Source organism: Ponticoccus sp. (in: a-proteobacteria) (assembly GCF_048381735.1).
In genome coordinates this window covers 219,412-273,243 of sequence record NZ_JBLXGL010000003.1, presented here as the reverse complement: position 1 = coordinate 273,243, position 53,832 = coordinate 219,412, and the positions used below count along the sequence as shown (strand labels likewise).

50 protein-coding genes (1 of these 50 only partly in view) are annotated in these 53,832 nt (G+C 68.4%); 19 read left to right on the top strand and 31 right to left on the bottom strand.

Annotated elements, in window-relative coordinates; translation table 11 throughout:
- Nucleotides 1-50: 50 nt before the first annotated feature.
- The 3 genes from ACN5KJ_RS08380 to mutY form a co-directional block, all read right to left on the bottom strand.
- Nucleotides 51-971: a manganese-dependent inorganic pyrophosphatase gene (locus ACN5KJ_RS08380; protein ID WP_418593273.1), complete on the bottom strand. Its 921-nt coding sequence runs from the start codon at nt 969-971 to the stop codon at nt 51-53.
- A gap of 153 nt (nt 972-1,124) precedes the next feature.
- Nucleotides 1,125-2,258 (bottom strand): alkane 1-monooxygenase, encoded by a 1,134-nt coding sequence (locus ACN5KJ_RS08375; protein ID WP_418593569.1) that lies wholly within the window; start codon nt 2,256-2,258, stop codon nt 1,125-1,127.
- Between the two features lie 25 nt (nt 2,259-2,283).
- The gene (gene mutY, locus ACN5KJ_RS08370) at nt 2,284-3,342 is read right to left on the bottom strand and encodes an A/G-specific adenine glycosylase (RefSeq protein ID WP_418593271.1); all 1,059 of its coding nucleotides are present in this window, start codon (nt 3,340-3,342) and stop codon (nt 2,284-2,286) included.
- Nucleotides 3,343-3,429: 87 nt separating this feature from the next.
- Between mutY and ACN5KJ_RS08365 the strand changes: the two genes are divergently transcribed.
- Genes ACN5KJ_RS08365 through ACN5KJ_RS08355 form a run of 3 tightly spaced genes read left to right on the top strand, consistent with a single transcriptional unit; the run spans nt 3,430 to nt 5,774 of the window.
- Nucleotides 3,430-3,942 carry a DUF721 domain-containing protein gene (locus ACN5KJ_RS08365; RefSeq protein WP_418593269.1) on the top strand — a complete coding sequence of 171 codons (513 nt, stop codon included), beginning with the start codon at nt 3,430-3,432 and terminating at the stop codon, nt 3,940-3,942.
- 36 nt (nt 3,943-3,978) lie between these two features.
- Nucleotides 3,979-4,656 carry a DsbA family protein gene (locus ACN5KJ_RS08360; protein ID WP_418593268.1) on the top strand — a complete coding sequence of 226 codons (678 nt, stop codon included), beginning with the start codon at nt 3,979-3,981 and terminating at the stop codon, nt 4,654-4,656.
- On the top strand, nt 4,653-5,774 hold the full coding sequence (locus tag ACN5KJ_RS08355; protein WP_418593266.1) for a CaiB/BaiF CoA transferase family protein: 1,122 nt from the start codon (nt 4,653-4,655) through the stop codon (nt 5,772-5,774). The genes ACN5KJ_RS08360 and ACN5KJ_RS08355 overlap by 4 nt, the downstream gene beginning before the upstream one ends.
- Nucleotides 5,775-6,068: 294 nt before the next feature.
- Here ACN5KJ_RS08355 and ACN5KJ_RS08350 read toward each other — a convergent pair whose 3' ends face one another.
- The 4 genes from ACN5KJ_RS08350 to ACN5KJ_RS08335 all read right to left on the bottom strand — a co-directional run bounded on the left by ACN5KJ_RS08350 (nt 6,069) and on the right by ACN5KJ_RS08335 (nt 10,054).
- Nucleotides 6,069-7,199 (bottom strand): saccharopine dehydrogenase C-terminal domain-containing protein, encoded by a 1,131-nt coding sequence (locus ACN5KJ_RS08350; protein WP_418593264.1) that lies wholly within the window; start codon nt 7,197-7,199, stop codon nt 6,069-6,071.
- Entirely contained in the window at nt 7,196-8,254 is a 1,059-nt protein-coding gene (locus ACN5KJ_RS08345; RefSeq protein ID WP_418593263.1) for a saccharopine dehydrogenase, read from the bottom strand. Before ACN5KJ_RS08345 ends, ACN5KJ_RS08350 begins: the two co-directional genes overlap by 4 nt.
- A 100-nt stretch (nt 8,255-8,354) precedes the next feature.
- Nucleotides 8,355-9,014 carry a histidine phosphatase family protein gene (locus ACN5KJ_RS08340; protein ID WP_418593261.1) on the bottom strand — a complete coding sequence of 220 codons (660 nt, stop codon included), beginning with the start codon at nt 9,012-9,014 and terminating at the stop codon, nt 8,355-8,357.
- A 140-nt stretch (nt 9,015-9,154) separates the two neighbouring features.
- Nucleotides 9,155-10,054 (bottom strand): mechanosensitive ion channel family protein, encoded by a 900-nt coding sequence (locus ACN5KJ_RS08335; RefSeq protein ID WP_418593259.1) that lies wholly within the window; start codon nt 10,052-10,054, stop codon nt 9,155-9,157.
- Between the two features lie 93 nt (nt 10,055-10,147).
- Between ACN5KJ_RS08335 and map the strand changes: the two genes are divergently transcribed.
- Nucleotides 10,148-10,999: a type I methionyl aminopeptidase gene (gene map, locus ACN5KJ_RS08330; RefSeq protein ID WP_418593258.1), complete on the top strand. Its 852-nt coding sequence runs from the start codon at nt 10,148-10,150 to the stop codon at nt 10,997-10,999.
- Between the two features lie 146 nt (nt 11,000-11,145).
- On the opposite strand, the gene ACN5KJ_RS08325 is transcribed toward map, so the two are convergent.
- The 3 genes from ACN5KJ_RS08325 to ACN5KJ_RS08315 form a co-directional block, all read right to left on the bottom strand.
- Nucleotides 11,146-12,114 carry an MBL fold metallo-hydrolase gene (locus ACN5KJ_RS08325; protein WP_418593257.1) on the bottom strand — a complete coding sequence of 323 codons (969 nt, stop codon included), beginning with the start codon at nt 12,112-12,114 and terminating at the stop codon, nt 11,146-11,148.
- Between the two features lie 172 nt (nt 12,115-12,286).
- A complete protein-coding gene (gene rsmD, locus ACN5KJ_RS08320; protein ID WP_418593255.1) occupies nt 12,287-12,862 on the bottom strand; it encodes a 16S rRNA (guanine(966)-N(2))-methyltransferase RsmD in 576 nt (191 codons plus the stop codon).
- Nucleotides 12,859-14,067 (bottom strand): NAD(P)/FAD-dependent oxidoreductase, encoded by a 1,209-nt coding sequence (locus ACN5KJ_RS08315; RefSeq protein WP_418593253.1) that lies wholly within the window; start codon nt 14,065-14,067, stop codon nt 12,859-12,861. The genes rsmD and ACN5KJ_RS08315 overlap by 4 nt, the downstream gene beginning before the upstream one ends.
- Before the next feature lie 81 nt (nt 14,068-14,148).
- Here ACN5KJ_RS08315 and ACN5KJ_RS08310 point away from each other — a divergent pair, with 81 nt between their 5' ends.
- The gene (locus ACN5KJ_RS08310) at nt 14,149-14,637 is read left to right on the top strand and encodes a peroxiredoxin (RefSeq protein WP_347165735.1); all 489 of its coding nucleotides are present in this window, start codon (nt 14,149-14,151) and stop codon (nt 14,635-14,637) included.
- Nucleotides 14,638-14,817: 180 nt separating this feature from the next.
- On the opposite strand, the gene ACN5KJ_RS08305 is transcribed toward ACN5KJ_RS08310, so the two are convergent.
- The 6 genes from ACN5KJ_RS08305 to ACN5KJ_RS08280 form a co-directional block, all read right to left on the bottom strand.
- Nucleotides 14,818-15,108 carry a 4a-hydroxytetrahydrobiopterin dehydratase gene (locus ACN5KJ_RS08305; protein ID WP_347165734.1) on the bottom strand — a complete coding sequence of 97 codons (291 nt, stop codon included), beginning with the start codon at nt 15,106-15,108 and terminating at the stop codon, nt 14,818-14,820.
- On the bottom strand, nt 15,105-16,301 hold the full coding sequence (locus ACN5KJ_RS08300) for a GNAT family N-acetyltransferase (RefSeq protein ID WP_418593251.1): 1,197 nt from the start codon (nt 16,299-16,301) through the stop codon (nt 15,105-15,107). Before ACN5KJ_RS08300 ends, ACN5KJ_RS08305 begins: the two co-directional genes overlap by 4 nt.
- Nucleotides 16,302-16,334: 33 nt before the next feature.
- The gene (locus ACN5KJ_RS08295) at nt 16,335-17,090 is read right to left on the bottom strand and encodes a glycerophosphodiester phosphodiesterase family protein (RefSeq protein WP_418593250.1); all 756 of its coding nucleotides are present in this window, start codon (nt 17,088-17,090) and stop codon (nt 16,335-16,337) included.
- A gap of 27 nt (nt 17,091-17,117) precedes the next feature.
- Nucleotides 17,118-17,582 carry a RidA family protein gene (locus ACN5KJ_RS08290; protein ID WP_418593248.1) on the bottom strand — a complete coding sequence of 155 codons (465 nt, stop codon included), beginning with the start codon at nt 17,580-17,582 and terminating at the stop codon, nt 17,118-17,120.
- A 190-nt stretch (nt 17,583-17,772) separates the two neighbouring features.
- Complete coding sequence (locus tag ACN5KJ_RS08285) at nt 17,773-19,077, bottom strand: HlyD family type I secretion periplasmic adaptor subunit (RefSeq protein ID WP_418593247.1); 1,305 nt, start codon at nt 19,075-19,077, stop codon at nt 17,773-17,775.
- Nucleotides 19,074-20,810 (bottom strand): type I secretion system permease/ATPase, encoded by a 1,737-nt coding sequence (locus tag ACN5KJ_RS08280; RefSeq protein WP_418593245.1) that lies wholly within the window; start codon nt 20,808-20,810, stop codon nt 19,074-19,076. The genes ACN5KJ_RS08285 and ACN5KJ_RS08280 overlap by 4 nt, the downstream gene beginning before the upstream one ends.
- 228 nt (nt 20,811-21,038) lie before the next feature.
- Here ACN5KJ_RS08280 and ACN5KJ_RS08275 point away from each other — a divergent pair, with 228 nt between their 5' ends.
- Together ACN5KJ_RS08275 and ACN5KJ_RS08270 are read left to right on the top strand one after the other, a co-directional pair.
- Nucleotides 21,039-21,755 (top strand): VacJ family lipoprotein, encoded by a 717-nt coding sequence (locus ACN5KJ_RS08275; RefSeq protein ID WP_347165729.1) that lies wholly within the window; start codon nt 21,039-21,041, stop codon nt 21,753-21,755.
- An 18-nt stretch (nt 21,756-21,773) separates the two neighbouring features.
- Nucleotides 21,774-22,361, top strand: coding sequence for an ABC transporter substrate-binding protein (locus ACN5KJ_RS08270; RefSeq protein WP_347165728.1), 588 nt, complete (start codon nt 21,774-21,776; stop codon nt 22,359-22,361).
- A gap of 576 nt (nt 22,362-22,937) precedes the next feature.
- On the opposite strand, the gene ACN5KJ_RS08265 is transcribed toward ACN5KJ_RS08270, so the two are convergent.
- Nucleotides 22,938-25,115 carry a transglycosylase domain-containing protein gene (locus ACN5KJ_RS08265; RefSeq protein WP_418593243.1) on the bottom strand — a complete coding sequence of 726 codons (2,178 nt, stop codon included), beginning with the start codon at nt 25,113-25,115 and terminating at the stop codon, nt 22,938-22,940.
- A 252-nt stretch (nt 25,116-25,367) separates the two neighbouring features.
- Here ACN5KJ_RS08265 and ACN5KJ_RS08260 point away from each other — a divergent pair, with 252 nt between their 5' ends.
- Together ACN5KJ_RS08260 and ACN5KJ_RS08255 are read left to right on the top strand one after the other, a co-directional pair.
- Nucleotides 25,368-25,706, top strand: coding sequence for a P-II family nitrogen regulator (locus ACN5KJ_RS08260; protein WP_347165726.1), 339 nt, complete (start codon nt 25,368-25,370; stop codon nt 25,704-25,706).
- Nucleotides 25,707-25,736: 30 nt separating this feature from the next.
- Nucleotides 25,737-27,122, top strand: a complete 1,386-nt coding sequence (locus ACN5KJ_RS08255) for an ammonium transporter (protein WP_418593241.1) — start codon at nt 25,737-25,739, stop codon at nt 27,120-27,122.
- 756 nt (nt 27,123-27,878) lie between these two features.
- Here ACN5KJ_RS08255 and ACN5KJ_RS08250 read toward each other — a convergent pair.
- From ACN5KJ_RS08250 to pgsA, 4 genes are all read right to left on the bottom strand, one after another.
- On the bottom strand, nt 27,879-28,643 hold the full coding sequence (locus ACN5KJ_RS08250; RefSeq protein WP_418593240.1) for an FCD domain-containing protein: 765 nt from the start codon (nt 28,641-28,643) through the stop codon (nt 27,879-27,881).
- Nucleotides 28,644-28,722: 79 nt separating this feature from the next.
- Complete coding sequence (locus tag ACN5KJ_RS08245; protein WP_418593238.1) at nt 28,723-29,166, bottom strand: molybdenum cofactor biosynthesis protein MoaE; 444 nt, start codon at nt 29,164-29,166, stop codon at nt 28,723-28,725.
- Nucleotide 29,167: 1 nt separating this feature from the next.
- Nucleotides 29,168-29,413, bottom strand: coding sequence for a molybdopterin converting factor subunit 1 (gene moaD, locus ACN5KJ_RS08240; RefSeq protein WP_347165722.1), 246 nt, complete (start codon nt 29,411-29,413; stop codon nt 29,168-29,170).
- Complete coding sequence (pgsA, locus tag ACN5KJ_RS08235) at nt 29,413-30,078, bottom strand: CDP-diacylglycerol--glycerol-3-phosphate 3-phosphatidyltransferase (protein WP_347165721.1); 666 nt, start codon at nt 30,076-30,078, stop codon at nt 29,413-29,415. The genes moaD and pgsA overlap by 1 nt, the downstream gene beginning before the upstream one ends.
- Nucleotides 30,079-30,195: 117 nt before the next feature.
- On the opposite strand from pgsA, the gene ACN5KJ_RS08230 reads away from it, so the two are divergent.
- The gene (locus ACN5KJ_RS08230; protein ID WP_418593236.1) at nt 30,196-30,582 is read left to right on the top strand and encodes an META domain-containing protein; all 387 of its coding nucleotides are present in this window, start codon (nt 30,196-30,198) and stop codon (nt 30,580-30,582) included.
- A gap of 78 nt (nt 30,583-30,660) precedes the next feature.
- On the opposite strand, the gene recO is transcribed toward ACN5KJ_RS08230, so the two are convergent.
- Together recO and ACN5KJ_RS08220 are read right to left on the bottom strand one after the other, a co-directional pair.
- Nucleotides 30,661-31,392, bottom strand: a complete 732-nt coding sequence (gene recO / locus ACN5KJ_RS08225; protein ID WP_418593235.1) for a DNA repair protein RecO — start codon at nt 31,390-31,392, stop codon at nt 30,661-30,663.
- Nucleotides 31,393-31,757: 365 nt separating this feature from the next.
- Complete coding sequence (locus ACN5KJ_RS08220; protein ID WP_418593233.1) at nt 31,758-32,852, bottom strand: phosphatase PAP2 family protein; 1,095 nt, start codon at nt 32,850-32,852, stop codon at nt 31,758-31,760.
- A gap of 168 nt (nt 32,853-33,020) precedes the next feature.
- Here ACN5KJ_RS08220 and ACN5KJ_RS08215 point away from each other — a divergent pair, with 168 nt between their 5' ends.
- Nucleotides 33,021-34,616 (top strand): transcriptional regulator, encoded by a 1,596-nt coding sequence (locus tag ACN5KJ_RS08215; RefSeq protein ID WP_347165717.1) that lies wholly within the window; start codon nt 33,021-33,023, stop codon nt 34,614-34,616.
- Nucleotides 34,617-34,797: 181 nt separating this feature from the next.
- On the opposite strand, the gene ACN5KJ_RS08210 is transcribed toward ACN5KJ_RS08215, so the two are convergent.
- Nucleotides 34,798-36,855 (bottom strand): S8 family serine peptidase, encoded by a 2,058-nt coding sequence (locus ACN5KJ_RS08210; protein WP_418593231.1) that lies wholly within the window; start codon nt 36,853-36,855, stop codon nt 34,798-34,800.
- Between the two features lie 291 nt (nt 36,856-37,146).
- Between ACN5KJ_RS08210 and ACN5KJ_RS08205 the strand changes: the two genes are divergently transcribed.
- On the top strand, nt 37,147-38,619 hold the full coding sequence (locus tag ACN5KJ_RS08205) for a bromoperoxidase (protein WP_418593229.1): 1,473 nt from the start codon (nt 37,147-37,149) through the stop codon (nt 38,617-38,619).
- Between the two features lie 161 nt (nt 38,620-38,780).
- Here ACN5KJ_RS08205 and ACN5KJ_RS08200 read toward each other — a convergent pair whose 3' ends face one another.
- A complete protein-coding gene (locus ACN5KJ_RS08200) occupies nt 38,781-39,488 on the bottom strand; it encodes a DUF1194 domain-containing protein (RefSeq protein WP_347165713.1) in 708 nt (235 codons plus the stop codon).
- 182 nt (nt 39,489-39,670) lie between these two features.
- Here ACN5KJ_RS08200 and ACN5KJ_RS08195 point away from each other — a divergent pair, with 182 nt between their 5' ends.
- Nucleotides 39,671-39,883 (top strand): CsbD family protein, encoded by a 213-nt coding sequence (locus ACN5KJ_RS08195; RefSeq protein WP_418593228.1) that lies wholly within the window; start codon nt 39,671-39,673, stop codon nt 39,881-39,883.
- 15 nt (nt 39,884-39,898) lie between these two features.
- Here the strand turns inward: ACN5KJ_RS08195 and ACN5KJ_RS08190 are convergent, their stop codons facing one another.
- The 4 genes from ACN5KJ_RS08190 to ACN5KJ_RS08175 all read right to left on the bottom strand — a co-directional run bounded on the left by ACN5KJ_RS08190 (nt 39,899) and on the right by ACN5KJ_RS08175 (nt 44,624).
- Nucleotides 39,899-40,585, bottom strand: a complete 687-nt coding sequence (locus ACN5KJ_RS08190; protein WP_418593226.1) for a hypothetical protein — start codon at nt 40,583-40,585, stop codon at nt 39,899-39,901.
- A gap of 40 nt (nt 40,586-40,625) precedes the next feature.
- The gene (parE, locus tag ACN5KJ_RS08185; RefSeq protein WP_418593225.1) at nt 40,626-42,584 is read right to left on the bottom strand and encodes a DNA topoisomerase IV subunit B; all 1,959 of its coding nucleotides are present in this window, start codon (nt 42,582-42,584) and stop codon (nt 40,626-40,628) included.
- A 478-nt stretch (nt 42,585-43,062) separates the two neighbouring features.
- A complete protein-coding gene (locus ACN5KJ_RS08180; RefSeq protein ID WP_418593567.1) occupies nt 43,063-44,061 on the bottom strand; it encodes a YaaC family protein in 999 nt (332 codons plus the stop codon).
- 89 nt (nt 44,062-44,150) lie between these two features.
- Entirely contained in the window at nt 44,151-44,624 is a 474-nt protein-coding gene (locus ACN5KJ_RS08175; protein ID WP_418593223.1) for a dihydrofolate reductase, read from the bottom strand.
- Nucleotides 44,625-44,835: 211 nt separating this feature from the next.
- On the opposite strand from ACN5KJ_RS08175, the gene ACN5KJ_RS08170 reads away from it, so the two are divergent.
- From ACN5KJ_RS08170 to ACN5KJ_RS08150, 5 genes are all read left to right on the top strand, one after another.
- Complete coding sequence (locus ACN5KJ_RS08170; RefSeq protein WP_347165709.1) at nt 44,836-45,792, top strand: TAXI family TRAP transporter solute-binding subunit; 957 nt, start codon at nt 44,836-44,838, stop codon at nt 45,790-45,792.
- A 66-nt stretch (nt 45,793-45,858) separates the two neighbouring features.
- Complete coding sequence (locus ACN5KJ_RS08165) at nt 45,859-47,934, top strand: TRAP transporter permease (protein ID WP_418593222.1); 2,076 nt, start codon at nt 45,859-45,861, stop codon at nt 47,932-47,934.
- The gene (locus ACN5KJ_RS08160) at nt 47,931-48,323 is read left to right on the top strand and encodes a DUF1850 domain-containing protein (RefSeq protein ID WP_206565645.1); all 393 of its coding nucleotides are present in this window, start codon (nt 47,931-47,933) and stop codon (nt 48,321-48,323) included. Before ACN5KJ_RS08165 ends, ACN5KJ_RS08160 begins: the two co-directional genes overlap by 4 nt.
- Nucleotides 48,324-48,327: 4 nt before the next feature.
- Nucleotides 48,328-50,100, top strand: coding sequence for a sensor histidine kinase (locus ACN5KJ_RS08155; RefSeq protein WP_418593220.1), 1,773 nt, complete (start codon nt 48,328-48,330; stop codon nt 50,098-50,100).
- A 121-nt stretch (nt 50,101-50,221) separates the two neighbouring features.
- Complete coding sequence (locus tag ACN5KJ_RS08150) at nt 50,222-51,532, top strand: sigma-54-dependent transcriptional regulator (RefSeq protein WP_418593219.1); 1,311 nt, start codon at nt 50,222-50,224, stop codon at nt 51,530-51,532.
- A 269-nt stretch (nt 51,533-51,801) separates the two neighbouring features.
- Here ACN5KJ_RS08150 and ACN5KJ_RS08145 read toward each other — a convergent pair whose 3' ends face one another.
- Complete coding sequence (locus ACN5KJ_RS08145) at nt 51,802-52,794, bottom strand: TraB/GumN family protein (protein WP_418593218.1); 993 nt, start codon at nt 52,792-52,794, stop codon at nt 51,802-51,804.
- 82 nt (nt 52,795-52,876) lie between these two features.
- On the opposite strand from ACN5KJ_RS08145, the gene ACN5KJ_RS08140 reads away from it, so the two are divergent.
- Nucleotides 52,877-53,548, top strand: coding sequence for a DUF2161 domain-containing phosphodiesterase (locus tag ACN5KJ_RS08140; RefSeq protein ID WP_347165703.1), 672 nt, complete (start codon nt 52,877-52,879; stop codon nt 53,546-53,548).
- Between the two features lie 55 nt (nt 53,549-53,603).
- On the opposite strand, the gene ACN5KJ_RS08135 is transcribed toward ACN5KJ_RS08140, so the two are convergent.
- A protein-coding gene (locus ACN5KJ_RS08135; protein ID WP_418593216.1) for a DMT family transporter crosses the window boundary here: on the bottom strand, nt 53,604-53,832 show its final stretch. The gene runs 686 nt beyond the window's last position; 229 of the gene's 915 nt are visible here — the last part of the coding sequence; its start codon lies beyond the right edge, outside the window — the gene reads right to left on this strand; it ends in the stop codon at nt 53,604-53,606.

Genomic DNA, 53,832 nt, shown 5'->3' with positions numbered 1-53,832 from the left:
AAGGCGCCCCGCATCGGCAGGGCGCCCTCGTCTCACGATCCCGGAAAGGTTCAGACCTTCAGGTTCGGGATGATCTGCTTCTTGCGGCTCATGATACCCGGCAGCACAACCGTGTCGCCGGTGACCGTGGCGCCAAAGCTCTTCTCGGCCACGCCCTTCACCAGGTCGTTCGGCACCAGCAGCGTGGCCTCTTCCTTCAGGATGTCCACGACAAACAGCAGCACCTGGTCGACGCCATCCTCGGCGGCGACGGTCTTGAAGCTCTCCATCAGGCTGTCCTTGCGGCCCAGCGGGATCTCGGGCGCGGTGGTCTCCAGCACCGAGACGCGGAACTTGGTGCCCTCGACCGCGTATTCCTTGCTGTCCATGCGGATCAGCTCGGCGTCGGAGAAGGCCGAGACGTCGGATTTGGCGGCGAACATCTCTGCGGCGAAACCCGAAAGGTCGACGCCCAGGTCCGCGGCCAGGGCCTCGGCGACGGCGCGGTCTTCAGGCGTCGTGGTGGGCGAGCGGAATTCCAGCGTGTCGGACAGGATGCAGGTCAGCATCGCGCCCTTGATGGCCCGGGGCGCCCGCGCGAGGTCGGCGCCGATCATCTTGTGCATGATGGTGGCGGTGCAGGCCAGCGGCTCGATGCGGATGTCGATGGGGCCCTTGGTTTCCAGCCCGCCGACCAGCTTGTGGTGGTCGATGATGGCGCGGATGTCGGCGCTGTTGATCGAGGCGGGCAGTTCCGCGGGGTTGTTGGTGTCGACGATCACCACCGGCGCATCCGCCTCGACGTCGCCGATGATCTCGGGCTTGTCGAGACCCCAGTGCGTCAGCATGAAGGCGGCCTCGGTGTTGGGCTCGCCCAGCAGGACGGGCCTGGCCGCCTCGCCCTTGATCTCGTTGAGATACCAGGCCCAGATGATCGGGCTGCCGGTGCTGTCGGTGTCGGGGCTCTTGTGGCCGAAAACCTGGATGGTCATGGAAAGTCCTCGTTGACGCGGAATTTGCGCGCCTTCTAACGAGGGCCGTGCGCCTTGTCACCCCGCTGCGGTGGGGTGCGACCATGCTGCAGGGGGCGGGAAAGCGGCTTCAAAGCCGCTTTCAAGGCGCTTCGAAGCGCCTTGCCCCATGCCTCAGCGGGGGTGCGGCAACTCGGCCCTTGAGTAGGGCCGCCAGTCCTCGATCTCGGGGTAGTGGCGTTTGCGCCAGGCCCGCACCTTCGGGTTCATCACCCGGCGCCAGAGCGGCGGCACCATGGCCGCGACGGCCATGACCGGGTAGCCGTAGGGCAGTTGCGGCGCCTCGTCCTCGGGGTAGGTCTGCAACAGCGGAAAGCGCCGGTCGGGCTTGTAATGGTGGTCCGAGTGCCGTTGCAGGTTGATCATCAGCCAGTTTGTCGCCTTGTGCGCGGCGTTCCACGAATGGCGCGGCAGCACGTGTTCGTAGCGGCCCCCGCCCAGGTGCTTGCGGGTCAGCCCGTAGTGTTCGACGTAGTTCACCACCTCCAGCTGCCAGATCGCCACGCCGGCCTGGATCAGGAACAGCCCCAGCCCGCCCCAGCCGCCGACCAGCAGGGCCAGCGCCAGCATCCCGGCCTGAAGCCCCCAGTACAGCCAGAACGGGTTGCGCCGGTGCCACCACGGCAGGCCGCGCCGGGCCAGCAGGTCGCGTTCCGCACGGAAGGACGACAGCAGGCTCTGGCGCAGCACGCGCGGGTAGTAGCGGTGAAAGCCCTCGTTGTAGCGCGCCGTCACCGGGTCGCGCGGCGTGCCGACATAGCGGTGATGCACCAGCAGATGCTCGGACCGGAAATGCGAATACAGCACCATGGCCAGCAAGAGGTCGCCCAGCAGCCGCTCACGCCGGTTGCGCTGGTGCACCAGCTCGTGCGCGTAGACGATGCCCACGGTGCCGGTCATCACGCCGGTGCCGAAGAAGACGCCGAATGTCTCCCAGCCGCCAAGGTGGTCGGCGCGGGTCACGTACCAGATCAGCCCGAAGAGCGTCGCCGCCTGCAGGGGCACCCAGACCTGCGTCAGGGCGCGATACCAGAACAGCTGCGCTTCGGTGGTCTCCAGGTCGGCATTCTCGCCGTTCAGCCCCACCGCAAGGTCGATGGCGGAAAACAGATACCAGGCGCAGAGCGGCGCCAGCACCACCCACCAGCCGCCCAGAACGGCGCCCAGCCAGACCAGCGGGATCAGCACGAAGGACAGGGTGAAGGGCAGCGCGGCGGTCAGTCGGGCGACCTGTGCGGCGGGGATCATCGGCTTGTCCTTCATGCGCTCCATCCTAACGCTGCCTGCTCCAGGCGCCTTGCGCAAGATCAAAGGCCTTGCGCATCACCGTTGGCAGATCGGCGGGGCTGAAATCGGGCGCTTCGATGAAATCTCCGCGATCCGGGGCGCGTTCCATCGGCACCAGCGCGGTCTTCACCGTCAGCCGCAGGTGGAAATGGGTGAAGGTGTGGCGCGCCTCTTCGCCCAACGCGCGCCACTCGGCGCGGATCGGCGGCGCCTCTGCCGGGGCGTCGCCCCAGTCCGACCCCGGCCAGCCCAGCATCCCGCCCAGAAGCCCCTTGTCGGGCCGCCGCTCCAGCAGCCACGCGCCATCCACGCGACGGGCAAGGTAGGCGATGCCGTGGCGCGTGGGCTTGCGCTTCTTCGGCGCCTTCTTCGGCAATTCCGCCATGGTCCCCGCCGCCCAGGCCGCGCAGGGCGCGCGCCAGGGGCAAAGCCCGCAGGCGGGGCGCTTGGGCGTGCAGATCGTGGCGCCGAGGTCCATCACCGCCTGCGCGTAGTCGCCGGGTCGGGCCAGGGGCGTCAGCGCGGCGGCATAGTCGGTCAGCATCGGCTTGGCCTGCGGCAGGGGGGTGTGCTCGTCATGCAGCCGCGCCATGACGCGTTCGACATTGCCATCCACCACCACCTGCGGGTCGTCGAAGGCGATGGCCGCGACGGCAGCGGCGGTATAGCGGCCCACGCCCGGCAGGGTCAGCAGCGTGGCGTGATCCTGCGGAAACTGCCCGCCGTAGTCCCCGGCCACCACCCGCGCGCATTTCAGCAGGTTGCGGGCGCGGGCGTAGTAGCCAAGGCCCGCCCATGCGGCCATCACGTCCTCGTCGCGCGCCGAGGCCAGGGCGGTCACGGTCGGCCAGCGTTCGGTGAAGGCCAGGAAGTAGCTCTTCACCGCCGCGACCGTGGTCTGTTGCAGCATGATCTCGGACAGCCAGACGCGGTAGGGATCGGGCCGCACCCCCGCCGCCCGGGCGCGGGGGCCCGTGCGCCAGGGCATTTCGCGCGCGTGGCGGTCGTACCAGTCGAGCAGGTCGAGGGGGTCGGCGGATGACACGCGAAAAGGCTCCGGTTGCGGCAAGACTGGACTGGCGCGGCAGGGCGCGCGCCCACTACAATAGCGGCGACAGGAGAGATTCAAGCCATGACCCAGCGCCGCGGCACCACCTACGGCTTTGCCCGCACCTCGAAGCTGCTCGAAACCCGCGTCCGCAACGCCTCCGAGACGCGCGGCTTTGCCCAGTCCCGCGTGCTGACCCACTGGGAGGAAATCGTCGGCGCCGACCTCGCCGCCATGTCCCGCCCGGTCGAGGTCAGCTATGGCCGCGGCGGCTTTGGCGCCACGCTGACGGTGCTGACGACCGGCGCCATGGCCCCCATGGTCGAGATGCAGCGCGAACAGATCCGCGCCAGGATCAACGGCGTCTACGGCTACAACGCGATTGCCCGGGTGCGCGTCACCCAGACCGCCGCCACGGGATTCGCCGAGGGGCAGGTGGACTTCCAGCACCGGCGCGCGAAACCCGTTCAGCCCGATCACGCGCCGGAAATTCTGCGTGAGGTGCGGGCCAGTACGGGCGAAGTGGGCGACCCGGGCCTGCGTGCGGCGCTTGAACGCCTGGGGGCAAACGTCATATCCAAGGGCAAGCGGCGTTAGCGCCGACCCATGGATTTGCAAGGAACGAGGCGAGCGATGAAGAATTCCCTGACGGCGGGCGCGGTGGCGCTGACCCTGATCGGCGGCGGCGCGTGGTACATGACGCAGGGCTCCGGCACCGCCCCGGGCGCACAGATCGCCCTGCCGGGCGCCGCCTCGGCGCAGGAGGCCGGAGAGGTCGATACCTCCGCCATCGTCGAGATGACGCTGGGCGCCGAGGACGCGCCGGTCGAGGTGATCGAATACGCCTCTTACACCTGCCCGCATTGCGCCACCTTCCACACCTCGGTCTTCAAGCAGCTGAAAGAGAACTACATCGACACCGGCAAGGTGAAGTTCACCTACCGCGAGGTCTATTTCGACAAATACGGCATGTGGGCCTCGCTGATCGCGCGCTGCGGCGGCGAAGAGAAGTTCTTCGGCATTACCGATCTGGTCTACAAGGGCCAGCAGGACTGGGCGCGCGGCGGATCGGACGAGGCCATCGCGGAATCCCTGCGCAAGATCGGCCGCCTCGCGGGCCTCGGCTCGGAAGAGCTGAACGCTTGCCTGACCGACAGCACCAAGCTGCGCAGCCTCGTGGCCTGGTATCAGGAAAACGCGACGCGCGACGACATCTCGTCGACGCCCTCGTTCATCGTCGACGGCACCAAGCATTCGAACATGAACTACGCCGACTTCTCGGCGCTTCTGGACGAACGCCTGGGCGAATGACCTCGGCACCGCGCGGCCCCCTCGAGGGGGTGAAGGTCATCGAACTGGCGCGCATCCTGGCCGGCCCCTGGGCCGGTCAGACGCTTGCCGACCTCGGCGCCGATGTGCTGAAGATCGAAAGCCCCGAGGGCGACGACACCCGCCGCTGGGGGCCGCCCTTCGTCGAGCGCGACGGGGATCGCAGCGCCGCCTATTTCCATGCGTGCAACCGGGGCAAGCGGTCGGAATGCGTGGATCTCGCGTCAGAGGCCGGGCAGGCCCGGATGCGCGAGCTGGTGGCCGATGCCGACATCCTGATCGAGAACTTTAAGGTCGGCGGGCTGGTCAAATACGGCATGGATTATGCCACGCTGTCGCAGGTCAACCCGCGGCTGATCTACTGCTCGATCACCGGCTTCGGGCAGGACGGCCCCTACGCCCACCGGGCGGGCTACGATTACATCATCCAGGGCATGTCGGGCTTCATGTCCGTGACCGGCGATCCCGAGGGCCAGCCGCAGCGCGCGGGCGTGGCGATCACCGACCTCTTCACCGGGCTCTACTCGGTCTCGGGCATCCTCGCCGCCCTGCACCAGCGCGGGCGCACGGGCCGCGGCCAGCACATCGACATGAGCCTGATGGACTGCGCGGTCACGGCCATGGCGAACCAGTCGCTGAACTACCTCGCCACCGGCACGCCGCCGGGCCGGACGGGCAACTACCACCCGAACCTGACGCCCTACCAGGTCTTCGACTGCGCCGACGGGCATATCATCATCGCCACGGGCAATGATGCCCAGTACCGCCGCCTCTGCGGCATCCTCGGGCTGGAGGCCCTCGCAACGGACCCGGCCTACCTGACCAATGCCGACCGCATCGCCAATCGCGACACCCTGACCGCCCGCCTGACCGGGGCCACGCGAAGCCTGACCCGCGACGCGCTGCTGGCCGCCTGCGAGGCAGAGGGCGTGCCCGCCGGCCCGATCAACGACATGGCGCAGGTCTTCGCCGACCCGCAGGTGGTGGCGCGGGGCCTTCAGATCGCGCCCGAGGGCATCGCGGGCGTCCGCGCCCCCTTCCGCTTCTCTGACGCGGATCTCGTGCTGGACCGCGCCGCCCCGAAACTGCCGAAGGGCTGAAGGGGCCGGGCGGCCAGCAGCCCTCGCAGGAACCAAAGAAGCCCGGCCCAGCCAATCGCCCTGCCGATCCCTGCGGTCACGCCCCGCAGCGTCTTCTCTGCAAAGATACTCAAAAGGCAGGCGCGCCACGGGCGGGACATCCGCCAGGCACACGCGCCCCCATGCTTCTCTTTGGCCCAAATACCCCTTGACCGGGGGCGGCAGGGAACAGGCCAGCCTGCCTGGCGCATCCCCGGGCTTCTTCTTGGCCCAAATACCTCTGCGCGCCGCCCGAAAACGGCGCGCCCCTCGCGGTCAGGCGCGGTGATCGACCACCATCAGGTGCTGCGCCAGCCGCTGCACCTCCTCCAGCCAGCCCTGCACCAGCTTCGGGTCCGAGGGCGCCGCCGTGACGCCCGCAGGCACCGCCCGCGCCAGCACCGCCTCGACCGCCAGCGAGACCGGCACCGAGACCAGCCGCCCCATGGCATTGCCGCGTGCGTCGCCCCAGGCGTCCATGACGTAGGTCTTGTGCCAGACCGGCGCGCCTTCGCGCTCGGCCTTCAGGTCGACGCAGAGCACCACGCGGTCCGGCTCTCCGGGGCCGTAGGCGTTCTCGGCCAGCAGCTGGTCGGCGATCTCGGCCAGCCGCGCGTCAGAGGCGGTGGGCGCCTCGGCGAAGATCTCCTTCCACGCTTCCGCCCAGCCGTTCAGGCGCATGGTGCCGCGCACGAAGTCCTTCACCTGCCAGTCCTCGCCAAAACCGTATTCCGCCATGAAAGGCAGGGAATCGCGGTTCGGGTAGACCTCGAAGCTTTCCGGGACCGGCAGCGGCGCATCGAAGCGGGTCAGCGCGTCCCAGGGCCGCGAGACCTCGAGCAGCGAGAAGTTGCGGATCGACCGCGAGGGGGAGCGCAGCGCCTTCAGCACGCCCACCGGCGCCCAGGAGAACTTGTAGCGGAAGGCATTGGGCTCTTTCGGGACGCCGCCGCAATAGGACAGGAAGGACACCGCGTTGGTCTTGTCGAAGGCGGGCGAGGCCTTGTAGTCGGCCATCAGCGCATGGGCCATCAGGTGGTCGATGCCCGGGTCGAGGCCGACCTCGTTGACCAGGCGCACGTCCGCTGCCCTGGCGCGGGCGTCCAGCGCCCGCATCTCGGGCGCGATATACGACGACGATACGAACTGCGCACCGGCCTCGATGGCCAGTTCCGCCAGCGGCACATGCCAGTCGGCGGGCAGCATCGAGACGATGACGTCACCCGCGCGGGCCTCGGCCCGCAGGGCCTCGATGTCGAAGGTCCGGATGGCGTCGGTCAGGTCGCCCACGGCGGCCTGCGCCTTGTCCAGGGTCCGGTTCCAGACGGTGACGGGGTGGCCGGCCTCGATCAGGCGGCGCAGGCCGGGGACGGCGGACAGGCCGGTGCCGCACCAGTGGATGGTCATGTCGTTGCCTCCTTCAGATGGGTGTCGAAGAGCGCCTTCGCCCGGCCCCAGACGCCCTGATCCAGCCGGTCGAGCGTTTCCAGATGGGGCAGAAGCTGCGCGGCGAAATCCAGCGAGGATTCGCGCGGCAGCAGCGAGGGCAGGTTGTCGATGGCCATGACGTCCAGCGGGGGATCCTCATGCGCGCGCAGCGCCGGTTCCTCCCAGGAGGTCGCGCGGTCGTAGACCTTGATCGGGGAGAAGGCGCTGGTCGGGTCGCAGGCAATGTCGCCGATGACGCTCAGGCGGCGGTCCGCCCCGCGGGCCCCGGCGGGCACGAAGACCGGGCAGCCGGGCTGGGCGAGGATGCAGTTGAGGAAGACCTCGTGCTCCAGCACCTCGGGGAAGGGCCCGCCCGAGGCGGTCTCGGCCATGTCCCAGTCGGTGGTGGTCACGCCCATGGCGGCGCAGAGATCGCGCGCGCCGGAGCCCACGCGCCCCAGCGCGCCGATGACAATGGCGCGGGGCAGCGGCGAGGCGCCCTGAAGCGCGGCGCGCAGGTCGCGTTGCAGGGCGGCCTCGTCGGGCCAGGCACTGACCGGCGGGCAGAGCGCGCCCTGCCGCTGTGTGGCCCAGGCCAAGAGCGAGACGGCGGCACCGGCGTAGCCCGCCCAGTAGCCGAAGGCGGCGACCCGGCGGCCGTTCTCGTCCAGCAGGTATTCCAGATCGTAGAGTGTCCCGCCGCCCTCGGCGAAGCGCTTCAGCAGGCGCTGCCCGTCTGGCTGGCCCTTGTAGGCGTGGCCGAAGAGGATGTGCCGGTGGCGCAGGGCCGTGCCGTCGTCGGGCAGCTCTTTCAGGCCGAAGACCAGCGCGTCCTCCGGCGCGCCGGGCCAGGAGGCCTCGGGCACGATGGTGGCGCCAGCCTCGGCATAGGGGGCGGTGGGCAGGATGCGGGTCGGGCTGTCCTCGAGCGTGACCTGCGTGCCGCGGGCGACAAGGCGCGCCACACCCTCGGGGGTGATGCCGACGCGTTCCTCGTTCGGGCGGGTCTCGGCGCGGATCCAGAGATGGGTCATGCGGGATCTCCTTTCGGTCGAGGCAGAGGGGACAGGTTGCCCGGGGCGGAGGCAAGGGCTTTCGAAAGCCCTTGCAAAATTCTTCGAAGAATTTTGCCCCTCACAGGTGGCTGCGGGCGTGCTGCCGTTCCGGCGTGTCGAGGTGCGGCAGCGCGTTGAACTGCGTCAGCGCAAGGCCCGAGGGCAGCGGCTGGATGCGGTGCACCGAGGAATTCTCGATGGCGAGGCAGCAATGCGCCATGGCGGGCAGGTCCAGTCCCATGACGATGCGCATGGCCATGCCGATCAGCCCGCCCGAGGTCACCACCAGCGCGCGGCCCTCGCCTGCGGCGATCTCTTCCAGCACCGCGCGGGTGCGGGATTCGAAGGCCTGGAAGGTCTCGGGCGCGCCCTCGATCCGGCCGTCGCGCCAATGGGCGAAGAGCACGGGCAGGTGGCGGACGAAGGCCTCGCGGTCGGCGGGCATGGCGATGGCGTGCTGCTCTTCCAGCATCTGCGCCATGTGGAAATAGGTCAGCTCGTTCAGGCGTTCGTCGCGCATCGGCGCGGTCGCGCAATCGGCGGCGATGGCCTCGGCGGTCTCGACGTGGCGGCGCAGGGTGCCGGTGTAGACGCGGGCAAAGCGCTCTCCGGCCTGCCGGAAGTAGCCGCCCAGCCAGCGCCCCTGTTCCCACCCCAGCGGGCTGAGCTTGTCATAGCCCGCCTCGTCCCGGGAGGCAGAGTTGGCCTGTCCGTGGCGGACGAGGGTGATGAAGGACATGGGACCGCCTTTCGCTTCTGTGCCGGGGCGGTCTTACGGGGCGTGGCGCGGAAAGAAAAGGCGGCGCGCCGGTTGCAACGGCGCAGAGGTATTTGAGGACCGGAGAAGATCCGGGCGTGGCGCGCTCCGGCGGCCCTTGGTCACTCTGTGGCGGGAGGGCAGGCCTGCGCCCCGGTGCCGGTCCGCAGGGCGCCGTCCACATGCAGGGTGCGCGTGGGGAAGGGGATGTCCACGCCGGCGCTGTCGAGCGCCTCTTTCACCGCGCGTTTCATGTCGGCCTGGTACTGGAAGTAATCGTCGGTTGCGACCCAGGCGCGGACGAGGAAATCCACCGAGCTGTCGTTGAGCGCATTGACCTGGATGAAGGGTTCGGGCTGCGCCATCGAGCGCGCGTCCGCCATGACGGTCTCGCGGATCACCTGCTCGGCCTTTGCCAGATTGGCGCCGTAGCCCACGCCGAAGGTCCATTCGGCGCGGCGCTCGGGATAGGCGGAGTAGTTCTCGATCACATTGCCCCAGACCGCGGCGTTCGGGACGATGATCTGCACATTGCCGAGGCTGGCCAGTTCGGTGGTGTTGAGGGTGATGTCCCTGACGGTGCCCATCTCGCCGCCGACCTCGACGAAATCGCCGATCTTGATGGGGCGGAAGACGATGATCATGACGCCCGCCGCGACATTCGACAGGGTGCCCTGAAGGGCCAGGCCCACCGCGAGACCGGCGGCGCCGAGGGCGGCGATGATCGAGGTGGTCTGGACGCCGAAGGTGTTGAGGATGACCAGCGCGGCAAGGGCCAGCACGGTGTAGCGCGCGAGGTTGCCGAGGAAGTGGAAGAGGGTGACGTCCATCTTCGGATTGCTCTCGCCGATGGCGCGGATGCGCCGCCGGACCCAGCCCGCGACCATGAAACTGACGGCCAGCAGCAGAAGCGCCGCGACCACATTCCCCAGCGCCTGCGCGAGGAATTCCAGCGTCAGAAGGTCCGATAGCGAGGTTCCGTTGACGAGTTCTGTGGTCATCAGCGCGTTCAGCCGGTCCATGGTGTTGTCCCCCTTGTCGGTCTGCGCTCCCAACCCGGGTCCGTGCAAAGGGTTCCCCGGGGCGCGCGGCGGCGGTCTGGCAAAAGCGCCGCCATGGGGTTAAACGGGGGCAGGACAAAGTGGAGCGACCTTGTGAAGATGGACGAAAGCGGGCGGGTCACGCGGGACGGCATCCGCATCTACGAACCGGGCGATTTTGCCGGGATGCAGCGGGCGGGGGCGCTTGCGGCGCAGATCCTCGACGCGTTGCCCGAGCGGATCTTCGTCGGGCAGACCACCGAGGCGATCGATGACTATATCCGCGCGCGGGTCGAAGAGGCCGGGGCGATTTCGGCCACGATCGGCTACAAGGGCTATCAGCATGCCTCCTGCATCAGCGTGAACCACGTGGTCTGTCACGGCATTCCGGGCGGCAAGACCCTGAAGGACGGCGATATCCTGAACGTCGACGTGACGGTGATCGTGGACGGCTGGTACGGCGACACCAGCCGGATGTACGTGGCCGGAAAGCTGCCGCGCAAGGCCGAGCGGCTGATCCAGGTGACGCATGACGCGCTGATGGTAGGGATCGAGGCGGTGAAGCCCGGCAATACCTTCGGCGACATCGGCCATGCCATCCAGAGCTTCGTCGAGGGGCACCGCATGTCCGTGGTGCGCGATTTCTGCGGGCACGGGCTGGGGCGGGTGTTCCACGCGCCGCCCAACGTGCTGCATTATGGCCGCGCGGGCACCGGGCCGGTGCTGGAAGAGGGCATGTTCTTCACCATCGAGCCCATGGTGAACCTCGGCCGTCCCGAGACCAAGGTTCTGGCCGACGACTGGACGGCGGTGACGCGCGACAAGTCGCTGTCGGCGCAGTTCGAGCATTCGGTCGGCGTGACGGCGGAGGGCTGCGAGATCTTCACGCTGTCGCCCGGCGGACTGTTCCACCCGACCTACGGCTGATCCAGGCGCTGATCGGGCGCCCGATCCCGAGGCGCGCCTTGCGGCGCAGAGGGTCGATTTGCGTTCAGGCCACGCAGGCCCCGGGGAGGGCTCTGCCCTCCCCGACCCCCTCCCGAGGTATTTTCAGACCGAAGAAGGGCGCACCGTCACCATTGCCAGAGGGCGGGGACGAATTCGTAGGCTTCGCCTCTGGTGCGCACATGGCCCACACCCGGGAAGGGGAAGTGGTAGCCCAGAACCGCCATGCGGTCCGCCGCGGCCATGTCGAGCAGGCGCTTTCGCGTGGCCTGCGTGGTCTCGGCATCCATGTCGAAATTGTTGACCCAGTCGGGGTGGGCAAAGTTCATATGGGCGTGGTTCATCGAATCGCCGAGCGCGATCAGTTGCTGGCCGTTCGATTCGACGATCACCGAGAGGTGGCCGGGGGTGTGGCCCGGTGTATCGGTGACGCGCACGCCGGGGACGACCTCCTGGTCATTGGCAAGGAGCGTCCAGTCGACGCCCTCGACCTGGAAGGCATTGACCGCGCCGACGACGAATTGCTGCATTTCCGGCGGGACCTGGTTCACCAGGTCGTCCTGCATCCAGTAGTCGTGTTCGGTCTGGCCGGCGAAATAGGCGGCATCGGGGAAGAGCGCCTCGTCGAAGTCGTCCCGGATGCCCCAGATGTGGTCCGGATGGGCGTGGGTGATCAGGACATGGGTGATCGCCGAGGGCTCGATGCCCGCTTTTCCGAGGTTCTCCGCCAGCCGCCCGGCGGTGGGCAGGAAGCGGCTGCCGGAGCCGGTGTCGACGAGGACCGTGGCCTCGCCGGTCTGGATGACCAGGTGGTTGGCATGGGCGTAATTGGTGTCGGTCGAGAGGAAGTAGCTTTCGAGGAAGGCGCGGACCTCTTCGGGATCGGCGTTCACGCCGAGGCTGTTGGCCGGAAGCTCGAGGTGGCCGTCGGAGACCACGGTCAGCGTCATCTCTCCCAGCGTGAATTGCATGTGCGCGGGGTTGCTGGCCGAGGGGGCGCCGAGCGCCTGGGCCTGCGCGCGCACCGGCAGGGCCAGCGTCGGGGCTGCGGCGGCCATGGACAGAAGCGCGCGGCGTGAGGGGCGGAAAAGCGGCATGTTGGACCTCCCATGTCATTCATGCATTTGAATGCGATGATACCAGAGCCTGCGCGCTTTGCCAGCCTTGCAGGTGTGGAGCTCCGTCTTCCGGGATCGGCGCGTTTCCGGGGGCCGCAGGGGGGCTAGGGATCGCGGGGTTCGGGCAGGGGGCAGGGGCTTGGCCGCTGTCCTAGGGCTGTGCGGCCCCGGTCGGGGCGCTGAGGAGGGTCACCACCGTGTCGCCGTAGGCCCGGGTTTCGAGCGCGGTGAAGCCTTCTGGCGCGGGCTGGGCTGCGCTTTCTTCCCAGACGACAAGCGCGCCGGGCGCCAGCCAGCCCGCGGTGCGGGCGGCGGTCAGGGCCCGCTCGCCGAGGCCCTTGCCGTAGGGCGGGTCGAGGAAGACCAGCGCGCAGGGCGCATCGGCGGCGGGCAGGCGGGTGGCGTCGGCGCCGATCAGGCGCACCCGGTCGGCGCATCCCAGCGTCTTGAGGTTCTCGCGGATCAGCCGCTGGCCGGTGCGGCCGTTTTCCACCAGCGTCAGGTGCGCGGCGCCGCGCGACAGGGCCTCCAGACCCAATGCGCCGGTGCCGGCGAAGAGGTCCAGAACCCGCGTGCCGTCGAAGGGCTCGCCGAACCGCCCGCCCGCCAGCATGTTGAACAGCGCCTCGCGCACCCGGTCGGTGGTGGGGCGCAGATGCGCCCCCGGGTCGCCCTTGCCAAGCGCGGCAAGGCGGCGCCCGCGAAACTCTCCGGCGACGATCCTCACCCTTTCAGCAGCGGCTTGAGGTCGGCCGAAGGGTTGGCCACCACTGCCTTGTCCGCTGTCCGGCCCGCCTCGATCAGGCGTTTGCCGACCATATAGGCGCGGCTGTCGTTCATCGCGTCCACCGCCAGCAGCCTGTCGCCGGCGTAGTACCAGTGCGACAGCCCGCCGTCCTCGGCCCTGCGCGTCACGATCTGGTCGTAGCCTGCGTTCAGCCCGGCGATCTGCAGCTTGGTGTCGTATTGGTCCGACCAGAACCACGGTTTGGCGGCATAGGCGCGGCCCGCGCCGAGGATGTTCCCGGCCACCAGCTCGCCCATGTCGATGGCATTGCCGACGCTTTCCAGCCGCATGAGGGCCCCGGCCTGCGGGAAGGCCGCGCAGTCGCCCGCCGCCCAGATCGCCGGGTCGGAGGTCTGGCCCTGTGCGTTCACGAGGATGCCGTTGTCGATATCGAGCCCCGCCGCTTCGGCCAGACCCGTGTCGGGCGCGATTCCGACCCCGGCGATGGCGAAGTCGATTTCGAGCCGCGTGCCGTCCGAGAGTTCGGCGCCGGTGACCTCGCCACCGCCGGTCAGCTTGACCAGGCCCGTGCCTTCGCGGATGTCGACGCCGTGGCTTTGGTGCAGGGCGCGGAAGTAGTCCGAGGTCTCGGGCGCGGCGACCCGTTGCAGGATGCGCGGCGCGGCCTCGACCAGGGTCACGGTCAGGCCCAGCTTCGCGGCCACCGCCGCCGCCTCGAGCCCGATGTAGCCGCCGCCGACGATCAGCACGCGGGCGCCCTTTTGGAACCGCGGGGCCATGGCGTCGACATCCGCAAGGGTGCGGACCGCGTAGACGCCACCGATCGCGCCGCCGATGGCCTCGGGCAGGCGGCGGGGAAGGGCACCGGTGCAGAGCACGAGGTCGTCGTAGGAAAGGGTGTCCTGTCCGACTGTTACGGTCCGGGCGGCGCGGTCGATCCCCGTCACCCGGGAGCCGAGACGCAGGGTGACGTTCTGGGCGGCGTAGAACTCTGCGGGCCGCAGGAAGAGACGGTCGAGATCCATCTCGCCCAGCAGGTAGGCCTTGGACAGCGGCGGGCGCTGGTAGGGCACCACGGGCTCCTCGCCGACCAGGGTGATCTGTCCCGCGTAGCCGCCACTGCGCAGTTTCGCGACCAGCGACGCCGCCGCCTGACCCGCCCCGACAACAACGACACCCGACATGGTCACTCTCCCGTTTCCCTTTGCGTGCCGGAGCCTATAGTCGAGGCGCAGGAAAACGCAAACGCAGGAGTGACAGCGACAATGTCGATTTCAGTTGGGGCGACGCTGCCCGAGGCGGTTCTGGCATACATGGGGCCGGAGGGGCCCGCAGAGGTCAAGCTTTCGGACAAGGTCAAGGGCCGCAAGGTCGTGATCTTCGCGCTGCCGGGCGCCTATACGGGCACCTGTTCCACGGCGCATGTGCCAAGCTTCATGCGCACGCTGGATGGCTTCCGGGAAAAGGGCGTCGACGAGGTGATCTGCCTGTCGGTGAACGACCCCTTCGTGATGGGCGCATGGGGCGCCGATACCGGTGCCACGGCGGCCGGCATCACCATGCTGGGCGACCCGGCGGCGGAATTCACCAAGGCGGCGGGCATGGATTTCTCGGCGCCGCCGGTGGGCCTGATCGACCGCTCGAAGCGCTATGCGCTTTATGCCGAGGACGGCGTGGTCAAGGTGCTGCACGCCGAAGAGAACCCGGGTGTCTGCGAGACCTCGGGCGGCGAGGCGATTCTCGCCGCGATCTGACGAGGAGGAGCCATCCTTTGCGTCGCAAAGGATGGGCGGGGGGAAGCTTTTGCGGCGCAAAAGCTTCTTCCATTCCATACTGTTCCGGTCCGGGCGGCGGAGGTCGGGCAAGCGGGGCTCCGCCCCCGGCCTGCGGCCTCCCCCGCGGTATTTTTGGACCGAAGAAGCCGGGCCGTGGCCCTACAGGCTGTCCATCTTGCGCGCGAGCTTGACGTCCAGCTGCGACAGGCCGTCGACATCATGTGTCGACAGCGTCACCTCGACCCTGTTGTAGACGTTGAACCACTCGGGGTGGTGGTTCCATTTCTCCGCGAACATGGCGGCGCGGGTCATCCAGGCGAAGGCCTCGGTGAAGTCGCCGAACTTGTAGGTCTTGTGGATCGCATCGCGCCCCTCGACCATCTCCCAGCCGGCGGAGAACAGCGGCTCCAGCACGGTCTGGCGGGCGGTGTCCGACAGTTTCTCGGTCATTCTCTTTCCTCCTGAGTGGTCTTCCGGAACGGGCCGTAGCCGGTGAGGATCTCGATATCCTCGTCTACTGCGGCGCGTTCCGCCTTGAGAAAGCGCTCTACCGCCTCGGAAAAGCCGGGGTTGGCGATCCAGTGCAGCGAATGGGTCTGCGCGGGCAGGTAGCCGCGCGCCAGCTTGTGGTCGCCCTGGGCCCCGGCCTCTACCCGGGTCAGGCCCTGCGCGATGGCGAAGTCGATGGCCCGGTAGTAGCAGGCCTCGAAATGCAGGCAGGGGTGGTCTTCGGTGCAGCCCCAGTAGCGTCCGTAGAGGGCCTGGCGGCCGATGAAGTTCAGCGCGCCCGCCACCGGCTGGCCGTGGCGCGTGCAGAGGACCAGCGCGATATCGTCGCGCAGGGTCTCGTGCGCGATTTCGAAGAAGGCGCGGGTCAGGTAGGGGGCGCCCCATTTGCGCGCGCCGGTGTCCTGGTAGAACTGCCAGAAGGCGTCCCAGTGTTCGGGCCGGATGGCCTCGCCGGTCAGGGTCTCGATCTGGCCGCCGAAGGCCTGCGCGGTGCGGCGTTCCTTGCGGATGGTCTTGCGCTTGCGGCTGCTGAGGTCGGCGAGGAAGGCGTCGAAATCGGCGTAGTCGCGGTTGTACCAGTGGAACTGCTGCGTCACGCGCCGCAGCAGGCCCATGCGCTCGCCCGCGATGGCCTCTGCCTCGGTGCAGAAGGTGGTGTGCAGCGAGGACAGGCCGTTCTCGGCGGCGAGTTGCACGGCGCCCTGAAGCAGCGCCGACATGCCCTGCGTCTCGTGCCCCGGCTTCGTGAGGAAGCGGCGCCCGGTGGCGGGAGTGAAGGGCACGGCGATCTGCAGCTTGGGGTAATAGGCGCCGCCCGCGTTTTCCAGCGCGTGCGCCCAGTTGTGGTCGAAGATGTATTCGCCCTGGCTGTGGGTCTTGCCGTACAGCGGCGCCACGGCGATCGTCTCGCCCTCGGCTTCGGCGACGAGATAGCGCGGTTCCCACCCGGTGCCGCGCCCGACCGAGCCGCTGTCTTCCAGCGCGCTGAGGAAGCGGTGGGTGGTGAAGGGATCGTAGGGCCGGCCCTCGGCGTCCTCGGGGCAGGCGCAGGCATCCCAGTCGCCCGCGGCGATCTGCGAGAGGCTTGTCAGCACGGAGACGGTGAGCGTCGGGCCGGGGCTCTGGTCGGTCATCACGGGTTCAATCTGGCGTTTCCGCCCGGGGGTTCAAGCCGTGTAGCCTTCGAAGGTGACATTCTGGGCGATGCGCCGCGCGCTGGCCTCTTCCTCGGGTGAGCGGACCGTCCAGCAGAGCACGGCCAGGCCCTGCGCCTTCAGCGCGGCGACGCGGGGCGACGAGAGGTCGCGGTGGTCGTGGCTGATGAAGCTGGCGCCGGTGCGATGGGCATCGGGGATGCCGCGCAGGGCGTCGCGGGTGGCGGCGGGCAGGGTGGGGTGGTCCTCGGGCGCGTAGGCACAGGTGGTCAGGCCGCGCGGGTGCTGCGGCATGCGGTCGGCCAGCGCCGCGACGGAATGCGGGTTGAAGGACATCAGCGCGACCGGGCCCTGGTAGCCGTCGAGCGCGGCGGCGACGGCGTCTTCCAGCGGGCCGACCCTGGGGCCCATGGCGCCGTCCTGGTCCTTGACCTCGATCAGCAGCGGCACCGCGCCGCCGACCAGCGCCAGGACCTCGGGCAGGGTGGGGATGGTGTCGTTCCCGCCGGTGAGCGTCAGGCCGCGCAGCGCCTTGGCGCTGTGCTGCTGGATCGCGCCCCGCGTGCCGGTCAGCCGCTGCAGGTCGTAGTCGTGAAAGACCATGGCCTGCCCGTCGGCGGAGCGCTGGATGTCGATCTCGATGCCGTAGCCCGCCGCGATCGCGGCGCGGATGGCGGCGGGGCTGTTCTCGATCCGGCCCGCTGCACGGTCGTGCAGCGCACGGTGGGCAATGGGCCGGTCGAGGAAGGCGCGGGGCAGGGGCGTCATCGCGGTACCTTGGCTGCGGGTCCGGCCTCAGGCGATCTCGAAGATGCCTTCGATCTCGACCGCGACGCCGAAGGGCAGGCTGGCCGCCGACACCGCAGAGCGGGCATGGCGCCCGGCATCGCCGAGGATCTCGGCCAGCGTGTCCGAGGCGCCGTTGATCACCTTGGGCTGGTCGGCGAAATCCGGCGTGCTGTTGACGAAGCCGGTCAGCTTCACCACGCGCTTCAGGCGCGACAGGTCGCCGCCGCAGGCCGCGCGGACCTGTGCCAGCAGGCTGAGCGCGCAGGCCCTGGCCGCCGCCGCGCCGTCCTCGACCGAAAGATCCTGGCCCAGCTTGCCGGTGATGAAGCCGTCGGGCCCCATGGAGACCTGCCCCGAGACGTAGAGCATGTTGCCCGAGATCACGTAGGGCACGTAGTTCGCCGCGGGGGCCGGCGCGTCGGGCAGGGTGAGGCCAAGCTCGGCCAGGCGGGTTTCGATGGGGTCGGACATTGGGGCTCTTCCTGTGCAGTGTCGGGCGGAAGCTAGACGCGTGCGGCTGCGATGAAAAGCCCCTGTTTGGGGCGGCGGGACAGGCTTTCGAAAGCCGTTCCCTGCCGCCGGGAGCTTTCGGCAGAGGCTTGCGGGCAACGGCCTTCGAAGGCCGTTCGAAGCCGGTTCGAACCGGCTTCCCCCCGCCCGATCAGGTCTCGCGGAAGGCCCGGGCGAAATAGTCGGTGAAGGGCTTCACGAGGTAGGCCAGCGGGGTGCGGTCGGCGGTGCGGATGAAGGCCTCGACCGGCATGCCGGGGATCAGCGCCGTGCCCTCGGGCAGGCGGTCGATCTGGCCCTCGCTCAGCACGATCTCGGCGCGGTAGTAGCGCACGCGGGTCGACTGGTCCTCGAAGGCATCGGCAGAGATCTGCACCACGCGGCCAAACAGCTCCGGCGTCTGGCGCTGGTCCAGCGCGGCGAAGCGCAGCGAGACCTCCTGGTTCACAAAAAGCTGGTCGATGTGGATCGTCTCGACCTGCGCCGCGATCACCAGCGGGCGGTCCTGCGGCACGAGATACAGCACCGGGTCCGCCGGGCGGATCACCGAGCGCGGGGTGAAGACCGTCATGCCGTAGACCACACCGGACACCGGCGCGGTGATCTCCATCCGGCTGAGGCGTTCGCGCAGGGCGCGGGCCTGTTCGGCCAGTTCACGCTCGCGGAACTGCAGGTCGCGCAGGGTGGTGATGGATTCCTCGCGGCGCTGGGTCTGCAGGCTCTGGATCTGGATGTCGATCTCGGTGATCCGCCCCTCGGCCTGCGCCTTCTGGGCGATCAGCTCGCCCACGGTGCCGGTCAGCCGCGACTGTTCGCGTTGCAGCGCCAGAACCGTGCCGATCTTGGCCAGCCCGCGTTCCAGCAGCGACTGCTGGTTTTCCAGCTCCTGCCGGATCAGATCAAGCTGCTCGTCCAGCGCCACCTGCTGCGCCTCGATCCCGCGCACCTGGTCGGCGATCTGGTCCTTGCGCTTGGACAGCTGCTCGATCTCGCGGGCCGCCGATTCCAGCCGGGCGAGGAAGAGGTTGCGCTGGCCCTCGACCAGTTCTCTGACCTCTTCGTCGGCCGCGGCGCGGGTCAACAGCGGTTCGGGAAAGGTGATGTCGGCGGCGGTATCGCGTTCCGCGTGCAGGCGCGCGCGCCGCGCCATCAGCTCGTAGAGCTGGCCCTCGGTGATCGCCAGTTCCGACTGCAACAGGGTCGGGTCCAGCCGGATCAGCGTATCGCCGACCTCGACCGTATCGCCCTCGCGCACGCGGATCTCGGCCACGACGCCGCCGTCCGGGTGCTGCACCACCTGCCGGTTCTGGTCGACCTCGATCGACCCCGAGGCGACGATCGCGCCCGAGATATTCGTCGTCGCGGCCCATGTGCCGAAGCCGCCGACGAGGATCAGCAGGGCGACGATCCCAAGGATCATCGGGCCGCGGGTGGGGAAGGGGCTGGGGCTGCTCATCGCACACCTCCGGGGCTTGCGGATCTCTGGATCTGCTGGTGGTTCTTGACCATGCTCTGCAGCACCTCGTCCTTGGGCCCGAAGGCCACGCGGCTGCCGCCCTCGAGCATCAGGAGCAGGTCGCATTCCTGGATCGCGGCGGGGCGGTGGGCCATGATCAGTACCGACTTGCCTTCCGCCTTGAAGCCCCTGATCGCCTTGTTGACGGCGGTCGATCCCTCGTTGTCGAGGTTCGAGTTCGGCTCGTCCAGTACCAGGATCACCGGATCGCCATAGAGGGCGCGGGCCAGTCCGATGCGCTGTATCTGGCCCCCGGAGAGGCGCCCGCCGGCGGCGGTGACGCGGGTGTCGTAGCCATTGGGCAGCTTCAGGATCATCTCGTGCGCGTCCGCCTTCTGCGCGGCCTCCACCACCTTCTGCGCGTCGGGTTGCGGCGACAGGCGGGCGATGTTCTCGGCGATGGTGCCGTCGAACAGCGTCACCCGCTGTGGCAGGTAGCCGATGTGCTGGCCCAGCACCTCCGGCCCGTATTGGTCCAGAGAGGCGCCGTCGAGGCGGATCTTGCCGCCCGCCGGGCGCCAGATGCCGGTCAGGGCGCGCGCCAGCGTCGATTTGCCGGAGCCGGACGGCCCGATGACCCCCAGCGCCTGCCCCGGCATCAGGGTGAAGCTGACCAGCCGCAGGGCGGCCTGCTGCTCGCCCGGGGCGACGACGGTCAGCTGCTGCACCTCCAGCCTGGCCTGCGGGCGGGGCAGGGCGGTGCGCGGCGGTTCCTGTGGGGTCTCGGTCAGCAGCTGGGCAAGGTTGTCCCAGCCCTTGCGGGCGCGGGTCACGGCGGCCCACTGGCCGATTGCCAGCTCCACCGGCGCCAGCGCGCGGCCCATCAGGATGGACCCGGCGATCATCGCGCCGGGCGTCAGCTGGCCCTGCAGCACGAGGTAGGCGCCAAGGCCCAGCATGGCCGATTGCAGGAACAGCCGGAAGGTCTTGGTCAGCGTGGTGAAGGTGCCGGTCAGGTCGGCGGTGGCGATCTGGCCGCGCAGGGCGTCGCCGCGCGCCACCATCCAGCGCTGGAAAGCATCGCGGCGCATCCCCAGCGCCTGCACCATCTCGGCCTCGGCACGGATCTGCTCGGAGGTCTTCTCGGCCTGCATCACGGCGGCGTTCGATTTCAGCGAGGGCGCCCGCGTCACCGCCTGGTTGACGAAGGTCACGACGATCAGCACCGCCCCGCCCGCAAGGGCGAGATACCCCAGCCAGGGGTGAAAGACGAAGATCGCGGCGATGAACAGCGGCGTCCAGGGGATGTCGAAGACCGCCATCAGTACCGGCGAGGACATCAGCCGCTGAATCGATTCGAGGTCGCGCAGCCCGGTCTGCGCCAGGTCGTCCGGCTGCACCGTCGACCGCCGCATGACCGCGTCGAAGACCCGCAGATCCAGCGCCGCCTGGAACCGTGCCGCGACGCGGCCCATGATCCGGCCCCGGACGTAGTCGAGAATGCCCATCATGCCGTAGAGAAAGACCACCAGCACCGACAGCGCGACCAGCGTCGCCTCGGACCGCGAGCCCAGCACGCGGTCGTAGACCTGCAGCATGTAAAGCGGGCCGGTCAGCATCAGCATGTTCACGAAGAAGCTGAAGATGGCGACGAACCAGTAATACGGGCGGCTCTGGCGGCGTGCGGCGCGCAATTCGTCGCGGCCGGTGTCCCTAGTTCTCGAGGCGGTCATGGTCGTGCCTGACCCTTTCTTTTGTCAGAAGCCGGTTTCTGTGGCAGTCTGGGCCTTCGGCGAGGCTTGTCGCCAATCTGCCACAACAGGTGTGAATCCGACCACCAAAGTTGGGTCCCCTGGGAAATGAATTTAAGTAGCCTTTTAGGGGGATCGGTACGCTTTCCCAAGGCTTTTGCACAGGATGTTGCGGGAATGCGGGTTGACCGGATGATTTGGGGGGCTGCCATGACCGGCATGGTGGCCGGGTGCAGCCTTCCGGGGCCGGGCGATATCCCCGCGGACGGTGTCTACGACCCCTATGAAGCCAGCAACCGCCGCACCCATGCCTTCAACCGCGCTGTCGACGAACGCTTTCTGAAGGGCACCGGCGGTGGCTATTCCCGGACCGTGCCGGACGAGGTGCAGCAGGGGATTTCCAACTTCGCCGAGACGGTGTCGCTGCCTCAGACGGTGGTGAACCAGGTGCTGCAGGGGCGACTGGGCGCGGCCTCGAAAAGCACGCTGCGCTTTTCCGCGAATGTCCTGATGGGCTTTGGCGGGCTTGCGGATGTGGCCACCGAGATGGGCCTGCCCGAGAACGGCACCGACTTCGGAGAGACGCTGTCGGTCTGGGGTGTGCCGGAAGGCGCCTATCTGGAACTGCCGGTTCTGGGGCCCTCCACGGAGCGCGACGCCATCGGGCGCTTCGCGGATTTGTTCCTGGATCCGGTCAGTTACCTGGTGCCTGCGCCCGAGCGTTACATCGGCACCGCGGCCCGCACGCTGGAGATGGTGGGCGACCGTGGGCAATATTCCGACACTGTCGATTCGGTGCTCTATGAAAGCGCCGACTCCTATGATCAAGTGAAGCTGATCTACATGCAGAACCGCCGGTTCGAGCTGGGTCAGGAAGCGCCGGGGAACGAAATCGACCCCACGGCCATTGATGTATCAGGATTCTGAATTTTCCCGGGGGGTATCATGAATTTCTCACGACGCGGCATTCTGGCAGGCGGGTTTGCAACGGTGTTGGCGGGTGTCGCCAGTCCGGGCTTCGCGCTGAGCGAGGGGCAGGCGCGCGGCCTGATCGAGGGCATGGTCTCCGAGATCAACCGGGTCATCGCCTCGGGCCGGTCTCCGGGGGCGATGTACGGCGAGTTCGAGCGCATCTTCAAGAAATACGGCGATACGCGGGTGATTGCGGCCTATGCCATGGGCGTCGACGGGCGGCGCGCCTCGGGGGCGCAGAAGAAGGCCTTTACCGATGCCTTCACCGGCTACATCGCGCGCAAATACGGCAAACGCTTCCGCGAGTTCGAGGGCGGCCGGCTGGAGGTCCAGTCGGTGGGCCGGATCAAGAACGGCTTCGAGGTGAAGTCGACGGCCTTTCTGCGCAGCATGGATCCTTTCACGGTGACCTTCCACGTGTCGGAGAACAACCGCTTCTTCAACATGTATGTCGAGGGGGTGAACATGCTGCTGACCGAACGCAGCGAGATCGGCGCCATGCTGGACCGCCGCCGCGGCGACATCGACGCCATGATCGCGGACCTGCGCAAGGCGGGGTGAGCCCCGATCCGCGCAGCGGTGGACCTGCCGGGGGCAGGTCCAAGGGGCGAACGGGCGGAGCCCCGGGCCGTGAGGTAGTGCTGGTTCGCGCAACGTTCCGACCCACCGCCAGGCGCGGAATCAAGGGCGAAGCCCGCCGCGCCATCCTGCCGGAGGCATGTCTTCGACATGACGGGCTGACCGCCCCGCCAAAGGCGGGCTGATGCAGGCGGCGTACCTTCGGTATGGATGCAGGCGGCGCACCTTCGGTGCGACGGCCTGGCGATTTGGCCGATGCAGGCGCAATCTGAAATTGGCCGGGGTAAACGGCCTTCCAGAGGTATCGGTGCGCCGGACCACGGCTCTGCGCTGGTGCGGCTCACCTGCCTGCGGGCAGTTTCTTCTAATCAGAGATGTCGCGCAGCCTGTCCGGCTTGGTCGGTGTCACGCTCCCTGCCGCCCGGGCAGCGCGGCCCGCGACCCCGCTGGCCCGCTATGCTACCGGCCCGGCACTGTCGCAGGGCCGGTGGGGATGCGCGATCCGCGTCGCCGCGATGGGGCTTTGGCGAGGTGCTGCGGCCCCCGCCGTTGCCCCGATCAGCCCCCGCCGAGGATGTCGCGCAGCACCTGTTCCAGCACGCTTTCCCGGCGGCGTTGCTGCTGTGGTGCCGGCTGGGGTTGCGGCTGGGGCACCGGTTCGACGTATTGCGGTTCCGGCTGCGGCGGCGCCTGCGCGGGCAGGGGCCTGGGGTCGACGCCCTCGTGCACGCCCGCCATCACCGCCTGGAAGATCTCGGCGGGCAGGCCGCTGCCGGTGACGCCGGTCAGCGAGGTGTTGTCGTCGTAGCCCATCCAGACGCCGGTCACGTAATCCGCCGTGAAGCCCACGAACCATGCATCCCGCGCCTCCTGGCTTGTGCCGGTCTTGCCCGCAACCTGCCAGCCGGGCACCTTGGCGCGGCGGCCGGTGCCTTCGGACACCACCTTTTCCATCATCCAGATCAGCTGCGCCGCCGCCTCGGGGCGGATCACCCGTTCCCCGATGCCGCCGCCGGTGCCCATCAGCGGTTCCGAGTCGCCCTTCAGTCGCAGCTGGCGCAGCCCGTAGGGCGTCACCGAGGATCCGCCGTTCAGGATGCCCGCATAGGCGCCGGTCATTTCGATCAGCGTCGACTCGGAGGTGCCAAGCGCCATCGAGGGCACGTCATGCAGCTCGCGCACGATGCCGAAGTCGCGCGCCACGCGGATCACCAGATCGCGCCCGACCGATTCCGACACCTTGATGGTGGGAATGTTCAGCGACCGCTTCAGCGCCTCGACCAGCGTCACGCGCCCGTAGTTCCTGCGCGAGTAGTTCTCGGGGCACCATTGCCCCGAGCCGGGGATGTTCAGGCAGTAGGGTTCGTCCACCACGGTATCGAGCGGCGAATGCCCCAGTTCCAGCGCGGTGGCGTAGACAAAGGGCTTGAAGGCCGACCCGGTCTGGCGCACCGCCTGAAAAGCGCGGTTGAACAGGCCCGAGGCATCGGTGTCGCGCCCGCCGATCATCGCCCGCACCGCGCCGTCCGCCGACATGACCACCACGGCGACCTCGGCCTTTGACCCTTCGCGCACCTTCTCGGAGAAGATCTGGTTCACCGCGCGCGCCGCCGCCTTCTGGATGTGCTGGTCCAGCGTCGTCTCGATGATGACGTCGTCGGTTGTCTTGCGGGTGAAGAACTCTGGCCCCGACTGCATCACCCAGTCGGCAAAATAGCCGCCCGAGGTGTCCTGTGCCTCCGGCGGCATCGTGGCCGGGTTGTCCTGATGGCGCTGCGCCTCTGCCGGTGTCAGGTAGCCCTGTTCCTCCATCAGGCGCAGAACCGTAGCCGCGCGGCGCTGGCTGCGTTCGAGGTTCGCGGTCGGGGCCAGCGAAGAGGGCGCGGTGAGCAGCCCGGCGATCATGGCCGATTCACCGGGGTCCAGCTCTGACGCCGGTTTCGCGAAGTAGCGCCGCGCCGCGGCTTCGGCCCCGTAGGCGCCGCCGCCCATGTAGGCGCGGTTGAGGTAGATCGTCAGGATCTCGGACTTGGTGTACTTCGTCTCCATCGCGATGGCGTAGACGGCTTCCTTGATCTTGCGCGTCAGCGACCCGCGACGGCAGTCGGCGATATAGTCGGCCTCGGACTCCCATTCGCTGGGGTCGTATTTCACGCCAAGGCAGATCAGCTTGGCCGCCTGCTGGGTGATGGTGGACCCGCCGTGCCCCGAGAGCGGCCCGCGCCCTTCCGAGAGGTTGATGCGGATGGCCCCGGCGACGCCGCGCGGGCTGACCCCGAGATGGCGGTAGAAACGCTTGTCCTCGGTGGCGATGACCGCGTTGACCAGATGCTGAGAGACGGTGTCGGCAGAGACCACGCCGCCGAACTGGTCGCCGCGCATCGCGAAGGCGCGCCCGTCGCGGTCCAGCAGGGTGACGGAGCCGCGCGCACGCCCGTCGGTCAGGGTCGCGACCTCGGGCAGGGTGGACGAGACGTAGTAGACAGAGGCGCCGACCACCAGCGCCAGCACCACGGTCGTGAACAGGGTGACGCGCCAGACCAGCGCCCAGAGCGCGCGGAACGGCCATGTGATCGCCCGCACCAGCCGGTTGCCCCGGGGCTTGCGCGCCGGTTTGCGGCGCGTGGGCTTGCGGCCCGAGGGCTTGCTTCCCTTCGGGCTCTTGGGTTTCCCGGTTTCGGCGGAATAGCGTCGGTCGGCCACAAGCCGCGACGGCTTTCGTCCCCTGGGTGTCATCTGCGCTGCTCGTCCGTTTTGTTTGCCCGGGACACTACCCGCAATTGGGGGGAATGTTGACTGGCTGCAAGCCCGGGGACCGTTTTACTTCAGATTAAATTTTAGGCGCAAACGTAATGGCGCATAAATTTTGTGCGCTCAGTATCCTTCAGCAGCCGCATATTCAAGCCCGCTCTTCATTTTGGACCCCGTGGCGCGCTCCTCTGCCGGTGCCACTGCGGGGTCCGCCCCGCCTGATTGAAGGGGACACAGGTGAAACTGATCATTGCAACGATCAAGCCGTTCAAGCTGGAAGAGGTCCGCGAGGCTCTGACCGGCATTGGCGTGCGCGGCATGATGGTGACCGAGATCAAGGGCTTCGGCTCGCAGTCCGGTCACACCGAAATCTACCGCGGCGCCGAATACGCCGTGAACTTCGTGCCGAAAATCAAGCTGGAGATCGTCGTTTCGGGGGCCATGACCGATGAGGTGGTGGAAACCATCCGCGCGACCGCCCAGACCGGCAAGATCGGTGACGGCAAGATCTTCGTGCTGGATGTCCAGCAGGCCGTGCGGGTGCGCACCGGCGAAACCGACGCAGACGCGCTGTAAGACGCGCCAGATTTTCACGAGGAAACGACCATGACCAAACTCAAGACCCTGGCTCCGCTCGCGCTTATGATCGCGCTGCCCGGCCTCGGCTTCGCGCAGGAGGCTGCCGAGGCCGCCGAAGCGGTGGCCGAAGCCGGACCGGTTGTCGGCACCGATGCCTCCTCCGATTCGATCTTCATCTTCAACTCGCTGCTGTTCCTCGTGGGCGGCTTCCTCGTGTTCTTCATGGCCGCGGGCTTTGCCATGCTCGAGGCGGGCCTCGTGCGGTCGAAGAACGTGACCATGCAGCTGACCAAGAACATGGGCCTCTTCGCGATCGCCGCGATCATGTACTACCTGATCGGCTACAACGTGATGTACCCGCTGGGCAGCTGGTCCATCGGCAGCGATGAGACCGGCGGCTACCTCGGCGCCTTCGGCGTCGCGGTTCTGGAGGCCGTGGGCGTGACCCGCGATGCGGCGGACGACTATGGCTATGCCGCGACCGGCTCGGACTTCTTCTTCCAGCTGATGTTCTGCGCGGCCACCGCCTCGATTGTCTCCGGCACGCTGGCCGAGCGCATCAAGCTCTGGCCCTTCCTGATCTTCACCGCGGTGCTGACCGGCCTCATCTACCCGATCCAGGCCTCGTGGAAGTGGGGCGGCGGGTTCCTCGACAGCCAGTACGGCTTCCTCGACTTCGCCGGGTCGACGGTCGTGCACTCGGTCGGTGGCTGGGCGGCCCTGGCGGGTGCCCTGATCCTGGGGCCGCGCATCGGCAAATATGCCAAGGACGGTCGCGTCATTCCGATGATGGGCTCGAACCTGCCGCTGGCGACGCTGGGCACCTTCATCCTGTGGATGGGCTGGTTCGGCTTCAACGGCGCCTCGCAGCTGGCCATGGGCTCGGTGGGTGACGTGGCCGATATCAGCCGGATCTTCGCCAATACCAACATGGCGGCAGCCGGTGGCGCTTTCGCGGCACTGATCCTGACGCAGCTTCTGTTCAAGAAGGTCGATCTGACGATGGTGCTGAACGGTGCCCTTGCCGGTCTGGTCTCGATCACCGCCGAACCGCTGACCCCGACGCTGGGTGCCGCCACCCTGATCGGTGCCGTCGGTGGCGTGATCGTGGTCTTCGCCGTGCCCTTCCTCGACAAGCTGAAGATCGACGACGTGGTCGGCGCCATCCCGGTGCACCTCTTTGCGGGTATCTGGGGCACGCTGGCCGTGGTGCTGACCAACGGCGACGCGACCATCGGCGGGCAGGTGATCTCGATCATCATCGTCGGTGTCTTCGTCTTCGTCGTCTCGTCGGTTCTGTGGCTGATCCTCAGGGCGGTCACCGGCATCCGGGTCACGGAAGAGGAAGAGATCATGGGTCTCGACATGGCCGAACTGGGGATGGAGGCCTACCCGGAATTCTCGAAGGGCTGAGTTTTTCCTTCCACTCAGTCCAGAGACCACTGGCCCGGGCGCTCGCGCCCGGGTTTTTTCATGCCGCGAAAAGCCCCGTCTTTTCGCGGCATGTGGCAAGGTCATGTCCGCGCAGCGGACGTGACAGCCACTGGGAGCCATGGCCATGTGTGCGGTCGCAGCCCCGTCTTTTCGCGGCATGTGGCAAGGTCATGTCCGCGCAGCGGACGTGACAGCCACTGGGAGCCATGGCCATGAGGGCGGTCGCGGCCCCGTCTTTTCGCGGCATGTGGCAAGGTCATGTCCGCGCAGCGGAGGTGACAGCCACTCGGTGCCATGGCCATGAGGGCGGTCGCAGCCCCGTCTTTTCGGAACGGGTGGCAAGGTCCTGTACCGCTTTTGAGAACCAACCTTCGTCACGCCCACCCGGCGCGGAATCAAGGCCGCAGGCCGCCGCGCCATCATGCCGGAGGCATGTCTCCGACATGACGGGCCGTCCCGGGGCCCGGCGATTTGGCTGCCGCCTGCGCGACCTGTCTGAGTTCATACGGGTTTGGCGGGGGTAAACTGCCTTCCAGAAACCGAAGATCGCCGGACCACGGCCCCGCGATGGCGCGGCCCCTCGCGTTTTGGATAAGGGGCGGGGGTTCGAACGGACGGATGCTCTCCAAGGCTCACTCGAAAGGCGGCAGGGGAGCAGGAGGGGGGCGGGTGCGACGCAGCCTTTCCCCTCCTCGCGTATCCTTCGCTGCCGTGCGATGGCTTCGGCGGGACGTCCTAACCGCCCTCCCGCATCAGCCTTTGGCGCGCGATGGCCTCGTTGCGGTCCGCCTTGCGGTCGGCAAACAGCGCGGCCTCGACAAAGCTCAGATGCGCCTCGACGGCGGCCCGGGCTGCGGCGCTGTCGCGGGCCTGCAGCGCCGCGTTGATGCTGCGGTGCTGGTCCAGCAGCGCCTCTCGCGTGGTGCGTTGCTTGAACATGACCTGCCGGTTGTAGAACACGCCCTCGCGCAGCAGCTGGTACATCGAGCGCATCATGTGCAGCATGATGACGTTGTGGCTGGCCTCGATGATCGCAAGGTGAAAGTCCGCGTCCAGCCGGGCCTCTTCCGCCGGGTTGCGCTTGCCGTGGGCCGCCTCCATCCGGGTGAAGAGCGTGCCGATGACCTTGAGATCGCTTTCCGTGCCTGCCTCGGCGGCGCGCTCGGCGGCCAGCCCCTCCATGTCGCGCCGGAAGGACAGGTAGTCGAAGACCGCCTCGTCGTGGCTGGCGAACAGCTGCACCAGCGTGGCGGAGAAGGCAGAGCCCAGCACCTCGGTCACGAAGATGCCCGCGCCGGCGCGGGTTTCCAGCAGGCCGCGCTCGGACAGGTCGGCCACCGCCTCGCGCAGCGAGGGGCGCGAGACGCCAAGACGCTCGGACAATTCGCGTTCCGAGGGCAGGCGTTCGCCGGGGCGCAGGATGCCGCGCAGGATCAGCCGCTCAATCTGCCGGACGACGGCAAGCGACAGTTTCTCGGGCTGGACCTTTTCGAAGGGCATGGCGGGGCCTCGCTGTGGTCAGATATCTTTACCAAAGCGGGTGGGATTGGGAAAGGCGGGATCGGGGGCGCGCCCCGGGTTACCAGCGGGTCAGCGCCTCTTCGTCCTCGTCCTTTGCCGCCACCCACGAGGTGCCGTCGCGCCCGTGTTCCTTCTTCCAGAAGGGGGCGCGGGACTTCAGGTAGTCCATCAGGTACTCGGCGGCCTCGAAGGCGTCCTTGCGGTGCCGGGCGGCGGTGGCGACCATCATGATCTGCTCGCCCGGTGCCATGCGCCCGAAGCGGTGGATCACCAGCGCATCGCCCAGCGACCAGCGCGCCATGGCCTCTGCCGCGATGGCCTCCAGCGCCTTTTCGGTCATGCCGGGGTAGTGCTCGATCTCCATGACGTCGATGGCGTCCTGCCCGGTGTCGCGCACCACGCCGGTGAAAGTCACCACGGCGCCCATGTCGGTGCGCCCGGCGGCAAAGCCCGCCGCCTCTGCGCCGAAGTCGAAGGGCGCCTCCTGCACAACCACACGCATCTCAGCCCCCGGTCATCGGCGGGAAGAAGGCGACTTCGCGGGCGCCCTCCAGCGGGGCATCGAAATCCGTCAGTTCCTGATCCACCGCCACGCGCAGGGCCGAGGTATCGGCGAAGGCGGCGGCGTAGCGTTCTTCGCGGGCCACCAGTTCGGCCACCAGATCCCTGACCGTGGCCGCCTCGGTGTCGATGCGTTCCTTTGCCAGCCCGATCCTTTCGCGGACCCAGGCGAAATACAGCACGTCCATCAGCGCTCCTCCTTCAGAAAGGGCAGGGCCTTGCGGAAGTAGTCCCCGCCGGTGATCAGCGTCAGCGCGGCGGCGACCCAGAGCAGGGCAAGCCCCGCGTGGCCCGCCCAGATCATGCCGCGGTACTTCCAGCCAAGGCCAAGCTCGTCGGGCACCTCTCCGGCCATGATACGCTCGAACAGGGCCTGATCCATGCCGAAAGCCGACATGCCGAGGTAGTGTTCGAAGACCCCCTGCGCAAAGAGCGTCGCGATGGCGACCATCTGCGCGGTGGTTTTCCACTTGGCCAGCTTGGTGACCTTCAGCGTGCCTGCCGTGTCGCCCAGATACTCGCGCAGGCCAGAGACGAAGACCTCGCGGAACAGGATCACGGTGGCGGGCAGCACCAGCCAGGGCGACATCGAGGAATAGCCGACGATCACCATCAGCGCGATCACCACCATGGCCTTGTCGGCGATGGGGTCCAGCATGGTGCCGATCTTGGTTTCCTGGTTCCACGCCCGCGCCAGCTTGCCGTCGATCCAGTCCGTCAGTGAGGCGGTGACAAACAGCAGCAGGGCGAACCAGTCGGCCAGCGGACGGTGGAAATACAGGAACATCACCGCGACGCCGGGGGCGGCAAGCAGGCGCAGGACGGTGAGGATATTGGGCAGGTTCCATTTCATGCGGGATGACTTAGCCCGGATCGCTCCGGGGGGGAAGGTCCGCCGATTTCCGCCGGTCGGTGTTGCGCCCGCCCAAAGGAGTCCCATCTTGGGGGAAACGCAGATTTGGAGAATGACATGCGGTATCTGGTTCTTGTCGCTGGCCTTGCGGTCGCGGGATGCGGGGCGCAGCCCGAGACGATCCCCGGGCTTTGGCAGATCGAAACGCTGGACGGCGAGGCTTTTGCGGCGCGCGCGACGGTGGACCTGTCGGAACCCGGTCGGATTTCCGGCAAGGCGCCCTGCAACAGCTATTTCGGCAGCCGGGAAGGGACGCTTCCGGCGCTCGACCTCGGGCCGATTGCCTCGACCCAGATGGCCTGCCCGGATCTGAGCGACGAGGGGCGCTTCTTCGAGCGACTGGAGGCCATGACCTCGGCGGTGGAAGAGGGCGGCAAGCTGGTGCTGAGCGACGGCGCGGGCGGCGGCATGGTCTTTGTCCCGGCCGCGGCCCCGGCAGAGTAAGGCGGGGCTTGTGGCGGGCTGCGGGCGGTGCTGCTGCGCCGCCCGGACCTGATGGCCCGGGGCCGGGGGCTGCTGTGATCAGCCCCCGGCGCGGGCGCGAATGCGGTCCATCAGGGCCTCGCGCGCGGCGGGCAGGGGGCGGCCGACGATCTCGGCGGCCAGGTGGTCCGTCAGGAAATGCCCCGTCACCATCAGCGCCTCGACGATCTCGCTATCCGGCGCCGCGCCCTCGCCGCGCAGCACGGGCGGCAGGGGCAGCAGGCGGTCGGCCCAGTCCCCGGCGCCCTCGCGCGTGACGGCGCGCCCGGTGCGCGGCGAGACAAGCGCCAGACCCTCCGTCGCGCCGGTGACGGCGCAGGACGACAGGTCCAGCGCAAAGCCCATCTCTTCCAGAAGCCGCATTTCCCAGCGCAGATAGGCCAGCGGCCAGAGCGCGGGCTGGCCCAGCAGGTCCAGCAATTGCTCGCTGTGCCGGTAAAGCGTCGGATGGGCCTCGCGTTCGGGCAGGGCATAGGCCAGAAGCGCGGTCACGGCGGAGAGCCCCGCCAGCGCCAGCCGGTCGGCCAGCGCGGCGGCCATGCGCGAGCGCTGCGGCTCTGCGGTGAAGGCGCCCATGTGGTCGTCGAGCCTTGCGCGCCAGGTGACGTCAAGCTGCGCCCCGGGCTGAAGCGAGGCCGCGCGCTTGCGCGATGCGCCGCCCCGCAGCACGCCGGTCTGGCGCCCGTACCCCGGCGTGAAGACGTCGAGGATCAGGGCGGTCTCGCCATGTTTGCGGGTGGTCAGAAGAATGCCGGTATCGCGCCAGTCCATCGGCGCAAAGTGGGGGCGGACGGGCCTGCTGGCAAGGGGGTTAGGTGGCGCGCGCCCGGCGCCGCCACCGAGGCGCGCCATGGCCGCTGCCGTTCTACCAGTGGCAAGGCGCCGCGCTATGGCGCCGTGTCCGACCCGGGGCCTGTGGACTGCCTTGGTGTCATGACCGCGCCAAATGCCGCAGACGACACCAAGATGAGGCGGCGCGACGGGTCCAGGGCCCTGCCGCGCCGTGGTGGTCCGCCGCAGGCCTGTCGCCGGCCCGGGGGATGTCACCGCGCCAAATGCCGCAGCCGAGCCCGGGACGGGGCCGCGGGGCGATGGCTCCGGCGCCCCGCCGCGCGGGCCGTATCAGGCCGGGCGGGTCACCACTCTTCGACGGCCTCTTGCCACATCCGGGTCAGCCAGGCGGGCAGGGCCTCGCCGGACAGCCCGGCGCTGCCGGAACTGATCACCGCCGGATCGGCCAGAGAGGCCGTCAGCGTCGCAAGGGTGAAGTCGCCCGCATAGGCGGCGCCCTTGAAATGGCGCGACGGGGCCTGCGCAGCGCCGTCCAGCAGTTTCACGAAGGCTTCGGCCACCGTCACCCCCAGCACCGCGCCCGCCATGCTGTCGGTCGGGAAATGCACCCCGGCCACGGTGCGGTTCATCGCGATCCGCTCGGCGTGGCGAAAAAGCGGCGCGCCGGTGCGGATCTCTTCGACCGGATCGAAGGCGCGGTCGTGGAACAGCCGGGTCAGCAGGGTCGCCAGCGCAAAGGCCTCTGTCGCGTGCCCCGAGGGCCAGGCCCCGTGGCCCGGCGTCTGGATCAGTGGCTGGACCCTGGTGGACATGGCAATCGGACGCGCCACGTCGAACCCGTGCTTCAGCGGCATTTCCAGCATGGAGCACAGCCGCAGCATCGCCTGGCTCAGGGCCAGCGTCCACTTGGTCGCCTCGGGGGACATGTAGCCCACCAGCGCAAAGAAGCTCTGGATGTCGCCGGTCTGCATGATGATCTCGGGCAGGCGGTCGGCGCGCAGATCGGCGTAGCCGCGCAGGTGCGGCAGCTGCTTTTCCGCCAGGAAGGCGTTCGAGGGCTTTGTCAGGCGCACAAGGGGGTTGCCCTGAATGGCGACGCTGCCCTCGCCGGCGCCGCTGCCCGGTTCCGGCGCGCTGACCGAGAACAGCGCCCCGATGGCCTGATCCATCAGGTTGCGCCGCGGCCCGGTGGCCATGGCCTTCATCGCCGCCCAGCTGTCCCGGCCCTCCTGTTTCGGCTGGCGGTCGGCGCTGCCGTCCCAGAAGCCGATGGTGCCATCCCGCGCCACCGCCAGCGCGGCGCTGGAAGCCCCGCTGTCCGGACCACCCTGCGAATTCTCGGTCGCCTGACTGTTCTGAGAATTCTGGCTGTTCTGCGAATTCTGACTGTTTTGCGAGTTCTGGCTGTTCTGCGAGTTGAAAAGGCCAAAGACCGGCATGACGTCCCTCCGAATTTGCTGCCAGACAGTGCCCTGCCGGTTTTCGTGGCGTCAAAGAGTATTCACGCCATCCGCCTGCGTTTTGCGGAATTTTAACGTCCGTTGCCGTTGCGTCGCACCGGTGCTAGCGTTTCGTCTGGGGGTAGGGTGCAGGGCATGGACGGCCAGATGAACAGGCATATCCGGGTCGAGGTTCTGGGGCCGCTGCGTTTGCGCGGTCCGGACGGGTCCGCGCTTGTGCTGAAGGGCGCCAAGAACCAGGCGCTGCTGGCCATGCTGGCGCTCAGCCCCGAGATGAGCCGCCCGCGTCGCTGGCTGGAAGACAAGCTGTGGTCCACCTTCGGCCCGGAACAGGCCAGCGCGAACCTGCGGCAGGCGCTGTCGAAACTGCGCGCGGCGCTTGGCGAGGCCTCGGCCGTGCTGGAGGCGGACCGGACCGATGTCTGGCTGGATCCGGCGCGGGTGCGCGTCGACCTGCACGAAGAGGTGGTGCCCGACGACGACCGGATCGAGCTGTTGCAGGGGATCGACGTGCGCGATCCCGAGTTCGAGGACTGGCTGCGGCTGGAACGGGCCGAGCTTCAGTCCCGGATCGCGCGCACCGCGCCCACGGACGGGCGCGGCATCCTGATCAACTGCCGGGTCGAGACCGACGGCCCTGCGCGCGACCGCATGATGGGCGAGGTTCTGGCCAACCAGATCGGCGAGAACATCGCCGAACAGGTCCGCGCGTGGCGGCAGGCCGAAAGCGACGACCTTCCGGCGCCCGAGGCACAGGTCAGCGACATCGTCGTCAACGCGCAACTCCTGCAGAACGGCAACGAGCATGCGGTCTTCATCAAGGCGATCCACCAGCCCTCGGCGCGCATCCTCTATTCCAAGCTGCAGCACATGCCCAACCTCTCGGACATCCTGACCGGAGAGCTGGAGATCTCGCGCACCGTCTTCGAGGCGGCGGACCAGATCATCGGCAAGCTGCCGCATGTGCTGGACAAGGACCGCCCCGAAACGCGGTCGACGGCGCTGTCGCGGCTGGGCCTCTACCGGATGTTCAGCTTCGAGCAGGACGCCCTGCGCGAGGCCTACGGGCTGATGGATCAGGCCTTCAAGCGCGACGAGAACGGCGTCTACCTGGCCTGGGCCAGCATGATCCGCCTGACCCAGATGATCGAGATGCCCGAAAGCGATCAGGCCGCGCTGATGGAAGAGGCGGTCGACCTGCATTACCGCGCGATGGAGCTGGCGCCGGACAACGTGCTGGTGCACGCGATCATCTCGAAGGTGCGCGGCACCGCGCTGGGGGACAGCGCCGGGGTGCTCGACCTCGCGCAGTCGGCGGTGGAACGGAACCCGGCCAATGCCTTCGCGTGGAAGTCCCTGTCGGAAGGGCTGATGCTGTCCGGCGACCTGAACGGCGCCTTCGAAGCCTCGCGGCGCGGACAGCTTCTGGCCCGGACCTCGCCGTTCCGGCACTACTGGGATACCGGGCACTGCATCATCGCGATCGGCTGCAACCGCCCGCAAGAGGCCATCGCCGCCGGCGAGGCCGCGGCCCGCTCGGCCCCGCTGTCGCGGCCCGCGCACCGGCATCTGCTGGCGCTCTACGCGCTGGAAGGCCAGTTGGACAAGGCGCAGGCGGTTGCGCAGAAGCTGGCCAAGATCGAGCCGGGCTTTACCATCGACCGCATCCTGAACGACGACAGCTACCCGGTCCGGACCCTGCGCAGCAAGGGCCTGCTGGACCCGATCCGCGCGCTACTTTAGGCCTGCCTGCCGTTTCGTTCCGGGGTGCCGCCCGCGCGGGGGCTGCGGCCTGACCGGGGGCTGAGCTTTCCCCTTGCGTTGTCTCGAAGGTCGGGATGCCCGCCGGGCGCTTTGGCCTGACCGGTCGCGGGGCGGCCACCGGTGCGCCGGACCACCCCATTCGCGTCGTGGCACTGTCGCCTCAGCGCTTGCCGGGCAGGACAATCGCCTTGCCCAGCCGCGCATGGTCCGCCTCTTCCGTGGCGACCATGGGCACCGCATCCTCAGCGATGTCGTCCAGCGGGGTCGTCTCTGCCCTGCTGGCGTTTTCCACGATCCGCGCCGCCGACATGCCAAGCGCGCGGGTCAGCCGCCCCGCCGCCGCGCTGGTGCCGTTGAAGTTGCGCACCGTGCCCGACAGAGTCCCGGCGGCGCGGATGCCGGGCCGGAAGGATCCGGTATCGGCCACCGTGGCGGCGGTCGGCCCCGGCACCGACCAGGCGGCCCCCATGGCACTGTAGCGCGAGGGCCGGAAGTTCTCGGCGCTGCGCCGCGCCGCGACCCGCCCGGACACCCGGACCGCGCCGCAGCTGAAGATCTGGCGCGCCGACACCGTCGCGTCGGCGCTGTGGCTGCCTTCGGGCCGGACTGGGCCATCCTCTGCGAAGCCGGTATAGGCCATCTCCTCGGCATCCCAGACCCCGCTGGTCTCGCAATCGAGGTAGGACTGGCGGCCCTGCACCATGGCGCCGCGCATGGCGTCGTCGCGCTGGACCTGCAGCACCACCTGCGCCGCCGCCGTGCCGCCGTAGCGCAGCCTCAGGGTCCAGCGCCCGGGGTCGGCGAGGGGCTCTGCCGCCTTGCGCCCGCGCGTCGGCGCCAGCGCCAGAACGTAATGCGCGGGGCTGACCACGCCGCCGCCGAAGCGGCGTTCGCGCACATGGTACAGCCGGGCCAGCGCCTTGCCGTTGCGTTCCAGCGTGCGGACCTGCCCGGGGGCCAGCGCGGCAAAGCCCGACTCCGCTCCAGTGGGGCAACAGACCGAAACCTCGATATCGGTGGAGGCCGCGTTGCAGGTGCGGATCTCTAGGTAATTCGCCGTCTCGTCATCGGGCTGGGCGCGCCAGCCGATCTGCGTTTCGCGGTCCTCCTGCGCGGCCGCCGCCGGGAAGGCGTGATGCGCCACCTGACTGCCGCGATAGGTGTTGCCGAAGGCCCAGACCAGCCGCACCGGCTGGCGCTTCACCCGCTCCCACTCGGCGGCCTCGCGGGCCATCTGGTGTTCGACGAAGCGGCTGCCGTCCTTGGGGCCGGCGGTCACCCCCAGCGACAGGTTCACGATCACCGGCGCCGTGGGGGCCAGCGCATGGGCCTGGCGCAGGATCCAGCGCAGGCCCTGCACCATGTAGTTCTCGAAGCGGATGCCAGAGGTGTCGTCGATCGCCTCGGGCGGCAGTTGCACCGCCAGCAGCGGCCAGCCCCGCACCGGATCGGAGGCATCCAGCGGATCGGCCCCCGCCGCAAGGTCAAGGACATGGCTGCCGTGGGTCGCGTTGCGCGCCGTCTCGCAGCGGGTCTGCGGGCCGTAGAGCCCGGCGTTCAGCGCCGCATAGCTGCCCTGTTCGTCCCGGCGGTCCAGCAGCGCGTTTATCGCCGCGGGGTCGAGAACCTGCCCGCAGGTGATCTGCTTGGTGTCGATGGAAAACCGCTCCAGCGATTGCAGCCAGAGCGCGCGGAACCGGGTCCGAAGGCCGTCCGTCCCGGCGGTGCAGAAGCGGGCGTTCAGGAAGCCGATGCCGTCGTCGATCAGCGCGACGACAGGCGTGCCCTTGGGCAGCTCTTCGGCGGCGGGCAGGGCGGGCACACCGCCCGCGGGCCGACGCGTGGCGCTGACCTCGATGCCGGTGTCGAGCACCTCGAAGAGGTCGGCATGGGCGCTGTCGGGGGTGCGCCAGCGGCGGTACAGCGCGTATTCGTCGGGCAGGCCTTCCGCCGCGCCTTCGGCCAGACGCTCGGACAACCGTGCCTCTTCGTGCGGATCCATGAACAGCGGCGAGGCGGGGTCGGACACCAGATCCAGAAGCCGCTGGCGCGATGCGGTGTCCGACGCCAGAAGGCGCACGAAGACCGGCTCCAGCGCGGGGGCGGGTTCGGGATCGGCCGGATGCAGGGGCGCGCGTCTGGCGGCAAGATGGCGGGTCCAGTCAAGATAGGCGTCCCGGGAGGTCCAGTCCCGCGGGTCCGTCCAGTCGCTTGGCATGCTACGCGCTCCCTTGCATCGCCCGAAGATCGGGGCGAAGTGAACGCGCTTGCCCGAGATGCGTCAAGACGCCCGGTCGCGCGCAGCCCGGTTGCTGCGAAAACGGCGGGGAAATTGCGCTGGGTTCACGCAGCGGGCAGGCCCGCCACGGCGCCGGGCATGAATTTCATGATTCCTTCACGGGAAATTTGCACAGCAATTGCGGAGCGATCACGCAGCCCGGGCAAAGTGCCGTCAACGTTTCGTCAATCGGCGCCGAAGACGGCGCGATTTGCCACCGGGGGGTTGGACATGGTCGGACAGAAGGCCAAAGCAGGGACACGCGTCGCCCTGAGGGTGATCCGGGGCGGCGCCCCGCCGCGCAGCACCGGCATCCTGCGGTCCCCGGCTCCGCATCGGCCCGGGCCGGTGGAGCTGGCTGGCGAGATGGCCGAGGTCTTCGCCCTGTCTCTGCTGCGCGATCACCCGGCCAGCGCGCTTGCCGATCCGCATGTCGAAACCCGGATCGACCGCGGAACCCGGTTCACCCTGCACGAGCTTTTGTGCGAATTGCGGAACCTGCCGTGGTTCGACGCCCGCCAGATGGCCGAGGCGATGCAGCCCGCCGCCCGGCCCCCGGGGCCAGCGGGGGATCCGGCTCATCGTCGCAGCCTGCACTGGAACCGCGATGGCCAGCTGACCCTGCGCACGCTTCAACGCTGTGGCGTGGCGCTGACCGAGGATGAGACCCGAGGCTCTGCCCTGTGGCGCGAGGATCACGCCGGAGAGGCGGCGCCGCCCGCAGCGGTGCCGGCCGGGGACGCGCCGATGTCGGACTGGGTCGCGTGGTGCGCCGGTCAAAGCGGCGCCGGGCCGCGGGTTGCCGGGCTTTTGCCCGCACCGATGGTGCCGGAGACGCCGGGCGCGCTGGCCGATGCCTTGCCCCGGATCCCGGCGGCGCGGCCCTTCCACAACGCGGCATTGGCGGCGCTGGCGCGCGGGGCGTTGTCCGTCTCCGCACCCTCGGCCTGCGACCTTTGGACCGGGCCGCGCCTTTTCGCGGTGATGGCAGAGGCGGAACGCCACGCCCGCCGCATGGCGCAAGAGCAGGCGGCGCGGCTGGACCGGCTGTCGCGGCCCGCGGTGACGGCGGCGCGCATGACGCTGTGGCTGACCCGGGAAGAGCGCGATGCCGCCCCGGCCCATGCGGAATACCGCGCCGCCGCCGAGATGCTGGCCGAGCAGGCGCCGGGACTGCTGCACTGGGTCAGCCGCGCCAATGCGGCGCGCCGGGGTCTGCGGCGCCGGGGGCTTGCGCTGTTCCTGCCGCTGGCGGGCGTGCACAGCCTGAAGCATGGGCCCTCGGACACCGCCGCGCATGCGGTCGTGGCCGGCGCGCTGGGCACGCTGCTGAAAGCGGTTCTGTGGCATGCGCCGCAGCCGCTGCACCGGATCGGGGCCGCCGCCCCGGCGCAGGAGGTGGACCTGCTGATGCGCGACATCGCCCGGGCGCGGGTGATGACTGCGGCCTGCCTGCCCTCCGAGGCCTTTGCCGACCTGCGTCTCGGGCAGGCCATTGCGCTGAGCGTCCTGCGCGAGGCCATGGAGCGGGACAACCGCAGCGCCCGGCTGACGTTCCGCGATCTCGACGGGCGTGCGCTTGTGCTGCAGGCCCACCCGCGCCACTTCGGACGCGGCTTTGCCGAGCTGCGCGCCGAGGGCCAGCCGGTGGCATGGCCGCAGGAAAGCACACCGCCCGCCGCGCATCTGACGCAGGTGGTCTGACCCGCGCGGCCCGAGGCCCGGAGGATCTGTGCGCCCGTCTCTGGCGGCGGGGGCATCGCCCTGTGGCGGGGCCGCTGATGGCGCGGGACAGGGCCGCCGCGTCTTCTGTGCGCCGGGGGGGCGCCGGTGTGTCCCGGCAAAGACGCGGGACACCGGCCCCTTCAGTCCGCCGCCGCGAATCGCCGGACCGGCGTGGTCCCGGATATCTCGAGGATCAGCTTGCGCTTCACCGCCTCGGCAAAGGCCATGCGGTTGTTGGCACTTACGACAAAGGCGCCGGGGCCGCCGATGATATGCGCCTCGTACAGCGCCTCCAGCCCGCTTCCGGCGCGGCCCGGATCGCCCGGGCGCAGGATCGGCAACCCGTTGATCGTGGCGCCCGCCGCAAGCGCGGTCTCTCGCCCCTCGGCGATGCTGGGACCAGAGAAATTGCCCATGCTGTCGCCGGAAAAGTCGATCACCCGGCGCCAGCCGTCATGGGTGTTGGTGTCCATCAGCCGCACCGCCTCGATCAGCGCGGCGCCGATGGCGTTGCGCCCGTAGGCAAGGCGCGGCGTCGCCAGCAGTTCGGCGGCGAAGGCATCGGCTGCCTCGGGGCCGTCGATCAGGCGCCAGTCCGCGACCACCGCCTGGTTCGCGGCCCATTCGACATAGGTCACTGCAATGGTCCCGTAGGCGGTGTTGCGGATCGCCGCCAGCACCTCGGGGTCGGTGATTGCCTGAGCGTAGCCCTGCCGCTGAAGCGCGATCTCGCCCGCGTCGATGCTGCCCGAGGCATCCGCCAGCAGGACCAGTTCCAGATCCGTGTCCTGCGCCACAGCCATCCCCGCGCAAAGCCCGCCCGCAAGCGCCGCTGCCAGTATCCGCATGCCTTCGCCTCCTGTTGCCGGGTCCAGCTTACCCGCGCCGGGTGACCTGGCCAGCCTTGATCCGGGTGAGGGGCGCGGCCTCTCCGGAATGTGAGCAGCCCTGCCAAGGCACCATGCAGGCGGGAACCGCCGGTCGGGGCCGGGGGTTGTCCGGGCAGACCCGAACGCGAAAGGAGTTCGCTATGAACTGGGACCAGATCCAAGGCAAATGGACGCAACTCAAGGGCAAGGCCCGCGAAGAGTGGGGTGAGCTGACCGACAATGAAATCCAGGAGGCCAGGGGCGAGCGCGAACAGATGCTCGGCCTGATCCAGGAGAAATACGGGCGCACCCGCGAAGAAGCCGAGCGCGAACTGTCGCGCTGGCAGACCAAGCTGGGCGACGATCCGGTCTGAGGCGGCACCCGCGCTTTAGCGGCAGATGCCCTCGGCCTGCAGCCCGTCCCATGGGACGCGGATCAGCGGGCGGTCGACGATCCGATCCAGCCGCCCGATGGGCATGTGTTCCGAGATCATCAGGCGAAGGCGCTCTGTCCGGGGCGCCTTCGGATCGAGCAGGCGGCAGCAGACATATTCCTCGACGATGCTGCCCTGTTGCTCATACCCGAATTCAAGGAAATCCCGGGACTGGTCGGCATCGAACAGGTAGGGGTCGCGGCTGGTCACATGCTCGTTCAGCGCCTTCAGCGGCGTGTAGCCGGTCTTGCGGCGGTTCTGCCATTGCCAGACATGGGTCGCCTCATGCGCCAGAAGCATGGCGTCGAAAAGATCGACCCGGTCCGGCCAGCCCTTCAGGAAGTCCTTCCGGTAGACGTCCTTCCGCATCAGCACCGTATCGAACAGCACCGTCGCGGCGGGCGAGACGGTCACCGTCTGCGCCTGCGTCATCGGCGGCCAGATCCGTTCCTGGCAGGTGTCGCGCGGGCGCACCGGGATTTCGTAGGTGATGGCACCGGCGAAATGCCCGTTGGTGATGCGCATCCTGCGGGTGTCCAGCGCCTCGCCCTGAATGGCCTGCAGGTAGGCCGTCTCTGACGGGGTCAGGGGCCGCCCGCAGGCGGCGAGCAAGAGAAGACACAGAAGGCCAAGCACGCGCATGGGGCGAGAGTTGCCGAGTGCGCGGGCCTTGGCAAGGGGTTCAGACGTCGAGTTCCTCGACGAAGCGCGCGTTCTCCTGAATGTACTGGAAGCGCAGCTCGGGCTTCTTGCCCATCAGACGTTCGACCAGATCGCCGGTTTCGCCCGGTTCGTCCTCGTCGATGGTGACGCGGATCAGCGTGCGCGTCGCCGGGTCCATCGTCGTTTCCTTGAGGTCCTTGGCATCCATCTCGCCAAGGCCCTTGAACCGCTGCACGTCGATCTTGCCCTTGCCGCCCAGCCCCTTGGCCAGCAAGGCCTCTTTCGCGGCGTCGTCGGCGACGTAGACGCGCTTGGCGCCCTGGGTCAGGCGATAGAGCGGCGGACAGGCAAGATAGAGGTGCCCGGCGTCGATCATCGGGCGCATCTGCGTGTAGAAGAAGGTCATCAGCAGGGCGGCGATATGGGCGCCGTCGACGTCGGCGTCGGTCATGATGATGATCTTGTCGTAGCGCAGGTCGTCGACGTTGAACTTCGTCGCCAGCCCGACCCCCAGCGCCTCGCAGAGATCGCGGATTTCCGCGTTCGAGGACAGCTTGTTCGAGGCCGCGCCCAGCACGTTGAGGATCTTGCCCTTCAGCGGCAGCAGCGCCTGCGTCTCGCGGTTGCGCGCGCCCTTGGCCGATCCGCCGGCCGAGTCGCCCTCGACGATGAACAGCTCTGTCCCCTCGCGGTTCTTGGCGGTGCAGTCGGTCAGCTTGCCGGGCAGGCGCAGCTTCTTGGTGGCGGATTTGCGGGCGGTTTCCTTTTCCTGCCGGCGGCGCAGCCGCTCCTCGGCGCGCAGCACGAGGAAGTCGAGGATGGCGCCCGCGGATTTCGTGTTCGAGGCCAGCCAGTTGTCGAAGTGGTCGCGGACGGCGTTTTCCACCAGCCGCTGCGCCTCTGTGGTGGCCAGCCGGTCCTTGGTCTGGCCGACGAATTCCGGCTCTCGGATAAAGCAGGAGACCAGCGCGCAGCCGCCCGCCGTCAGGTCGTCGCGGGTGATCTGCGCGGCCTTGCGGTTGTTGACCAGCTCGCCATAGGCGCGGATGCCCTTGAGGATCGCCGCCCAGAACCCGGCCTCGTGGGTGCCGCCCTCGGGGGTGGGGACGGTGTTACAGTAGCTCTGGATGAAACCGTCGCGCGCGGGCGTCCAGTTGATCGCCCATTCGACCTTGCCCGGCGTGTTGAACTTCTCGCGGAAATCGACGGTGCCGGAAAAGGGCGCCTCGGCATAGGTGCTGGAGGTGCCCAGCGTTTCCGTCAGGTAGTCCGACAGGCCGCCGGGAAAGTGGAAGGTGGCCTCGCAGGGGGTTTCGCCATCGTCGATCTCGGACTTCCAGCGGATCTCGACGCCAGAGAAGAGGTAGGCCTTCGACCGTACCATCTTGAACAGGCGGGCGGGTTTGAAGCGGTGGTGGCCGAAGATTTCCTCGTCGGCGTGGAAGGTGACAGAGGTGCCGCGGCGGTTCGGCGCCTGCCCGATCTTCTCGACGCCGCCAAGGGGAATGCCGCGCGAGAATCGCTGCTCGAAGAGTTCCTTGTTCTTGGCCACCTGCACGACCAGCGAATCCGACAGGGCGTTGACGACCGAGGCGCCGACGCCGTGCAGGCCGCCCGAGGTTTCATAGGCGTCGCCCGAGAACTTGCCGCCCGCGTGCAGGGTGCAGAGGATGACCTCGAGCGCCGATTTGCCGGGGAACTTGGGGTGCGGGTCGATCGGGATGCCGCGCCCGTTGTCGCGGACCTCGATGGCGTAATCGGCGTGCAGGATGATCTCGATCCGGTTGGCGTGGCCGGCGACGGCCTCGTCCATCGAGTTGTCGAGGATCTCGGCCACCATGTGGTGCAGGGCGCGTTCGTCGGTGCCGCCGATATACATGCCGGGGCGCTTGCGGACCGGCTCCAGCCCCTCCAGCACCTCGATGGAGGAGGCGTCGTAGGTCGGTTCCTGTGCGGACTGGAGGAGGTCGTCGGCCATGTCTGGGGTCCTCGGCGTGCTCGATTTGTTCTGATTGGTCGGGGGCCGAGTATGGCAGAGCGCGAAGCCGGGGTAAACGGGGCGCGCGGCGGGGCTAAAAGGCCTCGCGGAGGGAAAGCATTCCCGCCACGCCGACCCCATCGCGGGAGGGGAGGGAGCCGGGTTTGGATACGGCGCCAACCTCAGCTGTTCGGGCGCTGACCCATGTCACCCGGCGCGGAATCAGGCCGCAGGCCGCCGCGCCAGCGTCATGCCGGAGGCATGCCTCTGGCATGACCCGCCCCGTCTCGCCGAAGGCGAGCCGAACATGACTGGCGCACCTCCGGTGCGACGGGCGGCGCTTTGGTGGGGGCCGGGTGATCCGGTGAGGTCACACGGGCTTGGCGGGGATAAACTGCCATGCCGGCCCCGATGGAGGCACCACCCCGCGGGTCGGCGCCTCTACTGGTTTCTTCAACGCTTCGTCAGCCGCTTGAGGTTACCTTACCTTGGGCGGCCAGAATTGCCTGCCCGTAATTTCGCTGGAGATTTGGTCAATGAACTGGTCCATGCTTCCATATACGAATTCTGATATTAACCAATTTGCTTGGCCATTTAAATGCGATTCTAGTCCTTTGGGATCGTACCGAGAGAGCTCACTAAGGCGGTGCATTGCTGCGAACATGAGGGACATAGTGTGTCGCGATCCAGCTTCATTTTTGTAGTGCGCTCGCTTTAAGTACCAAAGGTCTCGATTTCCTGTAATGTTTACGATTACTCGCCGTGTCTGGGCGTGATAGTTGCGTAGTCGAGTATTTGCACGGATTTTGTCGTCTGCGCTATCTTGGTTCATGCAGAAGCGACACCGCTTCTTTCGACGAACATATGTGTTGCCGTCTCTTTCAAAGTGTTCGAAAGAGGGCGGAATGTTCACAAGTTTTCGTTTATCTGTAAAGCGCGGTATGATCTGTGCTTCAAACCATACCTCTCTCGTCCCACTTTCTCGAATGTACCTAGATTGCTCCAGTGGTATGAAAAGTTCTGGGGTTGAGGTAAAGGTAAGTAGAAATGCTCGGTGGACGAAGGGGATATTCCATAATATATCTTTAAGTGAATAGCTAGTTTTTTGTGTGCTTTCACCAAGATAGCCGCAGAGGTCGGGAAGTACTCCTCCAGTTTGAAAATTTACAGTCTCCGTGGCGAGGCTGGCCCGCGCATCCTCTGGGCGTGACCCTGACACTCCGTGGTGCTTGCCTTTGCTGAGGCCTTTTTGTGTCAGTAAGGCCTTTGACGCATTCAGAAACGCATAGTACATGGTCAATGGAGCTGCTTGCACATCTAGAAGCGAGCTTGCTTCTGCGAACCGACGAGCCTGTAGCCAATAAGAAAGCGCCTCGTGCTTTCTCTGACGTTTTAGCCAAAGCTCCACATATAGCCAGGGATCTCGGCTTAATACGTGCTCTGCCGAAAAGTCGGGGTCGACGATACCTTTGTGCATCCACACTCGGCGACCTTTGAGTTTTAGAGCCTCATATGCCATATTCGCAATTCAACCTTTTAAGTATACCCATCAGTCTTTGTTGCGCTTTAGAAATTTATCAACTCCAAAGCTGACGTGTGCGGAAGTGTTCCTTGAAGTTCTAGGAGGCTAGTTTTGGTCCACCCATCCCCAATCTCCGGGAACCACGTATCCGCGCCCTCGACCTCCGTATCGACCTCGGTCAGCAGCAGGCGGTGGGCCATGGGCAGCATCTCTTCGTAGATGCTCTGACCGCCGATGCCGTAGATCCGGAAATACCCTTCGGCCTGCGCAAGGGCCACGGCCTCCGCGACCGAGCCGACGACGTGCTCGGTCAGCGATGTGTCCCGCGAGACCACGATGTTCAGGCGGTTCTTCAGGGGCTTCACCGGCAGGCTCTCCCAGGTCCGGCGCCCCATCACCAGCGCGCCGCCCAGCGTCTCGCGCTTGAACATGGCGAGATCCTCGGGGATGTGCCAGGGAATGTCCCCGTCCTTGCCAATGGCGCGGTTGCGGTCGTGAGCGGCGATGAGGGTGATCATGGGGGCCTCCGGCAGAATGGTCCGCACAGGCTTAGCCGCCCGGTCCCGCCTTGTCACGCAGGCGCCGCGCAAGGTGTTGCCCGGCCCGTGGCAAGGGATTGCCCGGCGATTTCGCCGCCCCGGCGGGTTGTCTTTGCGCAACCGCCCGCGCCGCGTTTTGCATGGCGGCGATTGCCCCGGGAGGGGGCGGATCACTCAACGGGAGGATATCATGATCCATTTCAACACCGCCCTGCGCGGCGCTCTGCTGGCATCCGTCGTGGCCCTTGGCGCAACCGGCGCGCAGGCGCAGAACTTCGTCAACGTGCTGACCGGCGGCACCTCGGGCGTCTACTATCCGCTGGGTGTCGGCCTGTCGAACATCTATGCCGAGAACATCGACAAGGTGCGCACGCAGGTGCAATCCACCAAGGCCTCTGTCGAGAACCTCAACCTGCTGCAGGACGGCCGGGGCGAGATCGCCTTCTCGCTGGGCGACAGCGTCGCGGCGGCCTGGGCCGGCAATGCCGAGGCGGGCTTCCCCGAGAAGCTGGACAAGCTGCGCGGGATCGCGGCGATCTACCCGAACTACGTGCAGCTGGTGGCGCTGGCCGAAGCCGGTGCGACCTCGCTGAATGACCTGCCGGGCAAGGCGGTGTCGGTGGGCGCGCCCGCCTCGGGGACGGAACTGAACGCGCGCGCGATCATGGGCGCGGCGGGCATGTCCTACGACGACCTCGGCAAGACCGAGTACCTGCCCTTCGCCGAGTCGGTGGAGCTGATGAAGAACCGCCAGCTGGACGCGACGCTGCAGTCGGCGGGGCTGGGCGTGGCCTCGATCCGCGACCTCTCGACCTCGGTGGACATCACCGTGCTGGAGATCCCGGCCTCCATCGCCGAGACGCTGGGCGCGCCCTACCAGGCGGCAACCATCCCGGCGGGCACCTATGACGGGCAGGATGCGGACGTGCCGACGGTGGCGATCTCGAACTACCTGATCACGCATTCGGATGTCTCCGACGATCTGGCCTACGAGATGACCAAGCAGCTCTTCGAGAACCTCGAGACGCTGGTCTCCTCGCATCAGGCAGCGGCGCAGATCACGCTGGAGGGCGCGCTGGACGGCATGCCGATCCCGCTGCACCCGGGCGCCGAGCGCTTCTACAAGGAGCAGGGGCTGATCGACTGATCCGGCCCGGATCGCGCCGCGCTCCCGACCGGGGGCGCGGCGCTTTTGCGTTCCAAGGAGACAGATATGTCCGATATCGCCACGCCGCCGGAACCGGCGGAAAGCCATGGTGTGAGTTTTCCCGAGGGGCTTCTGGGCCGGTTCCTGTTCTGGATGGCAGTGGTCTTCTCGCTGTTCCAGATCGCCACCGCCGCGCATCTGATCGACATGGCCAGCCAGATCGTGCGCGCCATCCACGTCGGGTTCCTGATGGTTCTGACCTTTCCGCTGATGGCCTACGCGCGGCCGCGCGGGCCCGCGGTCAAGGCGCTGGCATGGGGGCTGGCGGTCGCCGCGGTGCTGGTGGCGGTCTACCAGTGGGTCGAATACAAGGACCTGATCCTGCGCGCCGGGCGGCCCACGGATCTGGATATCGTCATGGGTGTCGTGGCGCTGGTCACGGTCTTCGCCGCCGCCTACTGGATGATGGGAATCGCGCTGCCGATCATCGCGGGCGCCTTCCTGCTCTACTGCCTCTTCGGGCAGCATCTGCCCTATCCGCTGGACCATCGCGGCTATGATTTCAGCCAGGTGATCGACCATATGGCCTACGGGACCGAGGGCATCTACGGCATCCCGATCTATGTCTCCTCGACCTATATCTTCCTCTTCATCCTCTTCGGCTCCTTCCTCGAACGGGCCGGGATGATCCAGCTTTTCACCGATGTCTCCATGGGCCTCTTCGGGCACCGGCAGGGCGGCGCGGCCAAGGTGTCGGTCGTCTCTTCGGGGTTGATGGGCACGATCTCGGGCTCGGGCGTGGCCAATGTCGTCACCACCGGGCAGTTCACCATTCCGCTGATGAAGCGCTTTGGCTACCGCGCGACTTTTGCGGGCGGCGTGGAATCCACCGCCTCGATGGGCGGGCAGATCATGCCCCCGGTGATGGGCGCCGTTGCCTTCATCATGGCCGAGACGCTGGACGTGCCCTATGTCGAGGTCGTCAAGGCGGCGCTGGTGCCCGCGATCCTCTACTTCGCCTCGGCCTTCTGGATCGTGCATCTGGAAGCGGGCAAGCACGCGCTGAGCGGCCTGCCGAAGGACACGCTGCCCTCGCCGCTGGGCGCGATCCGCAAGGGCTGGATGCTGCTGGTGCCGCTGGGGGTGCTGATCTACCTGCTGTTCGGGGGCTACACGCCGCTTTTTGCCGGGACCGTGGGTCTTGGCCTGACGGTTCTCTTGATCCTTGGCGGGACCATCGTGCTGGGCCTGCCCTCGACGGTGTTCCGAACGGTCTTCTGGATCGGGCTGGGCCTTGTCACGGCGGCCTTCCTGCAATTCGGGACCGATGTGCTGTTTGCCGCCATCGCGGCGCTGCTGATCTGGTGCGCCCTGTCCAGGGGCGGGCGCGAGACGCTGGGCCTGATCCGCGACAGTCTGGCAGAGGGCGCGCGCACGGCGCTGCCGGTGGGTGTGGCCTGCGCGCTGGTGGGTGTGATCATCGGGACCATGACGCTGACCGGGGCGGCCAACACCTTCGGCCAGTTCATCGTCGCCATCGGGCAGGAGAACCTCTTCCTGTCGCTGGTGCTGACCATGGTCACCTGCATCTTCCTCGGCATGGGGATCCCGACGATCCCCAACTACATCATCACCTCGTCGATTGCCGGACCGGCGCTGCTGGACCTCGGCGTGCCGCTGATCGTCAGCCACATGTTCGTCTTCTATTTCGGCATCCTCGCGGACCTGACGCCGCCGGTGGCGCTGGCCTGCTTTGCCGCCGCGCCCATCGCCAAGGCGAACGGGCTGAAGATCTCGATGGAGGCGATCAAGGTTGCGGCGGCGGGCTTCGTCATCCCCTTCATGGCGGTCTACACGCCGGTGCTGATGCTGCAACCGGGCGGGCCCCTGGCCGAGGCCATCGGCTTCTGGCCGGCGGTGGCCTACGTGGTGTTCAAGACGGTCGTCTCCATCGCGCTCTGGGGCGTGGCGGTGATCGGCTGGTGCGGGCATCCGCTGGGCTGGTCGCTGCGGCTGCTGGCGATGGGCGCGGCCTTCACGCTGATCGCCTCGGTGCCGATGACCGATGAGGTGGGCTTTGCGCTGGCCGCAGCCACGGCGGGGCTGATCTGGCTGACCGGAAAGCGGGTGGCGCGGGCATGAGCGCGCTCTGTCTCGGTGCCGTGGCGATTGCCATGGCGCCGCAGTTCACCCTGTCCTGGACCCATTCGGTCGAGCGGGTGACATGGCGCGAGACATGGGCCGTCGAGGAAAACGCCCTGCGGCTGGTCGAGGGCGCGGTGCAGGGATCGGGCGCCGGGATGGAGCCGGGCGAGGGCGCGCGCCTCAAGGACGGCTGGTGGGTCTGGGAGGGCCGGGTGACCGTGCCCGCGCTTGTGCTGGCGGCCTCGGGCGCGACGGTCTCGGGCTGGACGCTTTGCGCCGGGGGCAGCTGCCGGGTGCTGGGCACCGAGGGCGCCGCGCCCCTGCGGCTGGCGCCCTGCGCGGCCCACGCGGGGAGTTCCGCAGCCGCGACAGCCGTGGCAGAGTAGGGCCATGATCGCGCGCCGCCACCGGGCCTTCTGGCCATGCCTCGTTCTTGCCGCCGTGCTGGTGGCGGGCGGGGCGGGGCTGGCCGCGTGGCAGGTCGCCAAGGCCGGGCTGGCAGAGCGGGTCGACCGCGCGCTGGTGCTGACCGCGCGCACGCTGGAGGCAGAGATAGAGCGCTACAGCTACCTGCCGCTGGTGGCGCTGGAAGATCCGCGCATCCGCGCCGCCGTGACCTATCCGCAAAGCGCCGAGCGCATCGCGACCGCCAACCGCGCGCTGGAAGTGGCGGCCCGGCAGTCCGGGGCGGACGAGCTGTACCTGCTGGACGAGACCGGCACCGCCCTCGCATCCAGCAACTGGCGCGACGACACCAGCTTCGTCGGCGAGAACTACGCCTTCCGCCCCTATTTCACCGATGCCATGGCGGGCGGTTCCGGGCGGTTCTACGCCGTCGGCGTGACGACCGGCGAACCAGGGTATTTCATGGCCACCCGGGCCACGGTCGCGGGGCGCCCGGTGGTGGCCGTGGTCAAGATCGACCTGCGCCCGCTGCAAAAGACATGGGTCGACGCGGGCGAGATGCTGACCGTCGCGGACGGCTTCGGCGTCATCATCCTGTCGGGCCAGCCGCGCTGGGTCTACCGCCCGCTTGTCTCACTGGACGAGACGGCAAGGGCCGCCATCGCCGCGCATCGGGTCTTTGCGGCGATCCCGGTGGCCGACCGCGCGCCGCTGCTGAGCGAGGCGGGGCAGGCGGTGATGACGACGGGCGGCGAAGACCGCCTGCTGAGGCGGCAGGCGCTGCCCGGCGACGGCTGGGTGCTGCTGGGCAGCGGGTCGCTGGTGCCGGCGCTGCGGCTGGCCTGGGGCACGGCGGCGGCGGTGCTGATCTCGGCGCTGGCGCTGGGGGCGCTGGCGCAGACATGGTGGCAGCGGCGGCAGCTGGTGGACATGCGGCTGCGGCAGGGCGCCCTGCTGGAAGCGCGGGTGGCCGAGCGGACGCAGGCGCTGGCCCGCGAGATCGAGGAACGCCAGCGCACAGAGGACGACCTGCGCGCCACGCAGGACGCGCTTGTGCATTCCGAGAAGATGGCGGCGCTGGGGCGCATGTCGGCGGCCATCGTGCACGAGATCAGCCAGCCTCTGGCGGCGATGGAGGCGACGCTGGCCGCCACCCTGCTGTCGGGCAAGGTCACGGACGACTTCGCCGTCTCGCGGATCGAGAAGGCGCGCAGCCACATCCGCCGGATGCTGCGGACGATCCGCCACCTCAAGAGCTTCTCGCGCAAGGAGGACGGCGAGCGGCGGCCCGTGGCGGTGGACACGGTGGTGCGCTCGGCGCTGGAACTGGTCGGGCCGCGCGCGGGCGATTGCGGTGTGACGATCGGTTTTGCGCCGCAGGGCCCCGGGCCGGTGATCCTTGCGGGCGAGGTGCGGCTGGAGCAGGTTCTGGTGAACCTGCTGATGAACGCGCTGGACGCCGTGGCGGACCGCCCCGCGCCCGCCGTGCGGGTCGAGCGCCGGGCAAGCGGCGGTTCGGTGCAAGTCGCGGTGGTGGACAACGGCCCGGGCATCCCCTCGTCGCTGATGGCGCGGGTGACGGAACCCTTCTTCAGCACCAAGCAGACCGGCGAGAGCCTTGGCCTCGGCCTGTCGATCTCGCGCACCATCGTCGAGGAATTCGGCGGGCGGCTGGCCCTGTCCGAGGCCCCCGGCGGCGGCACACGGGCGGTGCTGACCTTCGACACCATGGCCGGTGAACGGGTGGCGGCGGAATGACGGGGCAGGGCAGGCGCAGGCTCGGGACCGGGGTGGAGCACGGCGGCGGGCGCCCGGGGCAGGCCGGTGATGCGGGGTCTATGGCAGGGCGGCACGGATCGCTGGCGCGGGGCGCCGGGGCATGAGCGGCGCGCGCCTCTTCGTCGTCGACGACGACCCCGACCACCTTGAAGGTCTCTGCGACCTGATCGGCGCCGTGGGCCACCGCACCGAGGGCTTCGCCGAGGCGCGGGCCGCGCTGGAGGCCGCCGTGGCTGCGCCCCCGGATCTTGTGCTGACCGACCTGCGGATGCCGGGGATGGACGGGATCGGGTTGCTGACCGCGCTGGCCGAGGCGGGCTGCGACGTGCCGGTGGTGCTGCTGACCGGCCACGGCGACGTGGTGCAGGCGGTGCGCGCGATGCAGCAGGGCGCCGAGGATTTTCTTGAAAAGCCCTATGATGCCGGGCACCTGCTGATGGTCATCGAACGGGCGCTGAAGACCGGGCGGCTGAAGGCCGAGGTGGCGCGCCTGCAGGACCGGCTGGATGCGCAGGGCGAATTCATCGGCGAAAGCCGCACCATGGCGGCCCTGCGCGCAACCCTCGCCGAGATCGCCCCGCTGGACATCGACGTGGTCGTGACCGGCGAGACCGGCACCGGCAAGGAACTGGCGGCGCGGCTGCTGCACCATCGCGGCCCGCGCCCCGAGGGACCCTTCGTCGTCGTCAATTGCGCGACCCTGCCCGACAGCGGCGCCGAGGCGGTGCTGTTCGGCGATGCGCGCGGCGCGGCAGAGGGCGCGGACCCCGGCCTGATCGCCGCCGCCGACGGCGGCACGCTGTTCCTGGACCAGATCGACGCGCTGTCCGCGACGCTGCAACCCAAGCTTCTGCGCATTCTCCAGACCCGGCAGGCGGAAGGCGACGGGCGGGCGCTGGCGTTCCGGGTCGTGGCCTCTGCCTCGCGGCCGCTGCGCGATGTCATCGGCGAGGGCAGCTTTCGCGAGGACCTCTATTACCGCATTGCCGGGTACGAACTCGCGCTGCCCAGCCTTCGGCAGGTGCCCGCTGACGTGCCGCTGATCTTCGCGAAGTTCCTGTCGGCGGCGGCGGCGCGGCACGGACGAGAGCTGCCGGCGGTCACCTTCGAGGACCGCAAGGCGCTGCAGGCACACCACTGGCCCGGCAATGCGCACGAGCTGAAGATCATGGCGGACCGGCATGTGCTGGGCCTGAAGGGCAAGGACACGCGCCGGGCCGCCGGTATGGCGGGGGGAACGGGCCAGACCCTGCGCGACCTCGTCGCGGATTTCGAGGCGCAGGAAATCGCCCGCGTGCTGGACCAGTGCAATGGCAACACAGAGGCGGCGGCCCGCATCCTCGGCCTGCCACGGCGCACGCTGAACGACAAGATTGCCAAGCTGCCGCTGCTCGCGGGCCGCAAGCGCTAGAAAGCGCGGGGCGGATCCGGCAGAGTGTCGGTGTCACGGGGCTGAGGCGGGGCGCCTCAAGGCGTTTCATGGTGCTCGCTGAAGCCGTCTTGACGGGACTGTCCCGGGACCGCCAAGGGCGTGGCGGGATACGCGTATCACGCGCGGCCCCCGGCACTTCTTTTGCAGGCAGGTCTCGGCGCAGTCTGCTGGCGCTTGGCCGATCAACTCAACCCGACAAACCCGCGCGGTCACCGGGGGCAGATGCCGCCCCCGGGAAGGGGACGCTCTCAGAAGGCCTGCCGTTCCAGCGTGAACCCCTCTCGTTCCAGCAGGCGCAGCACGCCTTCCTCGCCCGACAGGTGACCGGCGCCGAAGGCCGCCACCACGGGGCCCTGCATGTCCTCGACGGCCTGAAGGATCACCGGCAGCCAGCGGTGATTGCGCTCTGCCAGCAGGCGGTCCTGCATCATCGCGGTGACCTCGTCGTTCTCGGCCTCGGTGAGCGGCGAGATCTCGGGCGTCAGGACCTCGATCGCGACGAAGATCTCGGCGTGGTTCTCGGTGAAATAGGCATGCATCATGGTCTCGAAGAGATCCTCGGCCACCTTCGGCCCGACGAGGGTCGACCGCACCATCGACAGCTGAACCGCCATTGGCGTCTCGTTGAAGATGCGGAAGGCGGTCTCGTGCGGTTCCAGCGAGCGCACCGGCACGCCGGCCTCGACGGCAAAGGACTCCAGCCGGATGTCCATGCCGTCCTCGGTGGCGGTGGTCGGATCGAGGCAGGGCGGGATCGCCATCAGCATCGAGATCAGCCAGGGCTGCATCCTGGCGCCCACGAAGGGCGGCAGCCCCCGGGTTTCCATCGCGGCGGACAGCGCCTGCCAGTCGGCCTCGGCCATCATGTCGGGCAGGCTGCCTTCGGACAGAACGACCATCTCCGGGCGGCCCTTCATCGCGGCCTCGAATTCCTGTTTCTCGGGGCTGGCCATCTCGACCAGCAGCAGGTCGGCGCCCTCGATCACCGGGCGCAGGCGCCCGGCGGGGCCGTCAAGGCGTGGGTCGGTCAGATGCATGGTGCCGATCAGATGCACCACCGCGTCGCCCCTGGTCGCGCGCCAGTGGTTGCCCTGCGGATAGGGCGTCTCTGCCAGCCGGGCATCGACCGCGGCGCGCTGTTCGGCGGTCAGGGTTTCCGTCAGCGCGGTGCCGGAACAGGCCGCAAGCGCGGGGGCGGTCAGGCTGAGCAGGGCCAGAAGGCTGGCGGCAAGGCGGTTCATCGGCGGTCCTCGGGTGCTGTGGTCGGGTGTCAGGATAGGGGGGCTCTGGACAAGGGCAAGCCCAGCGGCAAAGTTGGCGGCCATGAGGCGGGAAAGCGAATTATACGGGCCGGTGAAGGCCTTGCTGGAAGGGCAGGGCTACCGCGTCAAGGGAGAGGTCGGCGCCGCCGATCTGGTGGCGATCCGGGGCGACGAGCCGCCGGTGATCGTGGAGCTGAAGCTGCGCTTCGCGCTGGCGGTCTACACCCAGGCGGTGGCGCGGCTGGCGCTGACCGACACGGTCTATATCGCCGTGGGCCGTCCCACCGGCAAGCAGGCGGCGCGGGCGGTGAAGGACAACACGGCGCTCTGTCGGCGGCTTGGGCTGGGCCTGATCACCGTGCGGGCGGACGGCCATGTCGAGGTGCATTGCGATCCCGGCCCCTACGCGCCGCGCAAGAACAAGCGGGCACAGGCGCGGCTTCTGCGCGAGTTCGACCGCCTGCGCGGCGATCCCAATGACGGCGGCGCCACGCGGCACGGGATCGTCACCGGCTACCGGCAGGACAGCCTTGCCTGCGCCGCGCATCTGGCCGAACACGGCCAGAGCCGGGGGCGCGACGTGGTGGCGGCCACCGGCGTCAGGCAGGCCACGACAATCATGCGCGACAACCACTACGGCTGGTTCGCCAAGGTGGACAAGGGCGTCTACAGCCTGACCGAAGAGGGCAGCCGCGGGCTGGCGCATTGGGCCTATAGCTGGGGCACGGATTAGGCCCCGGCCCGCCACCGCAGGGGCGCGGCTGGCAGGGACGCGGGGCCGGGACCGCTCAGGCGGCGGCGCGTTTCGCGGCAACCCGCTCGCGGTGCAGCGTATAAAGCCCCGAGGCGACGATGATCGCGCAGCCGGTCAGCGTCCACTGGTCCGGCAGGTCGGCAAAGATGATGTAGCCGTAGAAGGTGCCCCAGAGGATCATCGAATACTGCATCGGCGCAACAACCACCGCCTGCGCGATGGCCAGCGCGCGGATGACCAGCAGCTCGCCCAGACCTGCCGTT

What these genes read in the sequence shown, in the direction of transcription:
- ACN5KJ_RS08380 (WP_418593273.1), bottom strand. Translation starts at nt 971, where the DNA reads ATGACCATCCAGGTTTTCGGCCACAAGAGCCCCGACACCGACAGCACC.
- ACN5KJ_RS08375 (WP_418593569.1), bottom strand. Translation starts at nt 2,258, where the DNA reads ATGATCCCCGCCGCACAGGTCGCCCGACTGACCGCCGCGCTGCCCTTC.
- ACN5KJ_RS08365 (WP_418593269.1), top strand. Translation starts at nt 3,430, where the DNA reads ATGACCCAGCGCCGCGGCACCACCTACGGCTTTGCCCGCACCTCGAAG.
- ACN5KJ_RS08360 (WP_418593268.1), top strand. Translation starts at nt 3,979, where the DNA reads ATGAAGAATTCCCTGACGGCGGGCGCGGTGGCGCTGACCCTGATCGGC.
- ACN5KJ_RS08355 (WP_418593266.1), top strand. Translation starts at nt 4,653, where the DNA reads ATGACCTCGGCACCGCGCGGCCCCCTCGAGGGGGTGAAGGTCATCGAA.
- ACN5KJ_RS08350 (WP_418593264.1), bottom strand. Translation starts at nt 7,199, where the DNA reads ATGACCATCCACTGGTGCGGCACCGGCCTGTCCGCCGTCCCCGGCCTG.
- ACN5KJ_RS08345 (WP_418593263.1), bottom strand. Translation starts at nt 8,254, where the DNA reads ATGACCCATCTCTGGATCCGCGCCGAGACCCGCCCGAACGAGGAACGC.
- ACN5KJ_RS08340 (WP_418593261.1), bottom strand. Translation starts at nt 9,014, where the DNA reads ATGTCCTTCATCACCCTCGTCCGCCACGGACAGGCCAACTCTGCCTCC.
- ACN5KJ_RS08335 (WP_418593259.1), bottom strand. Translation starts at nt 10,054, where the DNA reads ATGGACCGGCTGAACGCGCTGATGACCACAGAACTCGTCAACGGAACC.
- map (WP_418593258.1), top strand. Translation starts at nt 10,148, where the DNA reads ATGGGGTTAAACGGGGGCAGGACAAAGTGGAGCGACCTTGTGAAGATG.
- ACN5KJ_RS08325 (WP_418593257.1), bottom strand. Translation starts at nt 12,114, where the DNA reads ATGCCGCTTTTCCGCCCCTCACGCCGCGCGCTTCTGTCCATGGCCGCC.
- ACN5KJ_RS08315 (WP_418593253.1), bottom strand. Translation starts at nt 14,067, where the DNA reads ATGTCGGGTGTCGTTGTTGTCGGGGCGGGTCAGGCGGCGGCGTCGCTG.
- ACN5KJ_RS08310 (WP_347165735.1), top strand. Translation starts at nt 14,149, where the DNA reads ATGTCGATTTCAGTTGGGGCGACGCTGCCCGAGGCGGTTCTGGCATAC.
- ACN5KJ_RS08305 (WP_347165734.1), bottom strand. Translation starts at nt 15,108, where the DNA reads ATGACCGAGAAACTGTCGGACACCGCCCGCCAGACCGTGCTGGAGCCG.
- ACN5KJ_RS08300 (WP_418593251.1), bottom strand. Translation starts at nt 16,301, where the DNA reads ATGACCGACCAGAGCCCCGGCCCGACGCTCACCGTCTCCGTGCTGACA.
- ACN5KJ_RS08295 (WP_418593250.1), bottom strand. Translation starts at nt 17,090, where the DNA reads ATGACGCCCCTGCCCCGCGCCTTCCTCGACCGGCCCATTGCCCACCGT.
- ACN5KJ_RS08290 (WP_418593248.1), bottom strand. Translation starts at nt 17,582, where the DNA reads ATGTCCGACCCCATCGAAACCCGCCTGGCCGAGCTTGGCCTCACCCTG.
- ACN5KJ_RS08285 (WP_418593247.1), bottom strand. Translation starts at nt 19,077, where the DNA reads ATGAGCAGCCCCAGCCCCTTCCCCACCCGCGGCCCGATGATCCTTGGG.
- ACN5KJ_RS08280 (WP_418593245.1), bottom strand. Translation starts at nt 20,810, where the DNA reads ATGACCGCCTCGAGAACTAGGGACACCGGCCGCGACGAATTGCGCGCC.
- ACN5KJ_RS08275 (WP_347165729.1), top strand. Translation starts at nt 21,039, where the DNA reads ATGACCGGCATGGTGGCCGGGTGCAGCCTTCCGGGGCCGGGCGATATC.
- ACN5KJ_RS08270 (WP_347165728.1), top strand. Translation starts at nt 21,774, where the DNA reads ATGAATTTCTCACGACGCGGCATTCTGGCAGGCGGGTTTGCAACGGTG.
- ACN5KJ_RS08265 (WP_418593243.1), bottom strand. Translation starts at nt 25,115, where the DNA reads ATGACACCCAGGGGACGAAAGCCGTCGCGGCTTGTGGCCGACCGACGC.
- ACN5KJ_RS08255 (WP_418593241.1), top strand. Translation starts at nt 25,737, where the DNA reads ATGACCAAACTCAAGACCCTGGCTCCGCTCGCGCTTATGATCGCGCTG.
- ACN5KJ_RS08250 (WP_418593240.1), bottom strand. Translation starts at nt 28,643, where the DNA reads ATGCCCTTCGAAAAGGTCCAGCCCGAGAAACTGTCGCTTGCCGTCGTC.
- ACN5KJ_RS08245 (WP_418593238.1), bottom strand. Translation starts at nt 29,166, where the DNA reads ATGCGTGTGGTTGTGCAGGAGGCGCCCTTCGACTTCGGCGCAGAGGCG.
- moaD (WP_347165722.1), bottom strand. Translation starts at nt 29,413, where the DNA reads ATGGACGTGCTGTATTTCGCCTGGGTCCGCGAAAGGATCGGGCTGGCA.
- pgsA (WP_347165721.1), bottom strand. Translation starts at nt 30,078, where the DNA reads ATGAAATGGAACCTGCCCAATATCCTCACCGTCCTGCGCCTGCTTGCC.
- ACN5KJ_RS08230 (WP_418593236.1), top strand. Translation starts at nt 30,196, where the DNA reads ATGCGGTATCTGGTTCTTGTCGCTGGCCTTGCGGTCGCGGGATGCGGG.
- recO (WP_418593235.1), bottom strand. Translation starts at nt 31,392, where the DNA reads ATGGACTGGCGCGATACCGGCATTCTTCTGACCACCCGCAAACATGGC.
- ACN5KJ_RS08220 (WP_418593233.1), bottom strand. Translation starts at nt 32,852, where the DNA reads ATGCCGGTCTTTGGCCTTTTCAACTCGCAGAACAGCCAGAACTCGCAA.
- ACN5KJ_RS08215 (WP_347165717.1), top strand. Translation starts at nt 33,021, where the DNA reads ATGAACAGGCATATCCGGGTCGAGGTTCTGGGGCCGCTGCGTTTGCGC.
- ACN5KJ_RS08210 (WP_418593231.1), bottom strand. Translation starts at nt 36,855, where the DNA reads ATGCCAAGCGACTGGACGGACCCGCGGGACTGGACCTCCCGGGACGCC.
- ACN5KJ_RS08205 (WP_418593229.1), top strand. Translation starts at nt 37,147, where the DNA reads ATGGTCGGACAGAAGGCCAAAGCAGGGACACGCGTCGCCCTGAGGGTG.
- ACN5KJ_RS08200 (WP_347165713.1), bottom strand. Translation starts at nt 39,488, where the DNA reads ATGCGGATACTGGCAGCGGCGCTTGCGGGCGGGCTTTGCGCGGGGATG.
- ACN5KJ_RS08195 (WP_418593228.1), top strand. Translation starts at nt 39,671, where the DNA reads ATGAACTGGGACCAGATCCAAGGCAAATGGACGCAACTCAAGGGCAAG.
- ACN5KJ_RS08190 (WP_418593226.1), bottom strand. Translation starts at nt 40,585, where the DNA reads ATGCGCGTGCTTGGCCTTCTGTGTCTTCTCTTGCTCGCCGCCTGCGGG.
- parE (WP_418593225.1), bottom strand. Translation starts at nt 42,584, where the DNA reads ATGGCCGACGACCTCCTCCAGTCCGCACAGGAACCGACCTACGACGCC.
- ACN5KJ_RS08180 (WP_418593567.1), bottom strand. Translation starts at nt 44,061, where the DNA reads ATGCACAAAGGTATCGTCGACCCCGACTTTTCGGCAGAGCACGTATTA.
- ACN5KJ_RS08175 (WP_418593223.1), bottom strand. Translation starts at nt 44,624, where the DNA reads ATGATCACCCTCATCGCCGCTCACGACCGCAACCGCGCCATTGGCAAG.
- ACN5KJ_RS08170 (WP_347165709.1), top strand. Translation starts at nt 44,836, where the DNA reads ATGATCCATTTCAACACCGCCCTGCGCGGCGCTCTGCTGGCATCCGTC.
- ACN5KJ_RS08165 (WP_418593222.1), top strand. Translation starts at nt 45,859, where the DNA reads ATGTCCGATATCGCCACGCCGCCGGAACCGGCGGAAAGCCATGGTGTG.
- ACN5KJ_RS08160 (WP_206565645.1), top strand. Translation starts at nt 47,931, where the DNA reads ATGAGCGCGCTCTGTCTCGGTGCCGTGGCGATTGCCATGGCGCCGCAG.
- ACN5KJ_RS08155 (WP_418593220.1), top strand. Translation starts at nt 48,328, where the DNA reads ATGATCGCGCGCCGCCACCGGGCCTTCTGGCCATGCCTCGTTCTTGCC.
- ACN5KJ_RS08150 (WP_418593219.1), top strand. Translation starts at nt 50,222, where the DNA reads ATGAGCGGCGCGCGCCTCTTCGTCGTCGACGACGACCCCGACCACCTT.
- ACN5KJ_RS08145 (WP_418593218.1), bottom strand. Translation starts at nt 52,794, where the DNA reads ATGAACCGCCTTGCCGCCAGCCTTCTGGCCCTGCTCAGCCTGACCGCC.
- ACN5KJ_RS08140 (WP_347165703.1), top strand. Translation starts at nt 52,877, where the DNA reads ATGAGGCGGGAAAGCGAATTATACGGGCCGGTGAAGGCCTTGCTGGAA.